Source organism: Neobacillus drentensis (assembly GCF_036965645.1).
Taxonomy (GTDB): domain Bacteria; phylum Bacillota; class Bacilli; order Bacillales; family Cytobacillaceae; genus Neobacillus; species Neobacillus drentensis_D.
Genome location: NZ_JBALPZ010000046.1, coordinates 27,406 through 74,920 on the forward strand (window position 1 = coordinate 27,406; position 47,515 = coordinate 74,920).

General features: G+C 39.2%; 46 protein-coding genes. 8 read left to right on the plus strand and 38 right to left on the minus strand.

What is annotated here, in order from left to right:
• Nucleotides 1-28: 28 nt before the first annotated feature.
• Nucleotides 29-169, minus strand: coding sequence for a hypothetical protein (locus V7266_RS09700; protein WP_335467687.1), 141 nt, complete (start codon nucleotides 167-169; stop codon nucleotides 29-31).
• Nucleotides 170-548: 379 nt separating this feature from the next.
• Here V7266_RS09700 and V7266_RS09705 point away from each other — a divergent pair, with 379 nt between their 5' ends.
• Both V7266_RS09705 and hemG read left to right on the plus strand, forming a co-directional pair.
• Complete coding sequence (locus V7266_RS09705) at nucleotides 549-974, plus strand: YfmQ family protein (protein WP_335467688.1); 426 nt, start codon at nucleotides 549-551, stop codon at nucleotides 972-974.
• Nucleotides 975-1,152: 178 nt separating this feature from the next.
• Nucleotides 1,153-2,535, plus strand: coding sequence for a protoporphyrinogen oxidase (gene hemG, locus V7266_RS09710; protein ID WP_335467689.1), 1,383 nt, complete (start codon nucleotides 1,153-1,155; stop codon nucleotides 2,533-2,535).
• Between the two features lie 41 nt (nucleotides 2,536-2,576).
• On the opposite strand, the gene V7266_RS09715 is transcribed toward hemG, so the two are convergent.
• From V7266_RS09715 to V7266_RS09785, 15 genes are all read right to left on the minus strand, one after another.
• Nucleotides 2,577-4,013, minus strand: a complete 1,437-nt coding sequence (locus V7266_RS09715; RefSeq protein WP_335467690.1) for a PLP-dependent aminotransferase family protein — start codon at nucleotides 4,011-4,013, stop codon at nucleotides 2,577-2,579.
• Between the two features lie 193 nt (nucleotides 4,014-4,206).
• A complete protein-coding gene (locus V7266_RS09720; RefSeq protein ID WP_335467691.1) occupies nucleotides 4,207-5,709 on the minus strand; it encodes a malate:quinone oxidoreductase in 1,503 nt (500 codons plus the stop codon).
• 372 nt (nucleotides 5,710-6,081) lie between these two features.
• Nucleotides 6,082-6,477, minus strand: a complete 396-nt coding sequence (locus V7266_RS09725) for a VOC family protein (RefSeq protein ID WP_335467692.1) — start codon at nucleotides 6,475-6,477, stop codon at nucleotides 6,082-6,084.
• A 172-nt stretch (nucleotides 6,478-6,649) separates the two neighbouring features.
• A complete protein-coding gene (locus V7266_RS09730; RefSeq protein WP_335467693.1) occupies nucleotides 6,650-7,327 on the minus strand; it encodes a hypothetical protein in 678 nt (225 codons plus the stop codon).
• 155 nt (nucleotides 7,328-7,482) lie between these two features.
• Nucleotides 7,483-8,538 carry an acyltransferase family protein gene (locus V7266_RS09735; protein ID WP_335467694.1) on the minus strand — a complete coding sequence of 352 codons (1,056 nt, stop codon included), beginning with the start codon at nucleotides 8,536-8,538 and terminating at the stop codon, nucleotides 7,483-7,485.
• 162 nt (nucleotides 8,539-8,700) lie between these two features.
• Nucleotides 8,701-9,600 (minus strand): formyltetrahydrofolate deformylase, encoded by a 900-nt coding sequence (purU, locus tag V7266_RS09740; RefSeq protein ID WP_335467695.1) that lies wholly within the window; start codon nucleotides 9,598-9,600, stop codon nucleotides 8,701-8,703.
• Between the two features lie 153 nt (nucleotides 9,601-9,753).
• Nucleotides 9,754-10,398 (minus strand): DUF2306 domain-containing protein, encoded by a 645-nt coding sequence (locus V7266_RS09745; RefSeq protein ID WP_335467696.1) that lies wholly within the window; start codon nucleotides 10,396-10,398, stop codon nucleotides 9,754-9,756.
• Nucleotides 10,399-10,512: 114 nt separating this feature from the next.
• Nucleotides 10,513-11,112, minus strand: a complete 600-nt coding sequence (locus V7266_RS09750; RefSeq protein WP_335467697.1) for a TetR/AcrR family transcriptional regulator — start codon at nucleotides 11,110-11,112, stop codon at nucleotides 10,513-10,515.
• A gap of 36 nt (nucleotides 11,113-11,148) precedes the next feature.
• Entirely contained in the window at nucleotides 11,149-11,793 is a 645-nt protein-coding gene (locus V7266_RS09755) for a VC0807 family protein (RefSeq protein WP_335467698.1), read from the minus strand.
• A gap of 151 nt (nucleotides 11,794-11,944) precedes the next feature.
• Complete coding sequence (locus V7266_RS09760) at nucleotides 11,945-13,012, minus strand: NAD(P)H-dependent flavin oxidoreductase (protein ID WP_335467699.1); 1,068 nt, start codon at nucleotides 13,010-13,012, stop codon at nucleotides 11,945-11,947.
• Between the two features lie 121 nt (nucleotides 13,013-13,133).
• Nucleotides 13,134-15,014, minus strand: a complete 1,881-nt coding sequence (locus V7266_RS09765) for a sigma-54-dependent Fis family transcriptional regulator (protein WP_335467700.1) — start codon at nucleotides 15,012-15,014, stop codon at nucleotides 13,134-13,136.
• A gap of 254 nt (nucleotides 15,015-15,268) precedes the next feature.
• Complete coding sequence (gene lpdA, locus V7266_RS09770) at nucleotides 15,269-16,648, minus strand: dihydrolipoyl dehydrogenase (RefSeq protein ID WP_335467701.1); 1,380 nt, start codon at nucleotides 16,646-16,648, stop codon at nucleotides 15,269-15,271.
• A 15-nt stretch (nucleotides 16,649-16,663) separates the two neighbouring features.
• Nucleotides 16,664-17,887, minus strand: coding sequence for a dihydrolipoamide acetyltransferase family protein (locus V7266_RS09775; protein WP_335467702.1), 1,224 nt, complete (start codon nucleotides 17,885-17,887; stop codon nucleotides 16,664-16,666).
• A 20-nt stretch (nucleotides 17,888-17,907) separates the two neighbouring features.
• Nucleotides 17,908-18,936, minus strand: a complete 1,029-nt coding sequence (locus V7266_RS09780) for an alpha-ketoacid dehydrogenase subunit beta (protein WP_335467703.1) — start codon at nucleotides 18,934-18,936, stop codon at nucleotides 17,908-17,910.
• 69 nt (nucleotides 18,937-19,005) lie between these two features.
• A complete protein-coding gene (locus V7266_RS09785; protein ID WP_335467704.1) occupies nucleotides 19,006-19,998 on the minus strand; it encodes a thiamine pyrophosphate-dependent dehydrogenase E1 component subunit alpha in 993 nt (330 codons plus the stop codon).
• A gap of 291 nt (nucleotides 19,999-20,289) precedes the next feature.
• Between V7266_RS09785 and V7266_RS09790 the strand changes: the two genes are divergently transcribed.
• Both V7266_RS09790 and V7266_RS09795 read left to right on the plus strand, forming a co-directional pair.
• On the plus strand, nucleotides 20,290-20,784 hold the full coding sequence (locus V7266_RS09790) for a hypothetical protein (protein WP_335467705.1): 495 nt from the start codon (nucleotides 20,290-20,292) through the stop codon (nucleotides 20,782-20,784).
• Between the two features lie 283 nt (nucleotides 20,785-21,067).
• Nucleotides 21,068-21,388, plus strand: coding sequence for a winged helix-turn-helix transcriptional regulator (locus tag V7266_RS09795; RefSeq protein ID WP_335467706.1), 321 nt, complete (start codon nucleotides 21,068-21,070; stop codon nucleotides 21,386-21,388).
• Nucleotides 21,389-21,503: 115 nt separating this feature from the next.
• Here V7266_RS09795 and fsa read toward each other — a convergent pair whose 3' ends face one another.
• The 5 genes from fsa to V7266_RS09820 all read right to left on the minus strand — a co-directional run bounded on the left by fsa (nucleotide 21,504) and on the right by V7266_RS09820 (nucleotide 26,895).
• Nucleotides 21,504-22,166: a fructose-6-phosphate aldolase gene (gene fsa / locus V7266_RS09800; protein WP_335467707.1), complete on the minus strand. Its 663-nt coding sequence runs from the start codon at nucleotides 22,164-22,166 to the stop codon at nucleotides 21,504-21,506.
• A gap of 267 nt (nucleotides 22,167-22,433) precedes the next feature.
• Entirely contained in the window at nucleotides 22,434-24,428 is a 1,995-nt protein-coding gene (tkt, locus tag V7266_RS09805; RefSeq protein WP_335467708.1) for a transketolase, read from the minus strand.
• Between the two features lie 23 nt (nucleotides 24,429-24,451).
• Nucleotides 24,452-25,963: a glucose-6-phosphate dehydrogenase gene (gene zwf / locus V7266_RS09810; protein ID WP_335467709.1), complete on the minus strand. Its 1,512-nt coding sequence runs from the start codon at nucleotides 25,961-25,963 to the stop codon at nucleotides 24,452-24,454.
• 72 nt (nucleotides 25,964-26,035) lie between these two features.
• On the minus strand, nucleotides 26,036-26,707 hold the full coding sequence (rpiA, locus tag V7266_RS09815; protein WP_335467710.1) for a ribose-5-phosphate isomerase RpiA: 672 nt from the start codon (nucleotides 26,705-26,707) through the stop codon (nucleotides 26,036-26,038).
• A 53-nt stretch (nucleotides 26,708-26,760) separates the two neighbouring features.
• Nucleotides 26,761-26,895, minus strand: a complete 135-nt coding sequence (locus V7266_RS09820) for a BA3454 family stress response protein (protein ID WP_335467711.1) — start codon at nucleotides 26,893-26,895, stop codon at nucleotides 26,761-26,763.
• 609 nt (nucleotides 26,896-27,504) lie between these two features.
• Here V7266_RS09820 and V7266_RS09825 point away from each other — a divergent pair.
• Both V7266_RS09825 and V7266_RS09830 read left to right on the plus strand, forming a co-directional pair.
• Nucleotides 27,505-27,765 (plus strand): hypothetical protein, encoded by a 261-nt coding sequence (locus V7266_RS09825; protein WP_335467712.1) that lies wholly within the window; start codon nucleotides 27,505-27,507, stop codon nucleotides 27,763-27,765.
• A 35-nt stretch (nucleotides 27,766-27,800) separates the two neighbouring features.
• Complete coding sequence (locus V7266_RS09830) at nucleotides 27,801-28,148, plus strand: c-type cytochrome (protein WP_335467713.1); 348 nt, start codon at nucleotides 27,801-27,803, stop codon at nucleotides 28,146-28,148.
• Nucleotides 28,149-28,191: 43 nt separating this feature from the next.
• On the opposite strand, the gene V7266_RS09835 is transcribed toward V7266_RS09830, so the two are convergent.
• The 8 genes from V7266_RS09835 to V7266_RS09870 form a co-directional block, all read right to left on the minus strand.
• Nucleotides 28,192-28,299: an SDR family oxidoreductase gene (locus V7266_RS09835; RefSeq protein WP_335467731.1), complete on the minus strand. Its 108-nt coding sequence runs from the start codon at nucleotides 28,297-28,299 to the stop codon at nucleotides 28,192-28,194.
• A 133-nt stretch (nucleotides 28,300-28,432) separates the two neighbouring features.
• The gene (locus V7266_RS09840) at nucleotides 28,433-28,996 is read right to left on the minus strand and encodes a methyltransferase domain-containing protein (protein ID WP_335467714.1); all 564 of its coding nucleotides are present in this window, start codon (nucleotides 28,994-28,996) and stop codon (nucleotides 28,433-28,435) included.
• Nucleotides 28,997-29,016: 20 nt separating this feature from the next.
• Nucleotides 29,017-29,808, minus strand: coding sequence for a hypothetical protein (locus tag V7266_RS09845; protein WP_335467715.1), 792 nt, complete (start codon nucleotides 29,806-29,808; stop codon nucleotides 29,017-29,019).
• Between the two features lie 285 nt (nucleotides 29,809-30,093).
• Nucleotides 30,094-31,056, minus strand: coding sequence for a sugar phosphate isomerase/epimerase family protein (locus V7266_RS09850; protein WP_335467716.1), 963 nt, complete (start codon nucleotides 31,054-31,056; stop codon nucleotides 30,094-30,096).
• Nucleotides 31,053-32,069 (minus strand): Gfo/Idh/MocA family protein, encoded by a 1,017-nt coding sequence (locus tag V7266_RS09855; protein ID WP_335467717.1) that lies wholly within the window; start codon nucleotides 32,067-32,069, stop codon nucleotides 31,053-31,055. Before V7266_RS09855 ends, V7266_RS09850 begins: the two co-directional genes overlap by 4 nt.
• A 166-nt stretch (nucleotides 32,070-32,235) precedes the next feature.
• On the minus strand, nucleotides 32,236-33,330 hold the full coding sequence (locus tag V7266_RS09860) for a Gfo/Idh/MocA family protein (RefSeq protein WP_335467718.1): 1,095 nt from the start codon (nucleotides 33,328-33,330) through the stop codon (nucleotides 32,236-32,238).
• Between the two features lie 38 nt (nucleotides 33,331-33,368).
• Entirely contained in the window at nucleotides 33,369-34,106 is a 738-nt protein-coding gene (locus tag V7266_RS09865; RefSeq protein ID WP_335467719.1) for a ThuA domain-containing protein, read from the minus strand.
• A gap of 28 nt (nucleotides 34,107-34,134) precedes the next feature.
• Complete coding sequence (locus V7266_RS09870) at nucleotides 34,135-35,295, minus strand: Gfo/Idh/MocA family protein (protein WP_335467720.1); 1,161 nt, start codon at nucleotides 35,293-35,295, stop codon at nucleotides 34,135-34,137.
• 221 nt (nucleotides 35,296-35,516) lie between these two features.
• On the opposite strand from V7266_RS09870, the gene V7266_RS09875 reads away from it, so the two are divergent.
• Nucleotides 35,517-36,299 carry a helix-turn-helix domain-containing protein gene (locus tag V7266_RS09875; RefSeq protein WP_335467721.1) on the plus strand — a complete coding sequence of 261 codons (783 nt, stop codon included), beginning with the start codon at nucleotides 35,517-35,519 and terminating at the stop codon, nucleotides 36,297-36,299.
• A 144-nt stretch (nucleotides 36,300-36,443) separates the two neighbouring features.
• Here the strand turns inward: V7266_RS09875 and V7266_RS09880 are convergent, their stop codons facing one another.
• The 8 genes from V7266_RS09880 to purK all read right to left on the minus strand — a co-directional run bounded on the left by V7266_RS09880 (nucleotide 36,444) and on the right by purK (nucleotide 45,308).
• Nucleotides 36,444-38,378 carry a bifunctional 2',3'-cyclic-nucleotide 2'-phosphodiesterase/3'-nucleotidase gene (locus V7266_RS09880; RefSeq protein ID WP_335467722.1) on the minus strand — a complete coding sequence of 645 codons (1,935 nt, stop codon included), beginning with the start codon at nucleotides 38,376-38,378 and terminating at the stop codon, nucleotides 36,444-36,446.
• 166 nt (nucleotides 38,379-38,544) lie between these two features.
• A complete protein-coding gene (gene purN / locus V7266_RS09885) occupies nucleotides 38,545-39,120 on the minus strand; it encodes a phosphoribosylglycinamide formyltransferase (protein ID WP_335467723.1) in 576 nt (191 codons plus the stop codon).
• A 2-nt stretch (nucleotides 39,121-39,122) separates the two neighbouring features.
• Nucleotides 39,123-40,157, minus strand: coding sequence for a phosphoribosylformylglycinamidine cyclo-ligase (gene purM, locus V7266_RS09890; RefSeq protein WP_335467724.1), 1,035 nt, complete (start codon nucleotides 40,155-40,157; stop codon nucleotides 39,123-39,125).
• A gap of 13 nt (nucleotides 40,158-40,170) precedes the next feature.
• Nucleotides 40,171-42,459 (minus strand): phosphoribosylformylglycinamidine synthase subunit PurL, encoded by a 2,289-nt coding sequence (purL, locus tag V7266_RS09895; RefSeq protein WP_335467725.1) that lies wholly within the window; start codon nucleotides 42,457-42,459, stop codon nucleotides 40,171-40,173.
• Nucleotides 42,446-43,129, minus strand: coding sequence for a phosphoribosylformylglycinamidine synthase subunit PurQ (gene purQ / locus V7266_RS09900; protein ID WP_335467726.1), 684 nt, complete (start codon nucleotides 43,127-43,129; stop codon nucleotides 42,446-42,448). The genes purL and purQ overlap by 14 nt, the downstream gene beginning before the upstream one ends.
• Nucleotides 43,130-43,140: 11 nt before the next feature.
• Complete coding sequence (purS, locus tag V7266_RS09905) at nucleotides 43,141-43,395, minus strand: phosphoribosylformylglycinamidine synthase subunit PurS (protein WP_335467732.1); 255 nt, start codon at nucleotides 43,393-43,395, stop codon at nucleotides 43,141-43,143.
• Nucleotides 43,388-44,107, minus strand: a complete 720-nt coding sequence (gene purC / locus V7266_RS09910; RefSeq protein WP_335467727.1) for a phosphoribosylaminoimidazolesuccinocarboxamide synthase — start codon at nucleotides 44,105-44,107, stop codon at nucleotides 43,388-43,390. The genes purS and purC overlap by 8 nt, the downstream gene beginning before the upstream one ends.
• A gap of 73 nt (nucleotides 44,108-44,180) precedes the next feature.
• On the minus strand, nucleotides 44,181-45,308 hold the full coding sequence (gene purK, locus V7266_RS09915) for a 5-(carboxyamino)imidazole ribonucleotide synthase (protein ID WP_335467728.1): 1,128 nt from the start codon (nucleotides 45,306-45,308) through the stop codon (nucleotides 44,181-44,183).
• 203 nt (nucleotides 45,309-45,511) lie between these two features.
• Here purK and purF point away from each other — a divergent pair, with 203 nt between their 5' ends.
• A complete protein-coding gene (purF, locus tag V7266_RS09920) occupies nucleotides 45,512-46,891 on the plus strand; it encodes an amidophosphoribosyltransferase (protein WP_335467729.1) in 1,380 nt (459 codons plus the stop codon).
• Between the two features lie 225 nt (nucleotides 46,892-47,116).
• Here the strand turns inward: purF and V7266_RS09925 are convergent.
• Nucleotides 47,117-47,515: aromatic-ring-hydroxylating dioxygenase subunit beta (locus tag V7266_RS09925; RefSeq protein ID WP_335467730.1), on the minus strand; the 399-nt coding region annotated here is incomplete at its 5' end.

A 47,515-nucleotide genomic window follows, 5' to 3' on the forward strand; every position in this document is an offset into this window, starting at 1 on the left:
TCATTATTTTTCTTATCTTTAATTTGGCCTACTGATGTAGTATTTTAGCAATCAAATGGAAAATACCTCGAATCATCCACCATAATAGTTGTCCAATGATTTCCATGACATCAAATAAATCCAATAGCCAATCCCATTTTCTCTTTTTTCTTTTCTTTTTAATTTTCATACATGATCCTCCTAACAAAAAAACTTAAAGTGGATGGTATAATTTCAGGTTAATTGGATGGTTATTTAAGGTTGGAGTTGCGTTATTATTATTATAAACTATATTGATTTAATAAATTTACTGTATCGAGGTGTATCATGAATATAATGCTTGTTTTGGTTACGCTGATTTTAATTTTTGCTGTAGTTTCTACTATACTATTAACTGGGAAATCCGATGAAAACTACAGCAGTTCCACAAAAAGGAATACGATAAATCTGTCTTTAATTTATGTTGTTATTATTTTGTTAGCATTCATTTCACTAGGAATCTACATCTGGTTAACCTAGTAAATAATGTTTAAATAATATGTTATGATGTTAAACGGAGATGATTAGATATGATTTGGACAATTATTTCAATAATCCTACTTAGTCTATTAAAAATATTAATTACCTGCCTCCCAACCGGCCCAGTAGAATGGTTAATCAGGAAATTCGAAACCCATTCAAAACTTGGTGACGAGAATATCAGCTTGAGCATTGACGGTAGACGTCTCGAAGGTGAAGACAAAACAAAGGTGATTAATGATTTTAACGATGCCATATTTCTAAAAAAACACTATATATATCCAGGCACCGAGGAATTATTTTTAAATCCTGAGAACAGTAACAGTCCTATTTTGATTGAAACAAAAAAAGGCAATAAAGATGTGAAGTTATTTGTGTTCCGATACAAAGATCGTGTTGATGTAGTAAAGCAGGTTAAAAAGAAATTGGTTGCGTATAGTCTGATGTCCGAGAATCTTCAAAAGCCTTCTATTTAATTGAAAAAATTCCAAAGAATTAATGGCTCAGTAAAGTTTACTGGGCCTTTTCTTATACCTAAATCAAATAATTCTTTTCCTACCCTTTTTTTGCTGAATATAACAATATGCTTTCAACGGACATGGTATGGTACACTAGTAGGTACAAAAGTATGAGATAACATAAGAGGTGGCAAGCTTGAAAACAGTTTTGGTGATTGGTGGCGGTATTACAGGATTATCTGCCATGTATGAATTACAAAAATGGAAGGATTTGAATGGAACAGATGTCAGGCTGGTTCTGGCAGAAGAATCCAAACAACTCGGAGGGAAAATTCGAACAATAAAACAAGATGAATGGATAATGGAAGCCGGAGCGGATTCCATTGTAGCACGTAAAATGGAAGAAATGACATTATTCGAAGAACTTGGTCTAGAAAAAGAAGTTGTGTACAATGCGACCGGCCGTTCATTTATCTACACAGATGGTGAATTGAAACTGATCCCGGCAGATGCTGTCTTCGGTATTCCGGCAAGCATTGAATCGTTGGCGAAAAGCATTCTCGTGTCTGCAGAAGGAAAAGTGGCGGCACTTAAGGATTTTTATACAAAAAATGAAACGTTCACTAAAAACGATTCCATTGGTTCCTTTCTCGAGCATTTTCTTGGAACAGAATTGGTGGAAAAACAAATTGCCCCTGTCCTGTCCGGCGTGTATTCAGGGAAACTCAGTGACTTGACACTGGCATCAACCCTTCCCTATTTAATCGATTATAAGGAACAATACGGAAGCATCATCAAAGGACTCGAAGCGAATAAACAGAAATTTAAAGGCGGAGAAAGAAAGTTTCTTTCTTTTCAAAATGGCTTAAGTTCAGTCATTGATGCGTTGGAAGAAAAACTTACTGATGCTGAAATCTTAAAAAATACAAAAGTAATTAAAGTTGAAAAAAACAATAGTGGATATCAAGTGTTTCTTAACAATCAGGAAATCATTGAAGCAGATTTCGTAGTACTTAGTATTCCGAATACAGCTGCCGAAAACTTAATCAATGATCCGGATCTTAAAAAGGAATTTTCAAGTTTTAAAAACAGTTCACTAATTAGTGTTTATGTGGGCTTTGATGTGCCAGACAGTGTCCTTCCAACAGATGGAACGGGGTATATTACGGCACATACAGATGAATTGTCCTGCAACGCCTGTACCTGGACAAGCCGGAAATGGGCGCATACATCAAAATCCGGCAACTTACTTGTTAGACTTTTTTATAAAAACAGCCATCCTTCTTACGCTTCACTAGAGAAAATGGAAAAAGAGGAACTGCTTGAGATTGCACTTGGCGATATTCACAAAAGTCTGGGGATTAGCGCCAGCCCAGTTGCTAGTGAGGTTACAAAATGGACCGATCAAATGCCGAATTATTTGATTAGCCATCCTAAAAGTGTAGAAGCGCTTGAAAGCAAACTAACTGCCGATTATCCAGGAATCATCCTGGCTGGATGTTCCTATTATGGTGTAGGAATTCCAGACTGTATTCAAAACGGGATTGATTCAGCAAGAAAAATCATTCAAATGTTCTAATAGAAAAGGATAGCTTTCCATTAGGAGCTATCCTTTTAACTTCATTTTTTTATTGCGTAAAGAGCATCTGCAAATCTTTTCATTCCTTCATGAATATTTTCTTCATTTTCCCTCGAAAAGGTAAAACGGACGAAACCCTTCTCAGAACCCATTGTGGAACCAGGAACAAAAATTACGCCTCTTTTAATGGACTCTTCTAATAATTGAATTTCATTTACCGTTTTTTTTATCTTGCACCAAATATGAATGCCGCCATTTGGAATGTTAAAATCAACCTCTTCTTTTAAAAATAATCGGAGACTTTCAACTATTTGATCTCTTCGCCTTTCTAATTGTTTAACCAAATTTTTAATATGTGATGTAAAATCAGGTGATTCCAAGAAGTCGTTAGCAACCCATTGACTGAAGCTGGCATGTCCAAAATCAACTTGCTGTTTAGCATCTGATAACCTCTCAATGACTGCTCTAGGTCCAATTATCCAGCCTATCCTTAATCCGGAAGCCACTATTTTTGTTAATGAGCTAATATATAAAACATTCCCATTATAATCCAGTGATTTAAGAGTTTTCATCTTTTCTCCACTAAAAGATATTAAACTATACGGATCATCTTCCACAATCGGAATCCCATATTCAGATGAGATTTCAAGAACCTTTTTCCGCTTGTCCAAGTCCAATAAAGTACCTGTGGGGTTTTGAAAAATGGGACTTAAAAAAATCATTTTAATTCTATGTTTTTTATATAATGAGGTAATTTCCTCTGGTTTTATTCCGTCCTTATTCACTTTTAAAAAATAAGTTTTAATTCCTGCTGATTGAAAAACTGGCAGATTGTAATGATAGGATGGATTTTCAATCGCCACTGCATCTCCGGGTTTTAACAAACATTGAACGACAAGATGCAATGCTTGCTGCGCTCCTGATGTTACTAAAATCGAAGCTGGGTCCGTTTCTATTTCACGAAACTGTTTAACATGGTTGGTAAGAGTTTCTCGGAGGATCGCATTCCCTTGTGGATGGTCATATCCTAAGGATCCAATAAAAGACCGATTCGATGTAATTTCCCTAAGTGAGGTCAATGGAAATAAATCTTGAGATAATTCTCCACTGGCTAGATTGATGAGTTTATGCTCTGCCATTTCTTTATGAATTCTTTGGGTTACAGGCAAGTTAGGCAAAAAGGAACCAGCCTCAATATATCGATTCCAACTTGGAATCCTTTTCTTCGTAATTCCCCAAATGTCTTTACTGACGGTGGTTCCACTACCCCTATTTCGATCGATGAGTCCATTTGATTCCAACTCATCATAAGCAGCGATTACCGTACTTCTGTTGATTCCAAGGTCTTTCGCCAATCCTCTTTCGGAAGGCAAAGGTTTATCGGGAGGAAAAGTCCCATCAGCAATTCCATTCTCGATATAAATGGCAAGTTGTTTATAAATCGGTGTCTTTGATTTTCGATCTGGTTTCCAATCCATTTTGTTTTTTCCTTTTAGTTAAATTTCCACTATTTTATAGTAACATTCTGCTCATTATAAAAAAAGAACCTTCAATCCAAGTTTAGATCAAAGGCTCTGTGTTTTGTTTTTCCTATTCAATTATTAATCAAATCCTCAAACCATATTTTATACTTGTCTTTCAATTAATACCTTGGTTTCTGTATCCAACACATTAACTAAAGACTAGCTCTTTTTCGCGAAGACCAAGCGTCTGTGCTGTAGAAGTATGAATGTCCTTCAGAAGCTCTGGATTTTCCATTAGAGATACACCAAAAGAAGGAATCATTTCTTTGATTTTCGGTTCCCATTCTTTCATGTATTGAGGGAAACATTTTTTGAATACTTCTAACATAACATGTACAGCAGTAGAGGCACCCGGTGAAGCGCCAAGTAAGGCTGCAATGGAACCATCAGCTGCAGTAATTACTTCCGTACCAAATTGAAGTGTTCCTTTTCCGCCCGCTTCCGTATCTTTAATCACTTGCACACGTTGTCCCGCAACTACTAAATCCCATTCCTCACTCTTGGCGTTAGGAATAAACTCGCGTAACTCTTCCATACGCTGTTCTTTCGATAACATCACTTGCTCGATTAGGTATTTTGTCAAGGACATATTTTTTGCGCCTGCTGCCAACATCGTGACAAGATTATCCGGTTTTACGGAAGTTACCAAATCCAACATGGAACCATTTTTTAAGAACTTAGGTGAAAAGCCGGCAAATGGTCCAAATAACAGCGATTTTTTATGGTCGATATATCTTGTGTCAAGATGTGGAACAGACATTGGCGGCGCCCCAACCTTGGCTTTGCCGTATACCTTTGCATGATGCTGCTCGACAACATCCGGATTATTACATACCATAAATAATCCGCTTACCGGAAATCCTCCAATATGTTTCCCTTCCGGAATACCGGATTTTTGCAGTAAATGCAAGCTTCCTCCTCCGCCTCCGATGAAGACGAATTTTGCAGAATGGCGTTCGACCGTACCACTACCCAGATTCCGCACTTTCACTTCCCAAGATCCGTCGCTTGTACGTTTAATATCATCAACACTGTGCTTGTAGTTTAGCTTGACGTTTTTACTCTTTAAATGGTCAAACAACATGCGGGTTAAAGCACCAAAGTTGACATCCGTTCCAGAGTCGATTTTTGTTGCCGCGATTGGTTCATTCCATTTACGGCCTTCCATGATAAGTGGAATCCATTCCAACAATTTTTCCGAGTCATCGGAAAATTCCATCCCTTGAAATAGTGGATTGTTTGACAAAGCTTCGAATCGCTTCTTTAAAAACGAAATATTTTGTTCACCTTGTACTAAACTCATATGTGGTAATGGCATGATAAAATCCTGTGGATTTTCAATCAGCCTGCTGTTTACAAGATAAGACCAAAACTGCATGGAAAGCTGAAACTGTTCATTAATTGTTACCGCTTTACTAATATCTACAGTTCCATCCGGTTTTTCGACCGTGTAGTTAAGCTCGCACAAGGCCGCATGCCCCGTCCCCGCATTATTCCATTCGTTAGAGCTTTCCTCACCTGCACTTGCGAGCTTCTCAAAAACTGTAATTTCCCATTCCGGTACTAATTCCTTCAAGAGAGTCCCTAACGTCGCACTCATGATTCCAGCACCAATTAAAATGACGTCTGTTTTAGTTTCACTGTTGCTCATTTTTATCAACCTTTTCCCCTGAAATTTGCAGAATAGATGCAGGTCTTACACCAAACAAAGGAATGACCTAATCAAACACCTTTCTGTCTCAATAATAAATCTATTACAATATTTATAAAATTAAAAATATCTACTATTATATTATAATTATAAATTGTATTAAAATATAGTAAAAAGTGATAATTCCCTCCACAAGTCCTAAGAATACACAAAATACAAAGCCTTAATCCGGTTTCTTGCTAGTAATTTATATTATTTTAATATTAATAGAAGTTTAATTGACACAAAACTTGAATGATTATAGTAAAATTTATCACTTTTATTATACTCCTTTTTAATGAAATAAAGAAAGGCAGAATATTCCGCCTTTCTTTATTTTGCATTCACATCGGGTTGATGAATTCCGAAAATATTACCCTCGGTATCCATATAGTATCCTTGCCACGCCATTCCAGGAAGGGCGTATTTGGCCAATGAAACCTTACCGCCATTCTCAATAATTTTTGCTTCCGTTACATCATAATTTTCTACTCCCATTGTACAAGCATATCCATTGAGAGGTTGGTTTGTTTCCGGTGGAGCACTTTGACGCTGCATCAAAGCACCATTAATTCCAGGTTCATTTTCATTGCCCGTCACTGCTCCAAAGTAAGGCATTCCTGCATAATCACTCCAATCTTGGAAAGACCAACCAAAAACCTCACCATAAAACTTTTTTGCCCGATCCATATCACTCACATGAATTTCGAAATGAACTAATCTTCCCATGATTTCCTCCTAATATTTTTTAAGATTAAACGTATCTAGGTCCTTAATTTCCAGTTTGTTCCTTTATTTTACATTAAATATGAAAAAAAACCTAATTTTTATTAATGGGTTTACAAAAAAAGAGGCTGTCTCTCAAAATGACAACCTCTAAATTTGGATTCTCTTACTGTTGTTATTCTGTTTTTGGACCTTTAAAGAAAAAATGCATTCCGCGTCCTTTATGAGGAAACAGATCTAACTCCTTCACCTTATCTGCATGCTTGGTCATAATTTCATTGAAAAGTTCGTCTGCTGATTTATTTTTGGTATCTATTCCTAACTTCTCAGCTGCTTGAAAGATCTTTTTATCACGAACCTCATGAGCTATTTGGTTAAAATCCTTATTGGCCGTAGAAATTCCTAATTCTTTTGCCTCTTTCTTTATTTGGGTTTCACGGACTTCTCTGGCGACATCACGGAGATCCTTTCCATCCGTTGAAATCCCCAACTCTTTCGCCTCTTTTTTTATTTGAGTTTCTTGAATCTCTCGCGCAACATCACGAAGGTCTTTTCCTTCTGTTGAAATCCCCAACTGTTTGGCCTCATTTTTAATGGTAGTTTCAAATACTTCTTTCGCTAGTGAATCAATCTCTTTCCCTTTCGTACTAATCCCTAGTTCTTCCGCTCTCTTTTTAATCATGACTTCTCTTACTTCTTTGGCGATAGTCTCTGTATCTTTGCCATCCGTTTTAATCCCCAGCGATTCAGCCTGCTTTTTTATAAACTCAGGATTAAGTCTGAAGTGACCATGACCATGGCCATGAACCTCTTCGGATTGATTTTGTTCAGTTGGCTGTGTCGCTGCAAACACTTGGATAGGTCCCATAAGACCAATCAGGAATGATGGCAAAAAAATAATTCATCAGCATCTTTCTCATCTTGTAACTTCCTCCTAAAAAATGGTTTGAGTTTTACAAATGGTAGGATGCCCATGAATTATGACCAAACTATGAACAAATTATTAAATTAATATGCATTCATTGGAAATTCTTTTGTATTCTTTCTTATTGTTTTACCCAACATAAAAGGAAAGTAGTGATTGATAGCAAACACTACTGGTATTAACACCAATACGGTAATGAATGTATACAACAATCCTTCTACAATTGGATGATTTACAATTGTTTCAATATTTAAAACCGATTGTTGGATCATTAAACTAAAGACAAAGAACACAATTTTTTGATGGAAAGCTAAGTAAACAAATGAATTTTTTCCAATGTACTGAAGGAATTTATTTTTCTTCATCCGTTTAACTACTATCACAAAAGCTCCAATTCCAGAAAATGCTGAAAGGTAGAAAAGAACAATATTTCCTAAACTGCTATTGTAAAAATCGACTCTGTCTCCGGTGAGAACATAATTGAAATAACCTGTGACGATATTTACAATTATCAAAAAAACAAAAGTAGTTAAATGATTAAATCTTTTAAAACTTTTATTGTATTCCTTGTATAAAAAACCTGCACCATAAAATCCAACGCTAATCATCGCTACATCTACATTCCATGGCAGTGGTTCTCCCACCGTCTTGTTATAAATACATCCAATAACGGAACTTACTAGCAGCAAGAACCCAATTAGCTTTTTCGTTTTTCCAACTTTTGTAATAAAATAAAAAAGGAATTCCGTACAGAATAAACAGGCAACAAACCATAATGCACCAGTATGAACTGTCCAGATCGATTTTCTTTCTGCTATGACAGAACCTAATAATGGGGTTAATAGATTGTTATCATAGTTTACAAGTCCCAAGTGATTTAAAAGTAAAAACCAAAGGTACACTACAATTGAAAAAGTCAAATACGGTAGAATTAATGACTTTGTCCTTTTGGCTAAAAACACTTTTAGGTTTGGAAACTTAGCTTTATTATATAAATATCCTGATAGAAAAAAGAATAACGGCATATGGAAGGTATAAATATAAGTTTTTAGAGGAGTTGGAATATCTGCATGCCCTAGCATAACCAGCAGCATGCCTAATCCTTTACCGATATCTAACCAATCTAGTCTCTTCTTCATCGTTTCCCCTCTCTTCTCTTAAAATTTGAGGTTGACTGGTTTTAAGAATGATTCCTCAATAAACTGACGAGTATGAGTATAGTACGACTTTCTTAATTGAAGCTTAAAATAAAAAAAGCCGTAATCAGTTATCCTGAATAACGGCTTTGTTTCTTTTATTTATTAGAAAACGATCGTCTTATTTTGATGAACGATAATTCGATCCTCAACATGCCATTTTACGGCACGAGCCAGCACGCTGCGTTCAATTCTCCGTCCAATCTTTTTAAGACTTTCGACATTATCGTGATGACCTACCCTGCTAATATCCTGTTCGATAATCGGTCCTTCATCAAGATCATTGGTCACATAATGTGAAGTAGCACCAATTAATTTTACTCCGCGGGCAAAGGCGCGTTCATATGGTCTTGCTCCTACAAAGGCAGGTAAAAACGAATGGTGAATGTTAATAATTTTATTTGGATTTTCCTTAATAAAATTCGGTGTTAGAATTTGCATGTAACGTGCCAATACGATGAAATCAATATCATACTCTTTTAAAAGCTTAAGCTGCTCGGCTTCTGCTTGTTGACGAATATCCTTATTCGCGGGAATATAGTAAAACGGAATATTAAGTCCTTCTACAACATCTCTCGCGTTTTCATGGTTACTGATGACAAGGGCAATATCAGCCATTAAATCCCCGCTTTGCCATTCCCATATAAGTTCAAGCAAGCAGTGCAGTTCTTTAGAGACAAAGATCGCGGCTTTTTTAATATTGTACACATGCGTAAATTTCCATTCCATTGAAAAATTCTCCGCAATATCAGTAAACTGTTTTTCCATCTCTTGGGCTTTTTCCTTTAGACCAGGGCATTCAAATTCAATCCGTATGAAAAAGGTGCCTCCTTCAGGATTGGTAGAATACTGGCTGGATTCGATAATATTGGCGTTATAAGAGAATAAAAACTTGGAAATCGCCGATACAATTCCTGGCTGGTCCGGACAGCTAACAAGCAGACGTCCACGATTCTTATTCTGTTCTTGAAATAACTGAACTTGATCTTTAATAAATGCATTCATATCTTAAACCTCACTATCTTGTTTGAAACATTATACATGAAAAATACTTATTAGTTAATAATTATTTGAAAATTCTTTAATATATTAAAAAATATCAGATTCAACTTTGAACCAGGCACTTTGATCTCCTATTATTGTTCAGAAAAAACTATCCTAGTAACCTAATTTTTTTGATTTCACATTTGTAAGCTGTTTGTTTTTCCGATTTCTCCATTCAATGAATAAAAGGTTAAGCCCAATTCCTAGATAGACTGCGAGAGGAAAAGCCAGTGTTCGATCTAGAAAGATAGATAATGGAATGATGACAATCCGAAAGGTGACAAACACCCATGTGATTGCATAACTACGAAGAATCCATTCCTTATGGTCTTTTATTTTTCGCTGAGCCGCTTTGATAACCCCTATTGAAGTCGTCCACAACCAGAAGAAGTTAAGAACAAGAAAGGCAATCGATGACCCCAGGCCGCCAGTGGCAGATAGGCTAAGGTAGGGAACCATTAAAATATTCATAAAAACAGCCACTGCATACACTTTACCAAGCATTTTATGAAGACTTGGATTCTCCCTGTTTAACTTGGTTAATTGGAACGGTCCAATCGCAAGTGAAATCGTCCCTAATAGAATATGAGGGTAGAAAAACCATTTCCACGTCGACACAGAAAAATGAGGGTCTTCCATCTTCCCTTTGACCATTGGAGCATGCTCAACCCCATTAAGGAGGAACATCCAAAAAATATAAATCATAAACAAAACAATTACACCATACATTGCTCCTATTGGAAACCTTCCATATTTCATGTTCTAATCTCCCCCAATTATTTTTTCATAGCATTTATACGGCGCTGATCGTAATGGATAGTTACAAACCGACTGTCGGTATGCTTATTATTTTAAATTCCCCTCATTTGGGGATTAGGTTAAGCTCTTACTAATCACTTTAAAAATATCACTCATATTGACCTGATCCTTTTCATCCGTGGATAAGATTTGTGTAACCCGTATTCCATATGAAAAAGTCATCATCAAGGTAGACATTTTTTCAGGGTCAATATTTGCAGGTATTACTCCATTCTCCTGCCCCATTTGGATCCATTTGGTTCCTATTTCTTTCGTATATTGAAAAATAGCCTGAAGGATCTTTTTTACCTTTTCGTTATCCTGGCTTAATAAATAGATAAAAATTAAATTGCCGGTATCCTGAGGATCTTGTCTGGAGTTAAAAAATTGACTGACCACACTAAAACTTCTATGCTCAGTGGTTTCGGCTTTAATGGATTGTGTAATGGCCTGATGAAAAGTTTTATTCATCTCTTCAATCTTGGATTTCAGAATGAGCCCAAATAATTCATCCTTACTCTCGACATAATGATAAATTGCCCCTTTTGACAACCCGGATCTTTCGATAATGTCCTTCAGGGTGGTATTACGGCAGCCTTTTTCAAGAATAATTTTTTCGGTAATGGCTAGGATATGTTGAAAGCTTTGATTATTGTAAATTGTTGAGTTCGTCATATGAATACCTTCTTTTTTCTAAATCTAGGAGTATTTTTACTGAATATGAGTTAATTTATCTAACTGTATTTTTGCATAGCGGCGATAGACAACGGTAAATAAAATGGCTGCTCCAATGATACTATAAAAAACAAGTTGTGAGATAGCTAAAAAGGCAGTAATAGAAAGTTCATAGACAAGAATGGTCTTCACGATGGCCTCGCCCACTAACGCGACGCCCCAAATAGCAGTCATAATTCTTAGTACAGTGCGGAAATAGGGGATTTCCCAGTTTTTCTGGAATTTGCCCTTTTGTTGAGAGGCATCTTCTGAGGTGAATTTTAGCGCAAAGTGATAAATCAAGGGTTTAGAAAAGAACAAGGAAGCAATGAAAATGAGTCCTAATAAACCGGTGACTATTGATTCCCTTAATAAAATGAGTCTTTCGTTTCCACCGAGGACAAATGCCAGTAAGCTTAAGATGAAGCCGGTTAGCATAAATAGCCCAAAGGCATCGGCTTTTTTATATTTTACGATATGGTATAGATTATCCCCTAGTGGAATTAAGGTTGCAATTAACAAGGAGACAAAACTTGAATAATAGTCTGTGAGAAGATTATAGACTATTACAGGTATGGCACCGTTGACAATCAAACTGACAGCAATCATTTGAATTAATTTCCTTTTGGACGAAACTTTCATGTTTCGAGCACTCCTTTTAATCTTCCATATTTTACAATTTTTATTTTACAAACCGACCGCCGGTTTGTCAATTAGATTTTAAATTTTTCCTTTTATAGGCGAAAGCTTGGGCTTAGAGAACCTCAAATTTGTAATGAGGTTCTCTAAGGTATTAAGATAGGATCTTTTTTGCCCCTGCCACCAAGTCATTTATTAGTTTCTCAGCAGGTATCTCATTTTGTAACAATCTTGTCCCTTGGCCCGCCCATAAGGACATATATTCCGAATTATTTTGTAAAGCGGCTTCCTTCCGAATATCACTCGACAGTGTATTTTGAGTCGGGAACTCAGCAGGCGAAACATTCGCATCCTGGTATGCTTGAATAAAGGCATTCATAATCCCCCTCGCCGGACGACCCGAAAATACTTTCGTAATAACCGTACTTTCTTCCGTGCTATTGACGAGTGCTTCCTTATAAACTCGATGCGCTCCCGACTCCACCGTCGTTAAAAATGCTGTTCCCATCTGAATTCCTTGTGCGCCTAGTGCTAGTGCGGCGACAAGGCCGCGGCTATCCATGATTCCCCCGGCAGCTGCCACTGGGATTGAAACTGCATCAACTATCTGTGGGACGAGAGAAAACGTTCCGATTGTGGCACCAAGCGTGTTTTTTTCAATTTCAAAAGTTCCTCGATGCCCACCGGCATCACTTCCCTGGGCAATAATGATATCTGCCCCCCCTTTCTCGGCCAGTTGTGCCTCCCGAACCGTCGTGACCATTGATGTAACCTTAATTCCTAGCTCCTTGACTTTCGCCATTTTGTCTCGAGGGAGTATACCAAAAGCAGTAGAAATGACAGGTACTTTTTCTTCGATTAGGACCTTAAATTGTTCTTCAAAAAAGTTGTTGGTTTCCACTTGAGTACCCAAACTCTCCATCCCTAGCTTTTCTCGAATCACATTTAGAACTTTCTGAGAGTCTTCCACACCGGCATATTGATCTTGCCAAACCGTACAAAACAAATTTACAGCAAATGGTTTTGAAGTTTGCTCCTTTATTTTCCGAATAGCTGCTCTAATCTCTTCTGGCTGCATATAGGCAGCACCCAAGGTTCCTAAACCGCCAGCGTTCGAAACACTTGCAACAAGCTCTACAGTCGTCGGACCTCCAGCCATCCCCGCTTGGATAATAGGATAGGTAATATCGAGTATTTCGCATAGTTTTGTGTCAAGATGCATTTACTACTTCCCTCCATTCAATTTTTGAACCTTTATTACTACTATCCAGATAAAAAATTATTTGGTCAACCTATATCTTCAACCATATAAAACAGCACACAATATGGTGCTATTTTTCACCTTACATACCAAACTTTTGCAGTCTTTTATAAAAAGTACTTCTTGGGATGTCGACTAATTTTGCTGCTGCAGTCACATTTCCTTTTGTCTTTTTTAATGCATCCAGCATGATATCTCTTTGTATTTTCTCACGTGCGGTTAACTGTTTCTCTTCGTCCTCGATATCCTCCTGTTCCATGACTGGTGGATTGGAAGGATAGTTTATCTTTAATACTTCCATCGAGTTAACTAAAATGTCCATACCTGCATGATGATCTTGCAGCATGATGTTCAAACGCTCGAGAATATTCGTTAATTCTCTAATGTTTCCTGGCCATTCATAGTCTTTTAATCTAGTTAATAAATCGTCTATGTGAACGTTGTTCCAGTTATTCTTTTGACAAATATGCCTAATAAGATGGGGGATATCTTCTTTTCTGTTTCTTAATGGCGGGACATCGATCGGGTACACGTTCAAACGATAATATAGGTCCTCTCGAAAATCCCCGTCTTTTACAAGTTCCAATATGTTGCGGTGGGTTGCTGTTATAACACGTACATCCAATGGAACTTCCTTCGAACTGCCTAGAGGAGTAATCTTTCTTTCCTGAAGCACTCTCAATAAAGCAACTTGCATCGTAAGAGGAATTTCACCAATTTCATCTAGAAAAATAGTTCCCTTATCGGCCTGTTCGAATTTCCCTTGATAGCCCTTCCGTCTTGCCCCGGTAAATGCTCCCTCTACATAGCCAAAAAGCTCACTTTCCATTAGATCCTTGGGAATGGCACCACAATTTAACGAGACAAACGGACCATTCTTTCGCGGACTGTTGTCATGGATTGCCTGTGCAATCAGCTCTTTTCCTGACCCAGTTTCACCTGAAATAAACACGGTCGCATCTGTTGGAGCGACAAGTTTTACCTTTTTTAGAGTGTTTTGAAATGCCTCACTTGTTCCACATTCTCCTTTAAATACAAAGGGGGCTGATGGGATATAAGAAGTAAACAAAGTCTGTCGATTAGACGCAGGCAGCTCTGATAAATAAAGGCAGCTTCCTAATAAGCTTTTGCCCTCTTTTGATAGGATAGGCATCTCGAAATCAATCCTGTACCCGTCTTGTGTAATGTCAAAGAGATACATGCCAATGGACCTTGGGCTTCTTTCGCGAAAAGCTTTGCTAGCCGCTACTATTATTTGTTTTTGATTACATACGATGAAGAGCTGATTTGGATGTGTCTCAGATAATTGAGCCGCTTGTTGAATAAGTTCTAATTCTTTTTGATAGGACCTCCTGCTTATTTCTTTTTCAATTGCATAAGCAACCGAGGTAACCATTCCAAGCATAAAAGGATGGGAATAATCAATCGGGCATGATACATCAATAACCCCCATTAAGTTCCTGCTATCATCAAAGATCGGCGTTGCGGAACAGCTCCATTGATGGGAAGCTACAGAATAATGCTCCGCACCATTAATAATAACGGCTTCCTTAGTTTGTAATGCCGTCCCAATCGCATTGGTACCTACTTCGCACTCGGTCCATCGAACCCCTTCAACAAAATTAATTTTCCTGGCATCATTCAATGTTTTTTCATTTCCTGTTAACGATAGTACATAACCATCTGGATCAACCAATAATGCCATCATACCCGATTCTTTTATCGCTTGATCAATCTTGTTTATATATGGAGAGGCTATTTCTATCAACATGGAATTCTTATCTTTTAAAGTATGTAATTGCTTTTCAGTTAATAAAATCCGGCCTCTATTTAAATATGGGTTGACCTTTTCTTCCTTACAGCGATACCAAGATTCTAAAATTAGGTTGTTTATCCGGGCTGTATCAAGAACGTCCTCTTTGACAAACCGCTTCCACGCATCTAAATATAGGGTAGTATTCATGGAACCTCCTCTAATCATGGCAAAAAATTTCTACATCGATTTGAGATAGATTTCTTGTTTTAAATCTAGCGAAGGTGACAGGAGTATACGAAGTAGTTTTATAGAATGAGGTTAAAAGCACAATTCAATTATAGTAAATCGTGAATTCGCTTTCAACGAATAACTTAGACTGTAAAGAAAATTTAAAAAAATAAACTTCGCGCAACAAACGCGAAGTTTAGCAAAATTCGTAGAAATTTCCGAGAAACTTACTTTTAAACATGTACAGCGTGACCAACTGCACTGAGTAATGCTTCATGGACTGCTTCAGAAAGGCTTGGATGGGCTGCGATGAAATTTTCCATTGTTTCTGTTGTTAATTCCGCATGGAGCATGACAGTACCTTGTCCAATTAGTTCTGTAGCGTGTGGACCGACAATGGAAACACCAAGTATTTCACCAAATTGCGGCTCAATTAATACCTTAACTTTCCCGTTCCGTTCGTTAGCTATAAGCGCCTTGCCATTAGCAGAGAACGGATATTCCCCTACTCGTATATCGCCATACTGTTCTCTTGCCTGTTTTTCTGTTAACCCTACTCCTGCAATTTCAGGAGATGTATAGATACAGCGGGGTACAGCGCGATAATTTACTTGAGTTTCTAATCCGCAGGCATTTAATGCAGCTACTGCTCCTTCATGAAAGGCCACGTGGGCAAGTTGTATACCTCCGATAATATCTCCGCATGCATATATAGTTGGTATATTCGTTTGCATTTGTTGATTAACCGTAATGCCTTTTCTTGAATAATCAATTCCGATTTTCTCAAGACCTAAATGATTCACTCGCGGCTTACGGCCGATCGACACAAGGACGTAATCTGCTTTAACCTCATGCAAACCATTTTCGTTTTCAAAATAGGCTGACTTTTGTTCTGGATTCAATTCCTTTAGTGCGGTGGAAGGAAAAATTGTTACACCATCGCTTTCCAACTGCTTATGTAAAATCAAGGCGACATCTTCATCTTCTCCTGGAAGCAGCTGTTCAGCCATCTCAACAATGGTGACTTTTGTTCCCAATCTGCTATAAATGCTGGCAAACTCGCAGCCTATTACACCTCCGCCGACAATCAGTAAAGACGATGGAATCGATGGAAGCGACATCGCCTGGCTGCTATGAATGACCCAATTCCCGTCAAATGGAGCAAATGGTAATGGAATGGGGTCAGAACCTGAAGCGATGATTACCTTGTCCGCTGTTACCTCTACTGGTTTCCCGCCAGTATCAACCCTTATAACACGATCAGTGACGAAAGAGCCAGCACCTTTAATGACTTTTACTTTATTTTTCCTCATTAAATATTGAATTCCTTGTACAAGTGTGGAAACAATATTATTTTTACGAAGCAGGACAGTGTTCCAATCAATCTCTAATTGTCCAGACGGAATCCGTATTCCAAATTCACCCGCATGCTTAACCTTACTGTATACCTCAGCACTTTCTAAAAGTGACTTTGTGGGCATACATCCTTCATTTAAACAAGTCCCACCGAGTGGTCCTTGATCAATAATGGTGACTTCCTGATCCTGCTGGGCTGCAGTAATTGCAGCCACATATCCAGCAGGTCCACCACCAATAATGGCAATCGATGCCAACGCAATCCCTTCTTCCTATAAAAGCATAGTTATTGGCTCTTCTAAATACTGTTTCACCGTTTGTAAAAACGCTGCAGCCGGAGCTCCATCCAGCACGCGGTGGTCAAAGGTCAGGCTGAGCGGAAGAATGCTTCTTCTTTCTACCATATCACCCACAAAACTTGGTGTGTCATAAACAGCCCCTACACCTAGAATTCCTGTTTCAGGTGGATTTAAGACTGGTGTAAAGTGTTCGACACCATATGAACCCAAATTACTTATCGTAAACGTGGAACCTTGCATCTCTTCATTGGAAAGCTGCCCTTGTCTTGCCTTTTGTGCCAGCTCTTTAATACTTCGTGACAAGTCAATCAACTTGTACGTATCCGCATGACGAATAACCGGAACAACCAGGCCTCTATCCAGCGCCACAGCCATACCAAGATGTACAGGCTTAAACAAATGAATTTTATCGTCGATCAAAGTACTGTTCATATGCTGATGCTGCTGAAGTGAAAGGACAACTGCTCGTGCGATATAGTCGGTCAAGGTTAATTTTTGATCATAACGATTTTTAATAGTTTCGCCTGTTTGTTTTTGTAATGCAATAAGCTCCGTTACATCTATTTTCATATTGATAGTTAACTGAGCGGTTTTTTGTAAACTATCGTACATACGTGCGGCAATAACCTTACGGATTCCGCTGATAGGTACCTGTTGAACCTCTTCTTGCAATTCCACCGGTTTTTCTTCTCTTATTTCTTTCTTCTGAATAGATGACTGCTTTAACGCTTCCTGAACGTCCTCTTTGGTAATTCTTCCTCCGGGTCCTGAACCATGGATTTCCTCAATATTAAGGTTAGCAGCCTCAGCCATCTTTTTAGCAATTGGGGAAATTTTCACCCGTTCCCCTGCTTTTCTGGCTGGTATGATTGAATCAACAGGTTTGATGGCAGAAGCCTCATTCTCCACTTCATACATTTGAACAGGGACTCCCGCCTGCCCCACAGTTAGTTCTTCACCAGGTTTCCCAATAAAACAAATAACAGTTCCAGGCGGTACTCCTTCTCCCTCGGGAACAGTAATTTTCAATACTGTTCCCTCTGCTGGAGATTCTACGTCAATTTCAATTTTCTCTGAATTGACGCTCGCAATAGGTTCTCCCTTTTCAACTGAATCCCCGACTCCCTTGTTCCATAAGGAAACCGTTCCTTCTTTCATGGCCATTCCCAGTTTCGGCATGACTACTTCTACTGCCATTTCTTGTCTCCCCTTTCTCTTTACACTTCTAATGGTGCACCTACTAGCTCTGTTACTACCCTAACTACTCTCTCTGGTGTAGGCAAATAAAGATCTTCAAGTGCAGGAGAGAACGGCACTGGAGTATGTGGTGCAGTAATGCGTTTAATTGGTGCATCTAGATAATCGAAACCCTTATCAGCCACAAGTGCCGCAATATCCGTCGCGATGCTGCATCTTGGATTAGCCTCATCAATAACAATTAACCGGTTTGTTTTTTCTACAGAGGTAAGAATTGTTTTTTCATCCAGTGGTGATAGACTGCGAGGGTCCACAATTTCCACTTCAATTCCTTTTGCAGATAGTTGTGAAGCCGCCTCTAATGCGGTATGAACCTGTTTACCGATCGCTACAATCGTGACGTCTGTTCCTACCCGCTTGATATCTGCCTTTCCTAATGGGATTGTATAATAATCTTCTTGAACATCACCTGTCATATTATAAAGTGTCTTATCTTCAAAAAAGATGACCGGGTCGTTGTCTTCAATTGCAGCCAGTAATAATCCTTTTGCTTCATATGGCGTGGATGGAACAACTACTTTCACACCAGGAATAGCCGTAAACAATGCATATAGACTCTGCGAATGCTGGGCAGCCGCTCTAAATCCAGCCCCGTGCATAGTCCGAATGGTAACTGGAACCTGCGCCTTGCCGCCAAACATATAGCGGAACTTTGCTCCCTGATTTAATACTTCATCTAAACAGCTTCCGATAAAATCATTAAACATTAACTCTGCAATTGGTCGCAGCCCCGTAGATGCAGCGGCCATTGCCGCACCCATATAACCTGCCTCGGTAATGGGAGTATCTAGTATTCTCTCACGGCCAAATTCCTGAACAAGCCCTTTAGTGACCCCAAGGACACCTCCCCATGCATCTTCATCTTGTAAGTGATCGACCTGAGCTCCACCAGCGACATCCTCACCCATTAGAATGACATTCTCGTCCTTACGCATTGCAAGTTTCATTGCCTCATTAATGGCGGCTGACATACTCAATTTTCTAGTCATGATTGATTCCTCCTTTTAATTAAAAAATCAGAAATTATTCTTCGGTTCCCATTCGGGGGTTTCTATTAATTAATAGGAAACATAAACATCAGTTAACAATTCCGATGGACTAGGATACGGACTCTCTTCACTAAATTTCACCGCTTGGTTTACCGCTTCTTGGACAGATTCTTCTAACGTGATTAATTCTTTTTCAGCCAAAAGCTGCTCATTTAATAAATGATTTCTAAATAAAAGAATGGCGTCTTTTTCTTGCTTATGCTCTGCCTTTTCATGCTCTGTTTTGTACTTTTGAGCATCGCCCTCAAAGTGTCCATAATTACGATAAGTCACACATTCAATTAGGGTTGGACCTTCGCCGCGCCGCGCTCTTTGAACCGCTTCTTCTGCCGCCTGGTAAACAGCCAAAACATCCTTACCGTCAACCTTAATTCCAGGAATGTTATAACCGATCGCACGATCCACAATGGATTTACAGCTGGACGCATATGAAAATGGTGTTGCTTCTGCATAACCATTATTTTCAGCAACGAATACAACTGGAAGCTTCCAAATGGCAGCTAGATTTATTCCTTCATGGAATGTTCCGTGATTTTGAGCACCGTCGCCAAAGAAGCAAACGCTTACATTGTCTGTCTTTTTATACTTGGCAGTTAGAGCCGATCCGCAGACGAGTGGAAATCCGCCGCCAACAATTCCATTTGCCCCAAGCATCCCTTTATCAAGGTCCGCAATGTGCATGGATCCCCCTTTTCCCTTACATAACCCGGTAACTTTCCCATAAATTTCAGCCATCATACCGTTTAAATCGCAGCCTTTTGCAATACAATGCCCATGTCCGCGATGGGTGCTTGTAATACTATCTTTATCATTTAAATGGGCACAAACCCCAACAGCTACTGCCTCTTCTCCAGCATATAAGTGAACAAATCCAGGCAAGATTCCTTGGGCAAATAACTCATGGACCCTGTCCTCAAATTTACGGATTTCTAACATTTTTTGATACATCCACTGTGCTTTTTCCCTAGTTAAAGCTACATCTTTGCTTTCCAACGTTCTCATTATTTCAACCTCCCTGAAAAAATTGATTACAACTCTTATATTTGCAAGAACCATGCCAAGAATTTAAACCGGACAATATCAACCTTCAACAAAAATGAACGAAGACTAAAAGAGACAAAACGAGACTGATGTCTCGTTTTGTCTCTTTTTGATTAGGGTATTAATTTATATACCGTCCTAATCAGTTGATTTATTTAATTGTTTTCCTTATAATAAATATGTAGAAGGTTACTTTTTGTTCCTTTGTTTCTTTTTGTATATAAATTAATTTGTAGAAAAGAGGTCATTAATGTGAACTTACTAGATTCTAAAGTCATCCAAACCGAATTAGAAAAAGAAATATTTATAGATCAAAGTTCTAACATCGAACTTAGCCATTTTCGTTCTCCCGACAAGAACTTTCCTTTTTATGAAGCGCTTGTTAGCATCGGCATGATGCGGATTAGAAGTAATGATTATTATGGAACTAAAAATGAGGTCTTTGGAATTAGAGTATCAGAGGATTTACAATCGATATTTGTATTTGAGACGGAAAAACAAAATATCTTCGCCATAAAGAACGAAGAAGAAAGACAAGCAGCCATCGAATTAATTGAATATCTATTAACAAACTCAGCTAATTTCAACCAATTGGTAACAACTATGATTGATCATCTTAAACAAACAAACGTGGTCTGTACAAGGGAAATAAAAGAAACAAAAGGAAAACTAGAATTATTAGAGAGGTTAATAACTATTCGTCCTGAAGACATTACCTTTCCAAGTCCAAAAAGAATTACAGCTTAATGGGTTGATGAATCACGATCCTCTATAATGATAAAAGAAATGTTATTAGGGAAAAGCTCTGATATAAATAGGCTTTTCCCTAAATTTATTTTTGCACTCAAATCCTCTATTTTTTCCTCTGCTTTTCTCAAAATTGTATGGCGAATTTTTTACATTTTCATGGTTAAGTCGTTTTTTCTTTAATATTTCAAAAATTAAGCTTTTTAAGTAAGTTATCTATGGTTACAATAAGTATATAGGAGACAAATAATAGCTAAATATTAAAAAGAAAGTGTGTGATTGGATGGAAGAGGAGGCCAACCTTTGTCCGGAGGTTGAAAGATCGTTTGAACTCATAGGAAAAAGATGGACAGGATTAATCATATACGTTTTACTAAGCGGTCCTAAGCGTTTTAGTGAAATAAATGCCCTTATTCCTGATTTAAGTAAGCGCGTGCTGACGGAGAGAATGAAAGAATTAGAAGAGCATGGAATCGTTCTGCGTCATGTGATACCTGAACGTCCTGTCAGAACAGAATATTTATTAACCCAAAAAGGCACCGAACTTGGGAAAATACTTGGACCTATTAGGCAGTGGGCAAACAACTGGATGCAAAATAAATAAATGATTTTCACACCAACTGTTATATTTATAATTGTCGGACAGTTACATTCCTTCAAAAGTAAAAGGGTTAGAGATTTATAAAAGATCTCTAACCCTTTTGTCTTTTTACTTTTAATTAAAGAGCACTTTTCCAATCAGCCGCAAACTTCTCAATACCTTGATCAGTTAATGGGTGCTTTGATAATTGCTCAATTACCTTGAATGGAATTGTCGCAATATGTGCGCCAGCCAATGCTACACGAGTAACATGGTCAGGGTGACGAACAGATGCAGCAATGATTTGTGAATCTAGATTATGAACACGGAACAATTCAGCAATTTTTGCAACAAGTTGAACTCCGTCTTCGCTAATATCATCTAAACGGCCCAAGAATGGGGAAACATAAGTTGCGCCTGCACGCGCTGCCAATAATGCTTGGTTAACTGTAAAAATAAGGGTAACATTTGTTTTAACACCTTTTTTAGTAAGGTATCGGCATGCCTCTAAGCCATCTAATGTCATTGGAAGTTTAATGGTGATATTTTTATCTCCGCCATTAATTTTAATAAGTTCATCCGCTTCCGCAATCATTTGTTCCGCTGTTAAAGCGTTTGGAGTTACTTCAGCAGATACAGATTCTACCTCAGGAACGGCATTTAAGATTTCTGCGATACGATCTTCAAATTTAACTCCCTCTTTAGCAACAAGGGAAGGGTTTGTCGTAACACCTGATAGAACCCCGATCTTATAAGCTTTTTTAATGTCCTCTAAATTTGCTGTGTCAATAAAAAATTTCATGTTAAATCTCCTCCCATAGCTAATTATAAATTAATTTTGATTTTTTTCAACTGTATGTCCACTATTTTCATTTCTTAAAGCGGCTGCCGCTTACCTGTAAAGGTGTCAATCTTTAAAGAACAATAACAAATCATTACTGTCCGGGGAGCCTCATCGGCGCTAAATCTCCTCTGTAGGATCTCCCCAGCCTTTTATTCCCGCAAGAGTCTTGAGGGGCATTCCATTCCCGTCACCATGCTAATAATCAACAATGGACCTGAACACAGCCTACCTATTCAATAGAGTTTTGGTGATATGAACGACATTTTCAGTCGTAAAGCCAAAATGTTTCATGACGGATCCACCATCTCCTGAAGCACCGAATGACTCAATCGAAAGGACATGTCCTTCAAACCCGACATAACGTTCCCATCCTAATCGGATCCCCATTTCGATTGCGACACGCTTTGTTACCGAAGATGGGAGCACAGCCTCTTTGTAATCAGCTGACTGCTTGTTAAATAATTCCCAGCTTGGCATTGCGACGATCCGAACGGAAATATCTTCTTTTTCCAGTTCGGTTTTTGCATTGACAGCCAAGGAGACCTCAGACCCTGTGGCCATTAAAATTACATTTGGGTTCGAATTGGTTTCGGTTAAGACATAAGCACCCTTGGATACTTTGTCTACATTGGCTTTTGTTTCATTAAATACCGGTAAATTTTGACGGCTCAGCACCAAGGCGACTGGTCCTTCTGTTTGTTGAAGAGCATAGGCCCACGCACTTGCGGTTTCATTAGCATCCGTTGGTCTGATTACAGTAAGGCCTGGGATCGCACGAAGGGCAGCTAAGTGCTCTACTGGCTCATGTGTTGGTCCATCTTCCCCAACTGCAATGGAATCGTGTGTAAACACATAGATAACCGGCAATTTTGATAAAGCTGCTAAACGAATGGAAGGACGCAGATAATCATTAAATACAAAGAATGTACTAACAAATGGTTTTAATCCGCCATGGTAAGCCATCCCGTTTGCTGCGGCACCCATTGCATGCTCACGGACACCGAAATAAACATTGCGAGCACCGTATGATTCAACAGCGAAAATTTCTTCCCCTTTAATCTCAGTCATCGTAGAGTGGGAAAGGTCCGCGCTTCCTCCAAAAATGGCTGGCACTGATTTTACAAAATGGTTAATGGCATCCCCGCTGGCTACGCGAGTTGACACTGATTTGCCGCTATCGAACGTTAATATATCGTTGGTATCGATGAGGACTTTTCCTGATATCGCATTGGTTAACTGTTCGCCCAATTCTGGATTCTCTTTTTGATAGGAATCAAATAATTGGTTCCAGCTTTGTTCTGTTTCCATTCCTTTGCGATTTAACTGTTCAATATGGGCTCTGACTTCGTCTGGAACGTAGAAATCTTCTTCATAAAGCCAGTTATAGGCTTGTTTAGTCACTTTACCTTCTTCTGCTCCAAGCGGCGCACCGTGAGCCTTATTGGTTCCTGCTACTTTCGGGCTGCCAAAACCAATTATCGTTCTAATTTCAATCAAACTCGGCTGGTCCGTATTTTCTTTTGCTGATTGGATGGCCTTTGTAATAGCTTCAATATCGTTGCCATCTTCCACTCTTAGATACTGCCAGTGGGCAGATTCTGCTCTTTTCTTGATATCTTCGGAGAAGGAAACGTTTAATTCCCCATCGAGGGAGATATCATTTGAATCATATAATACAACCAGTTTTCCTAGCTTCATATGCCCTGCCATTGACATTGCTTCGTAGGAAATACCCTCCATTAGATCCCCATCGCCGACTAATGCATAGGTATAATGATCGACAACAGGAAACTCTTGTTTATTAAACTTAGCTGCCAGATGGGCTTCCGCCATAGCCATCCCAACAGCATTGGCAATCCCTTGTCCTAATGGCCCAGTTGTCGCTTCAACACCAGGGGTATGCCCGAATTCAGGATGTCCTGGAGTTTTGCTATTTAACTTTCTAAAGTTCTTTAAATCATCCATTGAAACATCATACCCAAAAACATGAAGCATGCTATATAACAAACTGGAACCATGGCCTGCTGATAAAACAAATCGGTCACGGTTAAACCAGTTTGGATTTTTAGGATTATGATTCAAATGGTTCGCCCATAATGCATAGGTCATCGGAGCTGCTCCCATTGGTAGACCGGGATGGCCAGAATTGGCCGCATTGACCGCATCGATAGATAAAGTCCGGATGGTTGTTACTGCTAAGTTCTCAATTGTTCCTGACATGTCAGTTTCCTCCTAGATATTCCTTATTTCTGTTGTGATATCACTTTGCTTTCTTGACGCTCATCCAACCACCATTTGAAGCCATTATTAGCTAACAGGGATTCAGATGCTTCGGGTCCATAGGAACCAGACGAATATTCATGAAGTGGCAATCGGTTCTCCTCAAATGCATTCAGAATTGGCTGTACCCATTCCCAAGATAGTTCAACCTCTTTCCAATGAGCAAAAAAGGTAGAATCCCCGATTATCGCATCGTAAATCAGTCTCTCATAAGCTTCAGGTATGCCTAAACCATTGTGTTTCGAATCTTCACAAGAGAAATTAATTCTTACAGGTTTTATTTTCCCATTCAATGGATTCTTACTATTCAACTGCAGCGTAATATTTTCATTTGGGCTGATTTCAATGATGAATAGATTAGGCTCTACGTTTTGGTCATCTTCGTTATAAATCAGTTTTAAGGGATTTTTAAATTCGATGACAATTCGAGTAGATTTTTCCTTCATTCTTTTTCCTGTCCGTATATAGAACGGTACACCACTCCAAAATGGATTATCAATCCATAAACGGCCCGCCACAAAGGTATCGGTTTGAGAAGAAGGATTAACCCCCGGCTCCTCTCGGTAACCTGCCACTGACTTTCCATCCACTTCTCCAGTAGCATACTGTCCACGGACAATGTGCAAGTGAACATCTTCTTTACTGATTGGACGAAGGGCTTCCATTACCTTACGTTTCTCATTACGAATTTCGGCTGCATTGACTTTGTAAGGCAAATTCATCGCAGTCATCATAAGCATTTGCAGCATATGATTTTGTACCATGTCGCGAATTGCACCCGCTTGATCGTAGTAACCCGCTCGTTTTTCGACTCCAACCGTTTCACTGGCTGTAATTTGAACATTCGCAATATGTTCTTTATTCCAGATCGACTGTAGAACGGGGTTCGCAAATTCAAGCGCTTCTAGATTCTGCACCATTGGCTTTCCAAGGTAATGATCAATTCGAAAAATCTCTTCTTCTTCGAAGGCCCTGCTAAGTTTTTCATTAAGCTCCCTAGCAGACTGAAGGTCATGCCCAAATGGTTTTTCGATGATTAATCGTTTCCATCCCTTGGCTGCACCTAAACCGCTTTGTTTAATATTCAGCGCGATTGTATCGAAGAATTCTGGTGCAACCGACAGGTAGAACATGCGATTTTCCGCTAAATGCAATTCTTCTTCTCTTTCCTTAATCAATTTGAGCAGTTTTTGATAATCCTCTGTTTGATTGATATTTAATGTACTGAAACGAAAAGCCTTTAAAAAATCCCCCATTTGGCTTGCTTCATGCTCTAACCGACGGGAAAACTCTACGATCGATTCTTTTACTTTCTCTTGAAACTCCAAATGGGATAATTCCCCTCTGCCAAGTCCAATAATGGAGATGGATGCTGGCAGCTTTTGATCTATATATAAATTATAAAGAGCAGGATATATTTTTCTCTTTGCTAAATCACCCGTTGCTCCAAATAATACAAAAGTCAGTGATTCCATGTTTGTTTCTCCTCTTAATCGAAAAAATGATATTTTGTACTACTGATTTATTTTCCCTAATTCAAACCCAATTTATTTTCGCCTATTAATGTCAATTTCCTTATGTCGATTCAAGGTTATGACGATGTCGGCCATCCCAACAAATAATCCATTATCAACCACGCCAGGTATGAGATTCAGGTCCCTTTCTAAATCATCAGGATGGGTGATCTTTTGGAAGCTGCAGTCAAAAATATAATTCCCATTATCTGTTTGGTAGGGGCTTCCACTGGTTTGCCGCAGCGCTGGTGAACCGCCAAGAACTTCCAAATATTTTCGTGTCATTTCCATTCCGAAAGGTACTACTTCTACGGGAAGTGGGAAGGTTCCTAATGTATTGACCATTTTATGTGAGTCAGCCACGACAATAAAAGTGTCAGCTGCTTTAGCAATGATTTTCTCTCGTAATAGGGCTCCGCCGCCGCCTTTAATGAGCTCCAAGTCTGGATTTACTTCATCTGCCCCATCAATCGCCACATCAATACGGTCTATATCTTTAAACGATACCAATGGAATGCCTAATTTCCTTGCCAATGTCTCTGTCTGCAAGGAAGTCGGGACACCCTTTATGGAGAGACCCTGATGAACGAGTTCTCCTAGTTTCGTGATGGTATAAAAAACAGTTGATCCCGTCCCAAGTCCAATGACCATTCCATCTTTCACATAATCGGCCGCTTTTTCTCCGACAGCTTTTTTCTCATTCAAGGAAATTTTTCCCCTTTCATTCAGATCCTGAAGATATTATCAGACATGCCTACTTAATTTAACCTTTGTTTCTTAATTTGTTTCTTTGCGAACTGCAAAATTTGTTTTTCTGGTGTGCCCTTCTTTACCATTACATTTGTTAAATAATTTTTTCCTCTGTGATGAATCATTAAGGTAACTTCCACCATTTTTACACATCCCTAAAAGTTCATTTATAAAAGAAAACTTTCTTTTTATTAGGTAACAATAAGTAACCTGTATTAATTAACGTAACCATCATACTCCCACCCTTTTTTGCCGTCAAGAAAAATAACTCGATTTAGAGATATTCGATAATAAAAATAAGTATATAGTGCTTTCTGACTATTTTAAGCGACCAAGTTTATATTTATTAGATAAGGTAAAATTGGTTCAAGTATTATGGTTGATTTCACTTATCATTTGTTAACAACTGTTGCCCCCGTACCCCAGCAGGAGTCGAGCTCCTTCCGCTACAAACAACAACGTTTCAAAAATCAACAATAACCTTTGACACAGCCAATTTTTACAAAATTTGTCTAATGATTTCTCGACTAAGTTGTCTTGATAGGTACATATTAACATTAATGTATTTAAAGAAATGGCTTGGATAATCTCCATCAGGACCCTAATCGAGGAAACAAGCCTTTTAAGCATGATGAAACACCTTCCCAGACCGATCAAAGGCTGGAAAAAGGCGATAACTTGGAATTTAATAAAAGCAGGGGCGCAGATTAATGGAAAGGCCTTCGCCTTAAAACCTTAAGTGGAGGAAAACTATGGACACTCACGTAAAAACAGAATTATCCTTATTAAGCGAACTCCTATTATCTATTCTTTTAACAGCGACCTTTGGACTTTATTGTTTGAAAGCCAATGAGACCTTCCCGTGGCTTGCGTTTATTGGATTTACATTGGGACTTGCCCTTATCGTTGGATGCTGGGAAGAAAAAAAACATTCTTGGAGCCTATTTATTACTGGATTAATCTTCAGTGGTCTTGTCTGGTCACTTTTTTATAATTGGTCATCAATATTTTAAACTGGTTCTTTTTATAGTCATGGAGGTGAAATGAAATGAAAAAAATATGGGTTACGATGGGAGCCAATGTCATCCTTGCTGGATTGCTAGTATTTTTATTATTTTCTTACGAAGGACCTCAAAAACAGGCAACAAATGCCGCTCAAGATAAGGGTACTTCCTCTGCTGATAAGGCAGAACAGATTGTGAGCAACAATTGTGTTACCTGTCATGGTCAAAATCTTCAAGGCGGTGCAGGTCCAAATTTAACCAAAATTGGATCTAAGTATTCAAAAAATGAGATTGAGAATATCATTAACCACGGGAGAAATGCGATGCCTTCAGGGGTCATTTCGCCTGATCAAGCAAAGATTGTTTCAGAGTGGCTGTCTCAGAAAAAGTAATAAATTTAAAGCGGATTTGTAAATTTCTGCCTTTAAAGCTAATTTAAGCTAACATTCCTCCCGAAACATTAAGCGATGTTCCCGTGATCGCGTTTGCTCCTTCAGAAGCTAAAAACACCGCAGTAGCTCCTACTTCATAGGGTACAGTAATCGTTTGTTAAAATGATGCAAAGTAAAGATCACAAAGGTGATTCTTTGTGATCCTTTTGATACTCCCTAGGTATTAATGTGAGGCACCGACCTCATACTTGGGATAGTGCCTTCTTCCAACTAGTATCCTGTGGTTAACATTTCCTGCAAAATATGGTTTGCCTTCCCTCATGTTCGTCTTCTTCATAATACAGAACTTGCCAATCTCCGAACTCCTGTAACAACTCTTTAGGCTTCAGCTTGTACTGATCTGATACTCCCTTTTTCACCGTGTTGGGTACCTGATAATAGGTCTCCATGAAAAAGTATCCATCCGAACTAAGGATCTTTTTTATCATAGAAAAAATCCTGCGATCAAGGTAATAGGTGACAACAATGATGTCAAAGGATTGGTTGTCCCAGCTTTTTTGGTTCAATGAAGTAAGATCTGCTTGCCTAGCATTGATTGGCAGATTATATTTTGCAGCCTGGTCCTGTATAAAAGTAATCGCAACATCCGAAATATCCATGGCTTGTACTTTGTAACCCTTTCGGGAAAGAAACAAACTGTTTCCTCCAAGACCACAGGCAAAATCAAGGGCAATGCCCCCTTTTAGATATTCCGATAGCTTCATTAATCTAGGATTCGGTATAGGATCCTTGATTTGTTCCAGTCGTTCCCGATGTTTTTTATTCCATTTATGTTGATGATCCATCATCTTCCTCACCCTATCGGTCTTTATTCTTGCAGACTATTTTTAAATTGATCATAATCTGTTTTCACATAATGAAAGACAACCGCGTTGCCGCCTTGATCAGGGTGGGTGATCTTTAATAGTTTTTTATATCTTGTTAAAATTTCTTTTTCACTCGCGGTTTTTGATAGCCCTAATTTTTGGCGGAAATCCAGTCTTTGTCCTGGTGCTGTGGTCTGGGCCCTATCAGGAACTCTTTTTCCTTGTTTAGATAGTTTTTCTTTTAAATATAACAATTCACTGTTCAGCTCAATATTCTCTTTTAATACTTTTCTCATTTCCTTTTGTAATTCATTTTTCTCAAGCTCTAAGTTGAGGATTTCTTTTTGTAATTTGTTTCTTTGCTGAATAATCGTCTTAACTGACGTTTTATGGAGCTCCTCTAACTCTTTTATATGATCGTCCTGAACTTTTACTTTAGCTTTTAATTCCCGGATTAGTTTATCTTGCTCTGAAGGCGGCTTGATTAAATGCTTGGGATTTTTAACATTTGATATGTATTCGGTTAGTTGATTTCCGTTTCCTACTTTTTGAATTTTACCTTCATATAGCCAGCGCTGAACGACTTGAATGCCCATACTTGCAGCAACACCTGCATCATTTAAAAAGTTGATCGCTTGATCTGTATCTTGTAGTATATAGTTTGTTTGTTGAATTGCACTTTTAGCCTCGTATTTAATTTTACGCTCACGCAGCCAACGTCTTACCGTTTCAACACAAATATCGTCTGAAACTCCGGCCGCTTTTAAAAAGTCAAAAGCTTGATCTGTGTTCACCTTGTTCTCCTTTCCTCACTAAGTTAAAAAGTTGACTCAATCGTGCCTTCATTTTTTATATTATTTATCTTATCGGAGTTACTGATTAATGTGAATGGCTCAAAAAGACTATTAGTATATGCATATAAAACGTGTTTGAATCGAGAAATTCAGTTTGAAAATATACATCCTGTAAAAGGAATTATATAAGTTTACATAATTATATTATCGTTATATTATTCTTGTAATTGGTTTAATAAACAGAAGAAAAGCACCCAAAATGGATGCCTTCTTTCAATTTCGTATCTAGGCCCACCACAATTCCTTGGCCCCTTCTTTAATTACCATATCCTTTAAAAAAGTCACCGCCTTACTAAATCCTTCTTCAACACTCATAAGGCCATCCTCATGTTCAATACTAATGGCACCTTGATACCCAATCACTTGAAGAGCACTTATCATATCTCTCCATACATCTTCTCCATGACCATATCCCACTGTTCTAAATACCCAAGACCGATTAGCAATGTCCTTGTATGATTTTATGTCAAGGACACCATTAAGCTGGCAATTTTGATTATCAATCTTTGTATCTTTCGCATGGAAATGGACAATAGCATCACCTAAAACCTTAATACTAGCAACTGGATCCATTCCTTGCCAGAAATAGTGACTTGGATCAAAGTTGATGCCAATTCGGTCACCGCACTCATTTCGTAAGCGCAATGCTGTCTCAGTATTATAGACAACAAAGCCTGGGTGTGGCTCAATCGCCACTCGTACCTTATAATCTTCTAATAACTCGGCCTGTCTCTTCCAATACGGAATTACTTTATTTTCCCATTGCCACTGAACCACCTTAGAAAAGTCATCCGGCCAAGGATTTGTGATCCAAACAGGATACTGTGAATAATCTGATTCACCCGGACATCCCGCAAAGGTAACGACACTTTCCACACCCAAAATAGATGCAAGCTTCACTGTATCAACAAAAACGTCATGGTGCTCATCACTAATTTCCTTATTTGGATGGAGCGGATTTCCATGGCAGCTTAAGGCACTTATTTTGATTCCTCTAGATTCAAATGCCTGTTTAAATTGTTCCAGTTTAGTTCGGTCTGTTAGTAATTCATTAGGATTGCAATGGGCGTTTCCCACATAGCCTCCTGTAGCAATTTCAACAGTGTCCAGGCCACGTTCTTTAATGTAATCCAACATTTCGACTAAAGGCATATTTGAAAATAATACGGCGAATACACCTAGGTTCATAGTTCCACACTCCTCATTTCAATCATATCTTGAACATCAATTTCCTTATTTTGTTTAATAGATCGTAAAGCAGCTCCCACAACGGCGAAGCTTTGGATGTTATCAGAAAGATCCGTTATCGGAGTTCTTCCTTGTTTAATGGCTGAAACCATTTCGTAGAGGGAGTACTCCCGGTCCTCATATTCCATTGGCACTACTTCTAATGGTCTGGTTTGTCCATTTTCAAACGTTATGGTAGGGCAATTATCCATTAATTCAATGACACCATTTTCCCCTACCAGCTTAAAATCGCCATTCCATGGTGTTTCTTTCCCTCTCGTAACCCAACTGCCAAAATAGTTAATTAGGATCCCCTCAAAATCCATGACTATAGTAGCCGTACTATTGCCATTAAACCAACTCCAGGAAGGCTTCATACTTTTGGCAAAAACAGCAGAAGGATTGACATCTAGAAGATATCTCATTAAATCAAAGTGATGAATGCTCATATCCTCAATTAGAATCTCGGAATATTGATCTCTCCATCCCCCGAATTGGGTAGAACGGCGAAAGTTCCATTCAACGTATTCTACTTTTCCAATGACCTCTTCTTCTACTGCCTTTTTAACAGCTTGTATTTCCGGCCTCCAGCGATAATTTTGACTGATCATAATAAATTTCTTATAGATTTTTGATTTTTCCAGCAGCTCTTTTGCATCTTCAAAGGTTTGCGCGATTGGTTTCTCCATAAATACATGCAAGTCATAGGCTAACGCATCAAGGGCTAGCTTTTTATGTGTTTGGGGAGGAGTAATAATCACTGCAATGTCTGCCTTACTTTTTGCAAAGGCTTCTAAATGGTCAGTATAGTATTCAACGGAACGATTCTTAACAAACTTTTTCGCATTCTCAAGATTATCGGGATTAACATCAACTACTGCCACTACCTCTATTTCTTGAAAGTTTTCCAAAATTTCTAGCCAAGAGGTGCCAAATCCCCCTGTTCCAACTTGAATCGCCTTTAATTTACTCATTCTAGGCCTCCAATTTTAATTTATCTAAAATATGAAAACAGCAAAGTCTAAAAATTAATAAAAACCTACTCATTTCAAAATGAAACAAGTAGATTTTTTTCAAGTTAGTCCAACCAATATAAATAGTTTCAGAGAAGTTTCTGAAGTTTACCAAAAAATTTTATTTTTACTTAGCCTGTAATTCAAAAGGAACCGATTCAGGGCGACTACATGTACTTTCCATTAGATAGTGTCTACCATTATCAGAAGAATCATGGAAGCCATGCATCGCTTCTAAAACATGATACGCTAAATCGCCATTTGCTCGATAATTCCCGCCTTCGAGAATCGCTTTGGCCATATCAGCGACACCAAGTCCTCTACTGTTTTGGGCGTTCCCGTAAGCAAGAGGAACCTCTTTAAAATCATTTTCATCCCGTTTTCTTATTTTGACCGGACCACCGAACGTATTTGGATCAGGAACAAGTAAAGTGCCTTCACTTCCATATATTTCAATTGGAGGCAGGGATGTACCGCCAAATGCATCAAAGCTTGTTGTAATGTTTCCGATTACCCCCGATGCGAAATCAATCACACCTGAAATGTGCGTTGGGGTTGATACTTCAATTTTAGTACCTGCTTTTGGCTGGCTAAGCACCGTTCTTTCAGGATAACTAATCCGAACAGATCCAGAAATTCGTTTAATCGGTCCTAAAAGAGCCACCAATGCTGTTAAGTAATATGGTCCCATATCAAACATCGGTCCGCCGCCTGTATCATAATAGAAGGCAGGATCTGGATGCCAATGTTCGTGCCCGCGGCAAATCATAAAGGCAGACGCCCCAATCGGTTCACCGATTTCACCTTGTTCAATCAAGTGGATGGCGGTTTGAATACCAGCACCTAAGAAAGTGTCAGGTGCACTGCCAACAAGGAGATTTTTCTTTTTAGCTGTTTCTAAAATTTGTCTTCCTTCCTCGCGTGTAACAGCAAGTGGTTTTTCCGTATAAACATGCTTGCCTGCTTCGAGTGCCTGAATGCAGACAGCGGCATGTGCTTTTGGAATCGTTAAATTGATCACTAGTTCAATCGCTGGGTCAGAAAGCAGTTCTTCCACGGTGCAAGCTTTAGGAACACCAAACTTTTCAGCTTGGGATTGTGCACGCTCTACATCTAAATCCGCACAGGCAATCAGCTCAAGGTGAGGGAACTTCTGACAGTTTTCCAGATAAATAGAACTAATATTTCCACAGCCGATAATACCAATTTTTAATTTTTTCATATTAGGTCCTCCTAGTTTAGTATTCTCCAACACCAATCTTATTGACTGTCTCCCATGCCAGTATATGCACGCACATTTCCATAAATTGAATCTACATCTAATTCCTCAGCCCGTTTCTTTCCTTCCGCAGCCCATAGGAATCCGCGGCGCATAATCAACGAAACCTCAGGCATAGCAACAATGTTCGCCTGATGGCCTAATGAATTGTAGAACACATTTCCAAGGCCCCAGCGTTTTGTCCATACTACTGGCATATCAACTGCTTTATTAGCTGCATGTGGTCCGTGAAAAACCGGGAATCTGGTAGTAGCTAACACTTCCACAGCTGGATCGTAATGAAGATAATATTGCTCACTAGCGAGTTTAAAATCAGAGATCCCTTCTAATAATGGACTAGAGGAATGCTTGATGTTTACTGTATATTCCACACCATCATTACCAGGATGAGCGACCCAATTTCCTCCTGTCATAAATTGCCAGTCTACATTGTTACGGAAAGAGTCACACATTCCCCCGTGACAGCCAGCTAAACCAACACCTGCCGCAACTGCTTCAGAGATATTTAAGACATATTTTCTTTCAATTTGTCCCATCGTCCAGTGAGGAACAATTAAATCCAAGGACTTTAACTTCTCCTTGTCTGCATATGAGTCTAGTGAATTGGAAACCTCCACTTGGAAGTTTTCTTCTTCTAGGATTCCTTTAAATATTTCGGCTACCTGCTCTGGCTGATGGCCATCCCATCCGCCCCAAACGATTAATGCCTTTTTTTGCATGGCTCTTACACTCCTTTGATAAGTTAGTTTATACGTCAGATATTCGGATCCATTGGCGTTTTTCAATCGATAAATCAACAGCTGCTAAAACTTCCTGGCACTTTACACCATCACGGAAGTTTGGAACTGGCTGCCGATTTTCACGGAAGGACTCCATCAGTTCAACTACTTCATGAATAAACGTATGTTCGTAACCGATTGTGTGTCCTGGCGGCCACCAAGCTTCAGCGAACGCGTGCGATGGGTCAGTGGCTAAGACACGGCGGAAGCCTTGAACATCCTCTCGATCATCCACGAAATAAACCTGCAATTCATTCATCCGTTCAAAGTCAAAGATGACACTGCCTTTACTTCCATTGATTTCAAATGAATTAGTACAGCGGTGTCCTGCAGCAAATCGAGTAGCTTCAAAGCTTCCTAGCGCTCCGTTCGCAAAACGAGCCAAGAATAGGGTTGCATCATCAACTGATACTTCCCCTTTTTCACCACTATCACTGCCTTTTGCTGATAAGCCTGTCATTTGAGCTGGAATTGGTCTTTCTTTGATAAATGTTTCACTCATTCCAATCACTTCCGTCATGTCCCCAATAAGATAATGAGCCAAATCGATCAGATGGGCACCAAGATCTCCGTGAGAACCGGACCCTGCAACATCCTTCTGTAATCTCCAGGCTAATGGAAAGTTTGGATCGACGAGCCAATCCTGTAAAAAATGAGCGCGGAAATGATAGATTTCACCTAAATTCCCTTCGTCAAGAAGCTTTTTAGCGAGCATGACTGCAGGGGCAAAACGATAATTAAACCCAACCATATGCTTAACCCCAGCCGCCTCCACCACTTGAAGCATCTCTCTAGAGTCCTCCAATGTAAGCGCTAACGGTTTTTCGCAAAAAACATGTTTCCCCGCTTGTGCAGCGGCAATCGTTATTTCTTTATGTACATCACTTGGTGCATTGATATCGATTAAATCAATATCATCTCTGTCTAAGAGAGTTCTCCAGTCAGTGGTATATTCCTCCCAGCCGAATTGCTTAGCTGCAGTCGCCACACCTTCTGGGTCACGTCCACAAATCACCTTCATTTCAGGATGGACTATGTCTGGGAAAAAGAGTGGAAGATCCCGATATGCATGACTGTGTGCTTTACCCATAAATTTATAGCCGACCATTCCGACATTAATTTTTTCCATTTCCTATCTCCTTTTACTATTTAATGGTGATGTTATTAGCTAGAATTGTGAGGAGCCTTTTATGTTCCTTCCCAAACGGTTCCCAACTATAAGACTGGCAATAAGACTTTTTTATTTTTCTAACTATTTAAAAATGTATCACTCATTGGTTTGACACAACAAGAAAAAACTTATATAATCCTAGACAAAATTTAACTTTTTATAAAAAGGAAAATAATAAAATGCTAATCTATGAAGCGCAGCACTTTGATTTAATTAGACACTTTGAGACGACGGATTTGAACTTCCCCAGCCATCTCCACCGCTGTTTTGAATTAGTATTTGTCGTAGATGGAGAAATGGAAGTGATAATTAGCCAAAGATGTTTTCATTTAAAAACTGGACAATTTTTACTAATATTACCGTATGAAATTCACTCAGTAATTACGAATTCACAATCACGAGCTAAAATTTGTATTTTTTCACCTGATTATGTACCGACATTTCAAAAGATGATCGAAAAAAGCTCATTAGAAAACCCTGTTTTCAACCTATCATTAGAGGCAAAAACACTTATTTCAAATGTACTTTTTTCGGTCAATTCAAATCTTCTAGATCAAAAAGCAAGTCTCTATTTATTAGTTTCGGAGTTAATGAGACAAACCACCCTCATTAAAGCACAAAAAGAACCAGAGCTGCTCCATTCTATTTTAACTTATATCCAGGACCACTTTACGGAATCCATTTCTTTAAACAGTATGGCTAATACATTTGGTTATAGTTATCATTATTTATCGAAATATTTTAATGTAAACGTTGGAACTTCTTTTGTCGATTTTTTAAATGAAACGAGGATTAACTATGCTTGTTATTTGCTAAGTACAACGGAAAAAAATATGACCGAAATTGCTTATCTCTGTGGATATGAAAACATCCGTTCATTTAATCGGAATTTTGTAAAGATAAAGTTATGTACTCCAAAAGAATACAGAGATACGCAAATCTCCATGTTTTTTGACATGTGATTATACCCTGATACAATTATTAACATTTGTCCTTCTGCACCAAAAAAAAGCTGTCCTCAAAATATATTTTGGGGACAGCTTTTTTTGAAACGCGGGCAACTCTCCTTGAGCAACCGTATATTAAAAACTCCAATTGCTATTGGTTTAAGTTAATCGAATACTTTGCAAAACCTCCAGTAGAGGGACCCATTTTTTTATGTTTTGATATTGTCCTAGATATTTTTGGGCATTTGGTGATGAATCAAATACAAGGATGGCCGTGCCTTTAAATTTTGCTAGTGACCAATTTTGATCCGCAGTTGGATTAAGCGGCTTGTGTGCTTGTATATAGTTCGTGACAATTTGCCGATTTTCATCTGGTGCTTTTAACACAATCTCACCTTGACTAACCCCAGGGAAAGTGGAACTTGATGCACGATAATTATTCGTCGCCACAATAAACTTTTGATCATCTGCAACCGGCTTTCCTTGATATGTCAGATTGATGATCCGACTAGAACTGGAGTTTATCACATTCCCATTTCCATCATATTTAGCTGGCTTGGTCACATCAATTTGGTACTGTACTCCATCAATCACATCAAAATTATAGGATGGGAAATTTAGGTTAATTAATGGCAGTTCCCTACTGCTGGCGGGATTAATTTGATTGAATTGCCCGGCACTCATTTCCAGCCATTCTTTAAGCTGTGCACCAGTGATTAATTTTGCCTGAAGTGTATTCGGGTACAAGTACAAGTCAGCCACATTTTTAATGGCCAATGTTCCCGCAGGAATGTCCGTATAATAACTTGGCCCCCCTCGCCCTCCTGCCTTAAAAGGCGCTGCCGCTGAAAGAACCGGTATTCCTGCATACTTACTATAGGCCGGGTCTTTCAGTTTTTCTACCAAATAATCCGTTTGAGCATTATTAACAATCTGAACGGATGGATCATCCTGAACGAGTGCAAAATAGCTAATTATTGGAGCGGTCGTTTCCCCGACAGGTTGATTTACATATTTAATCGTGGCCTCATGCTCTGGCTTGATGGCAGTCATTAATTGCTCGTCCGTTTGGACAACAGAATTTCCACTTGCATCCACAATCGGCCGCAATGAAGCTTTACTATCAATTACCTTCCACTTTCCGCGCTGTCTTTGTAATTGTAGATCAATGACGCCAAGATGGCTGCCGAAAGCCCCAGCCATTACAACCGGCTTCCCGTTAATGGTACCTTTCTCCAGATTAGTGTTTGGTAAATCCTTATAAAGAGGGCCCGGGAAGGTGTTATGCTGATGCCCTGTGAATACGGCATCAATGTCCTTTATTTGTGTGACATAATAACCTGCATTCTCCATGCCAGGCTGATACGGTTCACCACTAATTCCGGTATGGGCCAGGGCCACAATCACATCTGCTCCCTCTTTCTTCATTAATGTAACGTATTTCTTTGCCGACTCTACAATCGATCTAGTTTCCACTTTCCCTTCTAAATTTCCCTTATCCCATTCCATAATTTGCGGCGACACTAAGCCTATCACTCCTACCTTGAGTGTGTGCTTTTTCCCAGCGTTATCGAACACAGTTTTCTTTAAAATCACATACGGTTTAAAATATGGCTGATCGGTTCCGGCCTTGAATACATTGGCGTTGACCACAGGCATTTTCGCGTCATTGAATGTTCCGTTTAAAAAATCTAATCCGTAATTAAACTCATGATTTCCAACTGTGGCGGCATCGTATCCCAACTGATTAAAGAACCTGTAAACAGGATGTACCTCACCAGGTTTTAACCCCTTTTTCGCCATATAATCTCCCAAAGGATTCCCTTGAATTTCATCTCCATTATCAAACAGCATTGAATTTTTCACTTCATTTCGTGCCTGTTTGATAAGAGTTGCGGTTTTTACCAAACCAACCTTATCGTCCTGTTTCGTCTGATAATAATCATAGTTCGCCAAAAACATATGTACATCAGTCGTTTCAAGCAAGCGTAATTGAACCGTACTATCCAGCTTTTGAGCAATTGCTTGTAAAGGAAAAAACTGTCCAGCTATCACAACCAAGACTACTGCAAAGAATACAAGCTGTTTTACCAATTGGAAATTTCCTCCCTTTTCTAAAAATCCTGCAAATGAAATTAGTATTCGTAACCATAATAAGGAATATAAGTTCCATTAGAAAAATTACTAAGTTTTTGGAATCTTGAAAGATTGAAAGAGGCACCACACATTTATTAAGTGTGATGCCTAACCTTTAGTGTTTTTAAAATGCATGCCTGGAAGCCAATCTTTGGATTACTTCTGGCAATAATCGGTGCTCCTGTTCTTGAATCTTTTTTATTAATGTTCCCCTTGTTTCATCCGGATCGATTGTGACTGCTCGTTGGTCGATAATTGGTCCTGTATCCATTCCTTCGTCGACATAATGGACCGTGACTCCAGTAACCTTTACCCCATAATCAAGCGCTTGACCAATGGCATCTTTTCCTGGGAAAGCTGGTAATAGAGAAGGATGAACATTAATGATTTTTCCATCATAAGCCTGGAGTAAAACAGGCCCCAACAGTCTCATATACCCAGCCAATACGATAAAATCAACTTCCCTTTTTGTTAACTCGTTTAGAATCTCTTCTTCATATACTTGTTTATTTGGATAGTCTTCAGCATTAAAAGTGAACACAGGGATCCGTTCATCCCTGGCTTTCTGGACTGCAAGGGCTTTTGGGCGATCACTGACTAGTAAAACCACTTCAACATTCATGATTTTTTTCGATTGGATGGATTCTAGAATCGCAGCAAAATTAGAACCCGTACCAGAAGCAAAAACGGCGATCTTCATACTTACTCCTTTTTGATAACGACATCATTAGTACCGCTTTGCACAGTACCAATTTCGTACACCGTTTCACCTAACGTTTGTAAGTGCTCTATAATGGCCTTGGTGTCTTTAGCATCTACCACTAAAATCATGCCAATTCCCATATTAAAGGTTCGGAACATATCATAATCGGATATATTGCCTCTATCTTGGATAAAGGAGAAAATTTTCGGGACCTTCCATGACCCATGATTAATAACAGCCTGCATGCCTTTGGAAAGAATTCGTGGAATGTTATCATAGAAGCCTCCGCCTGTCACATGCACGAGACCAGAGACATGAAATTCCCTTATAGTTGAAAGGACCGATTTCACATAAATTTTGGTTGGCTCAAGCAGCACTCTTCCCAATTCAGATTCTAATTCATCAACATAGTCACTTAATGAGAGTTTAGCATCCTCTAATAGAACCTTTCGGACAAGTGAAAAGCCGTTGCTATGTATTCCACTCGAAGCTAAACCAATAAGAACCTGACCAGCTTTTACTTTGGTTCCATCAATAAGATGTTTTTGATCCACCATGCCTACTGTAAAGCCGGCGATGTCATATTCCTCGTCCTGGTACATACCTGGCATCTCAGCAGTCTCGCCGCCGATTAGCGCACACCCAGCCTGCACACATCCATCTGCAATCCCTTTTACGATGGCTTCAATTTTTTCCGGTACGATCTGACCGCAGGCAAGATAGTCTAGAAAAAAAAGAGGCTCGGCCCCTTGGACGATTACATCATTTACACACATAGCAACGGCATCCATTCCAATGGTATCGTGTTTGTCCATGGCAAAGGCAATCTTCAATTTAGTCCCTACTCCATCGGTACCTGAAACAAAAACAGGTTCTTCTATCCCTGTTAGATCTGGTTTAAATAAAGCCCCAAACCCTCCTAGTCCCGTTAATACCTCTTTACGGAAGGTTTTTTTTACGTGTTTTTTCATTCTTTCAACCGCTTCATTTCCCGCATCAATATTGACTCCAGCTTGACGGTACGCGTCGCTCATCTGTTTCACTCCTTTACGGTAAACTTGCAGAGATTTCCTGCATGTTAAACTTTTTTAGTAATCCGGAACGCATTATATCAGGAATAGTATTCCGCCATGCTGCATCCAATGAAACAACAGGTTGTGAGATCACGTTATTTCCATTATGAGAGATAGAAACTTCTTTGCCCTTCACTTTCCCGATTTCTTTTATCGGAACCTCTTGCTGTTTAGCCATTTCTTTTATCTTCTCAGCGTGTTCCTCCGATACGGAAACGATAATTCGAGATTGAGTTTCACTAAAGAGACTTAGGTCCGTACGCAATTCATCAGTTAAATGAATTTTTGCTCCCAACCTCCCGCCAATACAACTTTCAGCTATTGCAACTGCTAAACCGCCTTCTGCCGTATCATGAGCAGATTTTACGATTCCTCCTTGAATGATCTTAAGGGTAAAGGCTTGAATCTTCTTTTCCAAATCAAGGTTTATCTGCGGCGGACGGCCTTCGATCTTGCCTGTCATCATTTTTTGGTATTCCGATCCGCCTATTTCTGGTTTGGTTTCCCCAATTAAAAAGATTACATCGCCTTCATTTTTAAACTCCTGTGTTGTAATGTGAGCGATATCTTTCATGAGCCCAACCATGCCAATCGTTGGGGTTGGAAAAATGGCTTCTCCTTTTGTCTCGTTATAGAGGCTTACGTTTCCACCAATAACCGGCGTATTGAGTTGTCGGCAAGCTTCACTAATGCCATCTGCCGCCTTTTCAAACTGCCAGAAGATTTCTGGTTTTTCTGGACTCCCAAAATTTAAGTTATCTGTAATCGCTAAAGGTTCCGCCCCGGAACAAACCACATTACGGGCCGCTTCAGCTACCGCGATTGCTCCTCCGACAAACGGATCAAGATACACATACCTGCCGTTGCAATCCGTCGTCATCGCCAATGCTTTCCGTGTTCCACGAATCGCAACAACAGCAGCATCCGATCCTGGTATGACGGCCGTATTTGTTCTCACCATATAATCATACTGTTGATATACCCACTCTTTACTGGCAATCGTAGTCGAGGCAAGCAGCTGCTGTAAGACAGAATTATAATCGCTTGGCTCTTCAATGGCTGTAGCTGCGTCTAACGATGAAAATGGTTCATAATAAGGAGCCTCCTTAGAGGGCTTACAATAAACCGGCGCATCTTCTGCCAGTTTGTCTGCCGGGATTTCCGCAACGACCTCTCCCTTATGGAGTAATCGAAGATGATTATCATCTGTCACTCGGCCGATGACAGCAGAGTGAAGTCCCCATTTGTCAAAAATCATTTTAACTTCCTCTTCTTTTCCACTTTTGGCGACCACCAGCATTCTTTCTTGGGATTCTGACAACATCATTTCATAGGCACTCATACCTTTTTCACGTTGTGGAACGAGGTCAAGGTTTAATTCAATTCCATTTCCCGCTTTACTGGCCATTTCAGAACTGGAACTGGTTAATCCTGCAGCCCCCATATCTTGTATTCCTACTACATGACCTGAGGAAATCAATTCAAGAGTCGCTTCCAGCAGCAATTTTTCCATAAACGGATCGCCTACTTGAACAGCTGGACGTTTTGCTTCTGAATTTTCACTCAGCTCCTCGGATGCGAAGGTTGCTCCATGTATACCATCTCTTCCGGTTGCAGCTCCAACATAAATAACCGGGTTATTAATCCCTTTAGCGACACCTTTTTGAATTTCATCATGATTGATTAAACCCACACACATGGCATTGACTAGAGGATTACCTTCATATGAAGAATCAAAATAAATCTCCCCTCCAACCGTAGGAATGCCCATACAGTTACCATATCCTGCGATACCAGCGACCACATTTTCAAAAATATATTTCGTTTTTGGGTTATCAAGTTCGCCAAAACGGAGTGAGTTTAATAAGGCAATCGGACGTGCACCCATTGAAAAAACATCACGAATAATCCCGCCAACTCCCGTTGCAGCACCTTGATAAGGCTCAATGGCTGATGGATGATTGTGGCTTTCAATTTTAAACACGACCGCTTGGTTATCACCAATATCAACAATTCCAGCCCCTTCTCCAGGACCTTGCAAGACATGCGGGCCTGAAGTGGGAAAACGCTTTAAGACCACCTTCGAATTTTTATAGCTGCAATGCTCGGACCACATGACACTAAATATTCCCGTTTCCGTATAATTAGGTTTTCGCCCGAGAATCTCGATCACTTTATCAAACTCTTCGTCCGTTAATCCCATTTCCCGATAGACCTTTAGCTGGGCGATTTGCTCGGGAGTTGGTTCTTTATGCTGTACCATGTTGTTGCCTCCAGTAACTTAAAATAGATGAAAACATCCGTTTTCCGTCATCTGTTCCGAGCCACTTGTGAACAGCACGTTCTGGATGAGGCATTAATCCTAAAACATTTCCCCTCTCGTTGATCACTCCTGCAATCTCAGAAATAGAACCATTTGGATTGGTCCCTTTATATCTGAAAACAATTTGATTGTTCTTCTTTAATTGTTCCAATGTCTCTTGGTCACAATAATAATTTCCATCCCCATGGGCAATGGGAATTCGAATCATTTCACCTTCCTGATATTCTAGGGTGAACGGGGTTTGGTTGTTTTCTACTTTTAAATCAATAGTGTCACAATGAAATTTCAAACGTTGATTTCTTCTTAAAGCGCCTGGCAATAACCCTGCTTCGGTTAGTATTTGAAATCCATTACAAACACCAAGGATCAATTTTCCCTCTTCCGCTGCTATTTTCACCTGCTCCATGACGGGTGACAGACTCGCAACAGCACCTGGCCGCAAATAATCCCCATAGGAGAATCCTCCTGGGACAAGAATTGCATCATATTTCGATAGGTCTGTTTCTAGATGCCATACATATTCGACCGATTGTTCAATCGTATCTAAAACTGCTTTATACATATCAATATCGCAGTTTGAACCAGGAAAAACCAGTACAGCAAAGTTCAACTTAATTCCCCCTATCCTTCCATCTTATTAAGGTCGAACCTAAAGTCTTCAATCACGGTATTGGATAATAGCTTCTCACACATATCCCGCACACGTTCTTCTGCCGCTTTTTGATCATCACTATTTATTTCAAGCTCCATGTATTTCCCTATGCGTACATCTCCCACCTCTTCATATCCAAGTGAATGCAGTGATTCCTGAACGGCATTCCCCTGTGGATCTAAAACACTTTCTCTCAGCGTTACGTATACAGTTGCTTTAAACATTGACACTACCCTCGATTCTCCTTAATATTTCTTGATATGCTTCTTCGACGCTGCCTAAATCCCGTCTAAACCGATCTTTATCTAGCTTTTTCATTGTGTCGGCATCCCAAAATCGGCAAGTATCCGGGGAGATTTCATCCGCTAAAATGATGTTCCCAGCTGGGGTTTTACCAAACTCTAATTTAAAATCCACCAAGATAATATTTTTGGTCTGTAGGAATTCCTTTAGGATTTCATTGATTTTTAGAGCTTGTTTTCGAATTTCAACTAATTCCTGTTCTGCAGCAAGCCCAAGAATGTCAATATGATCATTGTTAATCATCGGGTCTCCTAGCTCATCATTTTTGTAGTAAAATTCCACAATCGTCTTCGGGAGTTCCTTTCCTTCGTCCCATCCAAGCCTTTTTGCCAACGATCCTGCCGCGATGTTTCGAACAACCACCTCAATGGGGATAATCTCGACTTGTTGAACGATTTGTTCCGTTGCTGAAATTTTTTTAATAAAATGATTGTCTACCCCTTTTTCTTTCAGCAAACTAAGGAAAATAGAACTAATCTCGTTATTTAGCGTTCCCTTTCCTGCTATTTGTGCTTTTTTCTCCCCATTAAAGGCAGTCGCATCATCTTTATATTCAATCCAGTACTTTTCTGGTTCAGATGTTTTGAATACTCTTTTCGCTTTTCCTTCATAAAGCTGATCTAGTTTTTCCATTATGGGTTACTCCTTCATTCACCTGTCTAGTAATTTTAAAAAAGAAAATTCTAATATGACCTATGTGGATTCTTTAGGTCCAAATATTAAGATCCTTTATTTGCTGGTCCACTTGTCCGATTGATGAACCTAAAAAATTGATATGGCCCATTTTTCTATTTTCTACACTTTCCTTCTTACCGTATAAATGGAGCTTGGCTGTTGGAGGAAGCTGATTGATTTTAGTAAGCACTTCCCTTATATGTTGACCTAAAATATTCACCATAATATTCGGGCTTAAGAGGGTAGTATCTCCTAAAGGCAGTCCACATATGGCCCGTATATGCTGTTCGAATTGCGATGTTATACAAGCATCCATTGAATAATGTCCAGAATTATGAGGTCTTGGTGCTAACTCATTCACGATGATTTCACCATCATTGGTAAGAAACATTTCTATAGCAATTAAGCCGATTACTTGTAATGAATCTGCCACTTTTAATGAGATTTTTTCCGCTTTCTCTTGTTGCTCAGCAGTGATTCTTGCAGGAACGATAGACTGATGCAGGATATTATTAACATGTATATTTTCAGCAATTGGAAAAGTCTTTGTCTGGCCTTGTAGATTTCGGGCAACAATGACCGATAATTCTTTCGTAAAGGGAATAAACTTTTCAATAATCATGTCTTTCCCCGCATTTTTCCAAGTCTCAATCGCATTTGGGATATCATCCGTGCCTTTTATTATCCATTGCCCTTTTCCATCGTACCCCCCGGTAGCTGTTTTCAGTATGGAGGGAAAACCAAAACAATCAACGGCTTTATGTATATCATTTTCAGATCTTATGACCAAGAAAGGAGCAACAGGCACATTATAGGACTGCAACGTTGATTTTTCACGGATCCTGTTTTGTGTTATTCGTAATAGTTCACTTCCTTGTGGGACAAAGGATGTATTTTCTAACAAGGAAGCTACATTAGAATCGATGTTTTCAAATTCGTACGTAATAACATCAGAGGAATCGGCCAATTCCTTGGCACCCTTGAGATCAGAAAAGGAACTTATTATTTGTTGATCTGCGGCTTGCCCACATGGAGAGTCCGGTGTCGGATCCAAGGTAATAAAGCGATATCCCATGTTTCTCCCGGCAATCGAAATCATCCTTCCTAATTGCCCTCCGCCTAGGATGCCAATGGTTGAACCGGGTTTAATAACTTTCACAGCGTTTTCCCCTTTCAAAGAACAAAAATTCTTGTGTGTTTTTAATCTTTTAATGATTTTAGATTATCCTGATTCACCCTCCTTTAATTAGAAAACTTTTAAGACTTGAGCAGCCAAAACAAGCGAACTAGGAAATGAATAAAAAAGGATAGAAATTTCCCCTTTGCCAAAAATAAGAGAATGAAATTATGGGAGGAAGACAAATGGATTCAGGAATGCAGGAGAAATGCGGGGTATTTGGAGTTTTTAATCATCCTAAAGCGTCCGATTTAACTTATTACGGACTTCATGCCCTTCAACACCGCGGTCAGGAAAGTGCAGGAATCGTGGCTAGTGATGGGAAGTCATTTAGGCATCACAGAGGAATGGGGTTAGTTACGCAAGTATTTTCACGCGAGATCCTTGATGGATTAAGTGGAAATATGGCCATTGGTCATGTACGATATTCCACTTCCGGTGCTAGTTTACTGCAAAATGCACAGCCCCTTGTCTTTAAATATAGTGAGGGTGATTTGGCCGTGGCCCATAACGGGAACCTGGTGAATGCTAATATCGAACGGAAGGTTCTTCAGCAACAGGGTGCCATCTTTCAGACAACAACTGATACGGAAATTATCGCTCACCTTATTGCCCGTTCCAGTAAAAAATATTTTGAAAAAGCTGGACCTGAAGTGCTTAAGCGGATTGATGGTTCATTTGCTTTGCTTATCATGACAGATAAACAAATGCTTGTTGCCCTGGATCGACATGGGTTACGCCCTCTAAGCCTAGGAAAAATTGGTGAATCCATTATCGCCGCTTCCGAAACCTGTGCTTTAGAGGCGGTTGATGCCAAGTTTTGGAGGGATGTCGAGCCAGGAGAATGGCTTCTTATTGATGAAAAGGGTATTCAAACAGGCCGTTTTGCCGAAAAAGGCGATATTTCCCTTTGTTCCTTTGAATTTGTTTATTTTGCTCGTCCAGATAGTGTCATTCATGGAAGAAGTGTTTTATCCATCCGGAAAGAATTAGGCCAAATCCTTGCAAAAGAACATCCAACCCAAGCAGATTTGGTTGTGGCTGTTCCGGAATCAAGTGTCCCTGCAGCCATGGGTTATGCCCAACAATCGGGTATTCCCTATGAAATGGGTATCATCAAAAACCCCTACGCAGGCCGTTCTTTTATTGAACCGACCCAGGAATTGCGGGACCTGGCCGTTCGTCTAAAATTAAGTGCCGTCAGGGAAATTCTCGAGGATAAGCGAGTTGTGCTTGTAGATGATTCGATTGTTCGTGGAACAACTAGTAAGCGTATTGTTCAATTGATTCGTCAAGCAGGTGCCAAGGAGGTCCATGTACGAATAAGTTCCCCTATGGTCAAAAATCCTTGTTTTTATGGAGTGGATATGCCAACGAAAGAGGAACTTTTTGCTAATAAGCATGAGCATGAACGTGCGATGGGAAAAGTGATTGGTGCAGATTCATTAGCCTTTTTAAGTACTGAAGGGTTATTAGAGGCTGTAGATGTAGATTTAGCTGACACAAGCAGCCGCTGTATCGCCTGTTTTAGTGGGGCTTATCCTACTAAATTGTATTTGAAGTAATACACTAACGGACACTTTGATTAAATCAAGCTGCATTTGACAGGGAATCACACCCAGGGTGCATTCCCTTTATTATACATGTATGATAATTGACTTCCCGATTGTTTTGATAACAAAAAATCCGAAATCCTTGCAAAAAGCAAGACTTCGGATTTACTCTATTGTTATGAGACCGCTCAAAAACGATTTAGAAAAAAATACAAAATAATAGTTTTCGGAATCTAACTATAAGAACATACTCATATTCATCGTCGTAATAACAGTCTGATCAGGAAAAATGGTCCGTGAAACAATTTTAAATTCATTATTAACCTTCCGAATAATATCATTTCTCTCACCAAACAATTCTTCAATTATATGTGTAGAACCTCTGCTCCTTTTATATAAGAAATAACTAGTGACCTTAAATTTATTGGGATCCTCAGTCGGTTCAACCACAATGTTTGAAATAAAATGTCGTTGCCGTGTTGCCGGATTTTCCACCCAAGCTGATTTTGTATACAACCGATTGACCCGTGTAGTAAGCGAAAGCTTTGTTTCTTCATAAAAGGACGAATCACTCGCAATATCATCAACTCCAACACCTTCTACCGATTCTCTTAGTGGCATACGATATTCTATTTC

Bases quoted from the DNA above. Each gene is read 5' to 3' on its own strand.
- V7266_RS09700 (WP_335467687.1), bottom strand. From the start codon at position 169: ATGAAAATTAAAAAGAAAAGAAAAAAGAGAAAATGGGATTGGCTATTG.
- V7266_RS09705 (WP_335467688.1), top strand. From the start codon at position 549: ATGATTTGGACAATTATTTCAATAATCCTACTTAGTCTATTAAAAATA.
- V7266_RS09715 (WP_335467690.1), bottom strand. From the start codon at position 4,013: ATGGATTGGAAACCAGATCGAAAATCAAAGACACCGATTTATAAACAA.
- V7266_RS09720 (WP_335467691.1), bottom strand. From the start codon at position 5,709: ATGAGCAACAGTGAAACTAAAACAGACGTCATTTTAATTGGTGCTGGA.
- V7266_RS09725 (WP_335467692.1), bottom strand. From the start codon at position 6,477: ATGGGAAGATTAGTTCATTTCGAAATTCATGTGAGTGATATGGATCGG.
- V7266_RS09735 (WP_335467694.1), bottom strand. From the start codon at position 8,538: ATGAAGAAGAGACTAGATTGGTTAGATATCGGTAAAGGATTAGGCATG.
- purU (WP_335467695.1), bottom strand. From the start codon at position 9,600: ATGAATGCATTTATTAAAGATCAAGTTCAGTTATTTCAAGAACAGAAT.
- V7266_RS09745 (WP_335467696.1), bottom strand. From the start codon at position 10,398: ATGAAATATGGAAGGTTTCCAATAGGAGCAATGTATGGTGTAATTGTT.
- V7266_RS09750 (WP_335467697.1), bottom strand. From the start codon at position 11,112: ATGACGAACTCAACAATTTACAATAATCAAAGCTTTCAACATATCCTA.
- V7266_RS09755 (WP_335467698.1), bottom strand. From the start codon at position 11,793: ATGAAAGTTTCGTCCAAAAGGAAATTAATTCAAATGATTGCTGTCAGT.
- V7266_RS09760 (WP_335467699.1), bottom strand. From the start codon at position 13,012: ATGCATCTTGACACAAAACTATGCGAAATACTCGATATTACCTATCCT.
- V7266_RS09765 (WP_335467700.1), bottom strand. From the start codon at position 15,014: ATGAATACTACCCTATATTTAGATGCGTGGAAGCGGTTTGTCAAAGAG.
- V7266_RS09775 (WP_335467702.1), bottom strand. From the start codon at position 17,887: ATGGCAGTAGAAGTAGTCATGCCGAAACTGGGAATGGCCATGAAAGAA.
- V7266_RS09780 (WP_335467703.1), bottom strand. From the start codon at position 18,936: ATGACTAGAAAATTGAGTATGTCAGCCGCCATTAATGAGGCAATGAAA.
- V7266_RS09785 (WP_335467704.1), bottom strand. From the start codon at position 19,998: ATGAGAACGTTGGAAAGCAAAGATGTAGCTTTAACTAGGGAAAAAGCA.
- V7266_RS09795 (WP_335467706.1), top strand. From the start codon at position 21,068: ATGGAAGAGGAGGCCAACCTTTGTCCGGAGGTTGAAAGATCGTTTGAA.
- fsa (WP_335467707.1), bottom strand. From the start codon at position 22,166: ATGAAATTTTTTATTGACACAGCAAATTTAGAGGACATTAAAAAAGCT.
- tkt (WP_335467708.1), bottom strand. From the start codon at position 24,428: ATGTCAGGAACAATTGAGAACTTAGCAGTAACAACCATCCGGACTTTA.
- zwf (WP_335467709.1), bottom strand. From the start codon at position 25,963: ATGGAATCACTGACTTTTGTATTATTTGGAGCAACGGGTGATTTAGCA.
- V7266_RS09820 (WP_335467711.1), bottom strand. From the start codon at position 26,895: ATGGTGGAAGTTACCTTAATGATTCATCACAGAGGAAAAAATTATTTA.
- V7266_RS09825 (WP_335467712.1), top strand. From the start codon at position 27,505: ATGGACACTCACGTAAAAACAGAATTATCCTTATTAAGCGAACTCCTA.
- V7266_RS09830 (WP_335467713.1), top strand. From the start codon at position 27,801: ATGAAAAAAATATGGGTTACGATGGGAGCCAATGTCATCCTTGCTGGA.
- V7266_RS09840 (WP_335467714.1), bottom strand. From the start codon at position 28,996: ATGATGGATCATCAACATAAATGGAATAAAAAACATCGGGAACGACTG.
- V7266_RS09850 (WP_335467716.1), bottom strand. From the start codon at position 31,056: ATGAACCTAGGTGTATTCGCCGTATTATTTTCAAATATGCCTTTAGTC.
- V7266_RS09855 (WP_335467717.1), bottom strand. From the start codon at position 32,069: ATGAGTAAATTAAAGGCGATTCAAGTTGGAACAGGGGGATTTGGCACC.
- V7266_RS09860 (WP_335467718.1), bottom strand. From the start codon at position 33,330: ATGAAAAAATTAAAAATTGGTATTATCGGCTGTGGAAATATTAGTTCT.
- V7266_RS09865 (WP_335467719.1), bottom strand. From the start codon at position 34,106: ATGCAAAAAAAGGCATTAATCGTTTGGGGCGGATGGGATGGCCATCAG.
- V7266_RS09870 (WP_335467720.1), bottom strand. From the start codon at position 35,295: ATGGAAAAAATTAATGTCGGAATGGTCGGCTATAAATTTATGGGTAAA.
- V7266_RS09875 (WP_335467721.1), top strand. From the start codon at position 35,517: ATGCTAATCTATGAAGCGCAGCACTTTGATTTAATTAGACACTTTGAG.
- purN (WP_335467723.1), bottom strand. From the start codon at position 39,120: ATGAAGATCGCCGTTTTTGCTTCTGGTACGGGTTCTAATTTTGCTGCG.
- purM (WP_335467724.1), bottom strand. From the start codon at position 40,157: ATGAGCGACGCGTACCGTCAAGCTGGAGTCAATATTGATGCGGGAAAT.
- purL (WP_335467725.1), bottom strand. From the start codon at position 42,459: ATGGTACAGCATAAAGAACCAACTCCCGAGCAAATCGCCCAGCTAAAG.
- purS (WP_335467732.1), bottom strand. From the start codon at position 43,395: ATGTTTAAAGCAACTGTATACGTAACGCTGAGAGAAAGTGTTTTAGAT.
- purC (WP_335467727.1), bottom strand. From the start codon at position 44,107: ATGGAAAAACTAGATCAGCTTTATGAAGGAAAAGCGAAAAGAGTATTC.
- purF (WP_335467729.1), top strand. From the start codon at position 45,512: ATGGATTCAGGAATGCAGGAGAAATGCGGGGTATTTGGAGTTTTTAAT.